Origin of the sequence: Bacillus sp. Marseille-Q3570 (genome assembly GCF_946151055.1) — a bacterium.
Taxonomy (GTDB): Bacteria; Bacillota; Bacilli; order Bacillales; family Fictibacillaceae; genus Pseudalkalibacillus.
This window is the reverse complement of record NZ_CAMGYZ010000001.1, coordinates 345,463-403,133: the sequence shown is the minus strand read 5'-3', so window position 1 is coordinate 403,133 and position 57,671 is coordinate 345,463. Positions and strand designations below refer to the sequence as shown.

Here is a 57,671-nt window from a genome sequence, read left to right as displayed (position 1 = left end):
TGAAAGCTACAACGCGGCTGGCAACAGCGAACGTGAAAGCGTAAAAATTTCAAGGATGAAACAATGGGCAATCAGCAGCGAAGCGTCTTAGGAAACTGAGATGAACGTTCAGAGACTATTGAAAGCACCTAATTTCTCATTATTTTGAAAATATGGTGTAAGTAAATCGAAAGTTCGTGAAACGAGACTTTCGAAGCGCGGGACAAGGATTGTTAATACTTACCCTTGATGATATAGTCCGAACTTATGTGAGAGCATAAGAGTCAGGCAGAAATGACCTGGCCCCTCATGAATAGAGGAGTAACAATTAGCGTGGAGCACAAATGATCATGCTGAGCGACTGGCATCCAGACATTATCGAATTCATCATTTCGAAAATGCAGAACCCTAGAATCCTCAGGTTCCTTGTTGAAAATACAGAAGATGAAACAATCAAGCAGTTAGCGTTGGACAAACTTAAATTTACACCGTTAACTGAAACCGAACGAGATATGTATCAAAGCATCGTGAATTATAAGGCCATCCCTGGACACGGAGGTTTTACCGAAAAAGCCATTAAGGAAGCTGAAGAAAAGCTTCAAACCGGTGGCACGTACAGTGTGCATAACTCCGAATTTTTAACCGGGGCGAACATTTCGGTATGCGTAACAAAAGAATTCATGGAAGCTGTCGAAAATGATGCAGAGTACGAACTTCGATTCCCGGATGTGGAGAATTACACATTTGAAGAAATGCTCGAGTACAACAACACATGGCACGAATACGGAGATGTTCGAGAATGGGAAGCTGAAGGGTATGGCATTCGAGTTTATAAACGGATCAAAGCGAGAGAGCTCTGGAACCTTATCAATATTTGCGCAACTTACTCGGCTGAACCAGGAATCTTCTTTATCGACAATGCCAATGACATGACCAATGCAAAAGCGTACGGACAGAAAGTAGTAGCAACGAATCCGTGTGGTAGAGTAGCTTGATTTGCCTCACGTAAAAAATTGCGGAACGAAGCGGGAAGCCTGAGATGGTAATCCGAACCGAAGGCTGAATGTAAAAACTCAGTCAGGGGCAGAGCATAGATCGTGAACCTGCGGAAGCAGATTATAATCGATCCACGAGGCCGCAACAATTATGAAGATTCATTATTGAAAAGATATGCCGAACTGCACCGAAAATGAAGGTGTAGAACTACCGGATAAAAAGCCGGTAGGATAACAACATTGGAACAACCACTCGCACCATATTCCGTCTGTAACTTGGCTGCTGTAAACTTGGCTAATGTTGCAGACAAAGATCATAAACGTGTTGATTTTGATAAGTTGAAGCAAACGGTTAAAACCGGTGTCCGAATGCAGGATAATGTAATCGACGCTACCCCTTATTTCTTAGAAAAGAATCGTGAACAAGCTCTTGGAGAGCGACGTGTCGGACTAGGTGTCATGGGTCTTCACGATCTCCTCATCTATTGTGAAACGGTGTACGGATCAGAAGAAGGAAACAAACTGATTGATGAAATTTTCGAGACGATGGCGACAACCGCTTATCGCGAGTCGATCGAACTGGCAAAAGAAAAAGGAAGCTTTCCATTTTTAGTCGGAAAGACAGAAGAAGAAACGAAAGAATTACGGCAATCCTTCATCAATACAGGGTATATGAAGAAGATGCCAGAAGATATCCGCGAGGGTATTTTGGAACATGGCATTCGTAATTCACACTTGTTGACTGTTGCTCCTACTGGAAGCACTGGTACGATGGTCGGAGTCAGCACAGGATTAGAGCCTTATTTCTCATTCTCTTATTTCAGAAGTGGTCGACTAGGGAAGTTCATTGAGGTGAAGGCAGATATCGTGAACGAATACTTGTCACGAAATCCTGAAGCGGATCCTGAAAAGCTGCCGGATTGGTTCATTTCCGCGATGGATCTAAAGCCGGAAGCACATGCTGACACCCAATGTGTCATCCAAAACTGGATTGACAGTTCAATCAGTAAAACCGTCAATGCACCAAAAGGTTATGCAGTAGACCAAGTACAAGCAGTTTACGAGCGTCTGTATAATGGCGGGGCGAAAGGCGGTACTGTCTATGTTGATGGAAGCCGTGACTCGCAGGTCTTGACGTTGAAAGCTGAAGAAAATACGTTTGATGATGATTCTGTTGCGACAAAGACAGAAGAGAAGAAGAAAGTCGTACTTGTTGATACGATTTCTGATCTTCGCTCAACAGATGTCACGATTGGAAATGAAGTAGGAAACACATGTCCAGTCTGCCGTAAAGGGAAAGTAAAAGAAATCGGTGGATGTAACACATGTACCAACTGTAACGCACAATTGAAATGCGGAATCTAAATTCTAGTGAAGAACCGAGTGACGCAATACACTCGGTTCTTTTTTCAATCTTGAGGATTTTAAATGCTCAACACTTTGCTCCAGTCCCACCTTTCATAAAAGTCCTCTCCTAGGTCAATATCCGTAATCCATACCTTTGCATTCCTTCCGTTTCCATCAGCTATCCACACGTCGCTTTTTTCGCGGTTGGTACGTACCCATGCAAGTTGGTTTGACTTTGGTACATATTTTGGATTGAAATCACCATAACCGTCTTCAGGGCGAGTGATCTTTTTTTGTTCTTTGCTTTCCAGATCAATCTGATACAAAGTCGGCATTGGTCGTTCTGTGGGATTGTTTGACCATTCACTTTCCTTTGAACGGGCAACTGTAATCACAACATCATTGTGCCAGGTGAAATCCCTATCCACAAATCCATCTGGTGTCAGTGTGCCCAAACTCGCTGCAGGAAGCTCTTTTACTTTTAAGAACTTATTCATGATCGACATGCGATTGATTCCGCCGATATATGCTAACAGTTTACGATTTGGAGCCCATTGGAACCAGCTTGGCTCATTGAGCATTTGGTCGAGTTTGATCAAGTGTTTTCCATCAGCAGAGAGCACATACAAAAGATTGGAATCTGCTGATAATGAAGCTGTCGGATATTTTATGAAAGAAATCCATTTTCCATCTGGGGACCATTTGAAGATACTCGTCCCAATCCCAAAGTCTTCGCTTCCAAGTGAATAAGCAGGTAACGTGAATAGATGTGATTTTTTAATCTGACCGTCTTTTATTACGATTTCATGCAATTCAATATCCGTCCAGCCATCAGGGGTGAGTTCTGAATTGGTGGAAGTCAAGAAACTTTTCCCGTTCGGATGCCATGAGTAATTTCCGACATCAGATGATATCAATTTATGGCGCTCACTGAATACATTTTTCACATACAAGCGTTCATCTTCCTGAAAAGCGAGACTGTTCTGGTTAGAAGCCCACTGTATGTTAGAAGGGTTGCCTGTGAAAACTATTTCCTTTTTCTCAGAATGTAGATTGTACAACCAAACCTTTTTCTTATCTTGGTTCTCTTCGAAATAAGCTAGCCACTTTCCATCAGATGACCATCGAGGATTTGCTACTTTTCTCCCTTTTGTCACCTGTCTTTCATCATTGCCTTTCTTTATCCAAAGGTTCCCATCTCTAACAAATGCTGCTTTTAAAGAGGGGCTCATTTCTCCGAAGGCTACCAAAGGATTTATGAAACATACTAGTATACATAAGACAATTGCTAATAACCTTTTCAAGATGATTACCTCCTTCCTTGATGCTTTAATATAGTTTGTGGTGACGAATGGATACAAATGCTTGCATCATTTTTCCTGCTGATGGATTGCCATTTAATACATAAGTGGAAATCAAAGGTCTCGACCATAATAAGGGAGAGGTGATTTACTTGAAACCCTTCGTTCCGCAATTAGTGTATATCGAACCGAAAGCTCTCGAGTACGAACAAGGCCGGATTCTTAAGGATAAATTCGAGAAGATGGGGCTCGAGATCCGTGAGACCACTTCCCATAACCAGGTGCGAAATCTCCCTGGTGAAAACGAGCTGCAAAAATATCGGAATGCCAAGTCAACACTTGTCATCGGGATTCGGAAAACCCTGAAGTTCGATACGTCAAAACCATCAGCTGAATATGCGATTCCTCTTGCGACAGGTTGTATGGGTCATTGCCATTATTGCTACTTACAGACGACATTAGGGAGCAAGCCATATATCCGCACATACGTCAACCTGGATGAAATCTTTGAACAGGCACAAAAATATATCGATGAGCGTAAACCTGAAATAACCAGGTTTGAAGCGTCGTGTACATCAGACATCGTCGGTATCGATCACTTGACACATTCATTGAAAAAGACGATTCAATTCATTGGCGAGACGGAACTTGGACGACTAAGATTCACGACGAAATACCATCATGTCGATCATCTTCTAGATGCAGCCCATAACGGAAATACAAGGTTTCGTTTCAGTGTGAACAGCCAATGGGTTATCAAAAATTTTGAAATGGCAACCTCTTCATTAAAAGATCGGTTAGGAGCCGCAAAAAAAGTCGTTGAAGCGGGTTATCCTTTAGGTTTTGTCGTAGCTCCACTTTATCTTCACGAGGATTGGCAAGAAGGGTATAAGGAAATGTTTGATGAAATCAACAACACAATTCCCAGGAAGCATTTTTCAAACATCACGTTTGAATTGATCCAGCATCGTTTTACAAAACCAGCAAAGAAAGTCATCCAAAAGCGATATCCAAAAAGCAAACTGGAAATGGATGAAGAAAAACGAAAATACAAATGGGGGAGATATGGGATCGGTAAGTATGTATATCAAAAAGATGAGGCTCAAGAATTAAGAGAGACAATCGAAAATTACATCCATCAATACTTTCCAGAAGCCCGGATCGAGTACTTCACTTAAGACACCGAGAATGCTTGTCACTTGTAAATTATTATTGTATCCTTTTAGTATGCTTTGATTTTGTATAATACACAAAATCAGCGGTATTGGAGGGGAAGAACATGCCAACTCCAAGTATGGAGGATTATATTGAACGAATATACCAGTTGATTGATGAAAAAGGATACGCAAGAGTTTCAGATATTGCAGAAGCTTTGGAAGTTCACCCATCATCGGTTACGAAAATGGTACAGAAGCTGGATAAAGGCAAATATGTCGTTTATGAAAAATATCGTGGATTCGTACTTACACCGAATGGAAAGAAACTTGGGAAACGTCTTGTATATCGACATGAACTATTGGAAGATTTCCTGAAGGTCATCGGAGTGGATCAAGAAAACATTTATGAAGATGTTGAGGGAATTGAACATCACTTAAGCTGGAATGCGATCGACCGCATCGGCGACTTGGTCCAGTATTTTGATGAAGATACGTCTCGTATTGACGGATTACGGGAAGTACAACGAAAAAATGAAGAAGAACAGGAACAATCATAGCCTAGGTGTTGTGGTTGTTTTTTATATTGGCTGTTTTGCTCTTGCACTTAAAGAAAGTATAAAATACTTTCTTCAGTATAAGGGCAACTAAGGCTCGACCTACAAAAGGCTTGGTCTCGTCAAGTTTTCTTTAAAAGTCGTTGATTTCAGCTCCAGGATGCTCGCTTTCCGGGAGGCGTGCGGCGAGCCCACTCGTCCCGTTGCGACATTGAATGGTTTCACCTGTCCAGCTGATTCCGTAGGACAAGGTAAGCTTCAGCAGTGTTACATGGCACGAAGAAAATGCGATTTTCAATTTCGAGGGGTCTCGCACCTTCCCTCCCCAATTAACTTGCACAAGGTGAATTTTAAAAAAAGACTTAATAGCAATAATCTTTTAGAAAAGAGCCATTATATTTAGAGGTATTTTTCCTTCTAAAGGTAAATAAGACTGAGCCTGCGTTAAGGTTTGGCTATGCAAAGGTTTCCTTGGTCTAGATCATTGAATCAAGTTCCATAAAGATATAAAGGTTTCTGTATGAATGCCTTTTCTCATTCAGTCATATATAAAATGAGGAGGGGTGAAACGATGGATGTGGATGGCGTTTTCTCTGGTGGCGGTGTTAGAGCAATTGCATTTATTGGTGGTTTAAAAGCTGCAGAACAGAAGGGGATCACTTTCAAAAGGGCTGCAGGCACAAGTGCGGGTGCCATTTTTGCTGCTTTGGTTGCAGTTGGGTATAAATCAGATGAAATCAAAGATCTATTGCATAAAGTTGATTTAAGAGAATTTCTTGACCCCAGGAGGCTATCCGTCGCTTTTCCTTTCATGAAATGGCTCACATTGTATTGGAAATTAGGTCTTTATAAAGGGAAACGATTGGAGCAATGGGTTGAAGAAGTACTTGCTGCAAAAGGGATAAATACGTTTGGGGATTTACCAGAAGGCTCCCTGAAAATCATCGCATCGGATATCACAAATGGACGATTGATCGTCTTACCAGATGATCTTGAAAGGTACGGGATCTTACCGGAACGCTTCAAAATCGCTAAAGCAGTACGAATGAGTGCGAGTATCCCTTATTTTTTTGATCCGATGAAAATATATGATGCGACAGGAAAGAAGAATTTTATCGTCGATGGCGGTGTATTAAGTAATTTTCCGATTTGGTTGTTCCAGGATGGAAAAACAAAAATTAAACGGCCAACCCTCGGTTTCCAATTAAAGCCTTCCCAGTTCGAACAAAAACCGAATGATGTCAAAAATGCGATTTCCCTTTTCCATGGTCTGTTTGATACGATGATGGATGCGCATGATGCGCGTCATATATCAGAGGCCCACAGTGCCGACATCGTTTTCATCCCAGTAAAACAAATTTCAATGATCAATTTTGATCTTTCAGCAGAAGTGATAGATGAACTCACTGATTTTGGAATTGAAAGTACGGAGAAATTCTTAAGAAGCTGGCGACATTATCGTCCGCAAGCGCAAATTTCCACAAAAAAATCGAGCATCCTATAATGCTCGATTTTTCTTTTTCCCTTTTTTTCCTTCAATGACTTTGAAGTTATGATCGTTCGCACGTTTTTTCTTTTTAGAAACGGAGGATTTCGTCTGTGGATTTGGCTTTATCTTTGGCGGTTTTTTCATTACATTGCCTGGTTGGTTTTGATATTTCTTTGCGGAATAGCGAGCCGCTTGCTTGTACTTATTAACATCCTTACCGCCACCGCCTCCAAACCGCTTTGCGAGGAATCGTTTATATAAGAAGTAAAAGATTCCACCGACTGCAGCGATAATGAGTACCATCCGTACAAGGTACATTGGATTCGTAATGACGGTGTTAACAAAGCCAAATGCTGCAAGACCCAGTATCAACATGACTAATACGTTGAACTTTCGAAACAACAAGACTCACCTCCTTAAAAAATTAAACCACTTTGATCGTTTCTTCAGCTGTTGCCTTCTCGTATTCGCCGTCCCTTTTAAGCATTTCATTGAATGAGGCAATAGCGACTTCAGTCTGTTTATCAGTAGGTTCTTTGGTTGTCAGTAACTGTAACCATAAGCCAGGATAGCCGAGGTAACGTAATATTGGAACATTTCTTAACTTATTTGTACCCTGCAGCACTTCATAAGATACACCTAATACTACTGGTATCAGTGCTACTCTGGAAATCAATCTGAGCCATAATGGATCTGAAGGGACAAGTAAGTAAATGAAGACGCCGATGATTACAGTGAACAGTATGAAACTACTTCCACATCGATAGTGGAGCCTTGATTGGGCTTGAACATTTTCAACTGTCAAAGGTAATTTGTTTTCATAAGCGTTAATGACTTTATGCTCGGCGCCATGATACTGAAAAACCCGTTTGATCAAAGGTGTCATCGATATGAAATACAAGTATGAAAGCAATAAGGTTAATTTAAGGATGCCTTCAATAATATTCTGTCCAGCATGTCCTGAAAATATAGGAATCGGTCGAAATGCTTCAGCAGCAATCGCCGGCAGCAATGTGAACAGGAATTTACCTAAAAGGAACGATAGGACACCAATCACGGCAGTTCCGAGAATCAAAGTTAGTTTCGATGGTTTATTTTCTTGTAATACTTTTTCGTCATCTTCTGGTGCTACATCATATCTATCTGTAGAAAAATTCAAGTGCTTTACACCATTTGCACTTGCTTCAATGATTGCCACAAACCCTCGGATCAATGGTATTTTTTTTAGAGAGTTTAGAACGGGGCGATGTTTTTTTGGCACTTCGAAGTACTCGAGTGAATCGTCTTTTCTCCGAATTGCTGTTACATACGTGTGTTTTCCAGCGAACATGACACCTTCCATTACAGCCTGGCCGCCATATGCTGGAGCTTTTTGTTTAGACATTCATCCACCAACCTATCTATGCATTACCATTCTAACTCTATTCTACATGATAGTCTGGCAATCCGCTATACGTGTGGACTTCTTGTTATCCAATTTTCAAATTTCTGCAAGCTAATAACTTCCTGTAAAAAGGAACATATTAACAGAGAACCGCTGGAACTTGCCAACAAAAAATGGTTAAAAAGTATGAGCATTTTGATCATTCATTTATATTTTCCCTCTTCCCATTGATTTAACACTTTTAAACAGGTTTTTTTCAATTGTAAATTAACGAAAGTCGCATGAACAAACTCTGGAGGTGCGAAAATGGAGTCTGAACGAAACAAAAGAGAAGAAAAGGATCACAATGAACCCCTGGAACAGAATCAAAAAGAAAGGCAGGTATCATTTACAGGAAGGGTTTTGACCATCGGGTTCGTCGGCGGTTTATTTTGGAGTCTGATCGGTTATCTTTTATACGCCTTGAATTTCACGAAAATCAAACCTGCTCTCGTCCTTTCACCATGGGTAGTTGCTGAGTGGAAAGATAAAGCTTTAGGAAATTGGATCGGGATTCTTGTGATTGGATTTTTATCGATGTTGGTAGCGTTGGTTTATAAAATCCTTCTGGCAAAGTTCAAGCATATGATAACCGGTGTGATATATGGAATAGTGCTCTGGGGAATCGTCTTCTATTTATTGAGACCGATGTTTCCGACTCTAGAGCCTATTCAAGAATTAGGAAAAAATACATTAACCACCACTTTAAGCCTTTATGTGCTTTACGGATTGTTCATCGGCTTTTCAATTTCGTTCGAGTATGATGAGCTTACCAAAGCGCGTCAAGAAGGGCATTGAACTATCCAAAAACCACTAGCTATGATAGAATGTTCCGTGGAACATTCTATTTTTTCTTTTTAAAGAAAGCGTAATCAAAACAGCTGAATTTCTATCCACATTAAAGACTCCTATTCCGGTAAAGGAGAGAAGTTACATAATGAGAATAATGGTGTTGAACGGTCCAAACCTTAATCGTTTAGGCAAACGGGAACCAGAAATTTATGGACACAAGACCTTAGAGCAAATCATGAGTGATCTCCAATCGACAGCGAAGACAAACGGATGTGAAATTGACTATCGGCAATCCAATCATGAAGGGGATCTGATTGACTGGATTCATCAATCAGTTGACGAGTACAATGGGCTGATACTCAATCCAGGAGCATTTACACATTACAGTTATGCCATCAGGGATGCAATCGCGAGTGTCGACATACCAGCAGTGGAAGTTCACTTATCCAATATATATGCACGTGAATCTTTCAGACATACCTCTGTCATTGCAGAAGTTGCAATCGGACAGGTCTCTGGTTTCGGCAGTGGAGGGTATGAACTTGCATTAAAAGGACTTTTACAATATTTAGAGGGGGAAGAAAATTGAATCGAATTGAACGTTTAAGAGGATTATTCAGTGAATATGGAATTGACGGAATGTTGATTACAAGTGCAAGTAACCGCCGTTATATCAGCCAGTTTACGGGGTCTTCGGGTGTTGTGCTGATCTCTGATACGGAAGCGAAGTTGATTACAGATTTCAGGTACATCGATCAAGCGAACGAGCAAGCCAGAGGATATGAAATCGTCAAACATACTGCGATGATTCCTGATGAAGTTGCTGTTCAGGCGAAGAAAATGGGCATTACGAAGCTGGGATTCGAACAAGATCATCTTACATATGCAGTACACCAGGCTTATAATGACAAAGTGGAAGGCGAACTTGTACCTGTCTCAGGAATGGTAGAAAAATTACGTCTTGTAAAAGATGAAGACGAATTGAAAATAATAAAAGAAGCAGCTGAGCTTGCTGATAAGACTTTTGAACATATATTGACGTTTATAAAACCTGGCATGAAAGAAATTGACGTTTCGAATGAACTTGAATTTTTCATGAGAAAAAATGGAGCAACCTCATCTTCATTTGATATCATTGTAGCATCAGGTGTACGTTCATCTTTACCGCATGGTGTCGCCACTGAAAAAGTGATTGAAAAGGGTGATATGGTCACTCTGGACTTCGGAGCACTTTACAAAGGATACTGTTCTGACATCACTCGTACAATTGCTGTTGGAAAACCAAGTGATAAAATGAAAGAAATCCATCAGATCGTCCTTGACGCCCAATTGAGAGGATTAGAAGGCTTGAAACCGGGTATGACGGGTAGAGAAGCGGATGCACTGACGAGAGATTACATCAAGGAAAAAGGATATGGCGAAAATTTCGGCCATTCGACTGGACACGGAATCGGGTTGGATGTGCACGAAGGACCAGGACTTTCCTTTAAGGTTGATACAGTTCTTAAGCCAGGGATGGTCGTAACAGTAGAGCCAGGGATCTATGTATCTGGACATGGCGGAGTACGGATTGAAGACGATGTTGTCATTACCGAAACTGGCTGTGAAAAATTATCAACATCATCAAAAGAATTATTCATCATTGGTGAGTAAAAAACAGGAGGAAACGAAATGATTTCAGTTAATGATTTTAAAACCGGATTGACAATAGAAGTGGACGGAGGAATTTGGACTGTCCTTGACTTCCAACACGTAAAGCCTGGTAAAGGTGCTGCATTCGTACGTTCTAAGCTTCGTAACTTGCGTACTGGAGCCATTCAGGAGAAAACATTCCGAGGCGGTGAAAAGGTAGCAAAAGCCCATATCGACAATCGTCGCATGCAATACCTGTATTCTTCTGGGGATGTCCACACGTTCATGGACAATGAAACATATGAGCAGCTTGAACTTCAAACTTCTCAAATCGAAGAAGAGCTTAAGTATCTTCTTGAAAATATGACGGTCCAAGTGCAAATGTATCAAGGTGAAACAATTGGTGTAGAACTTCCGAACACAGTCGAGTTGGAAGTGACAGAAACAGAACCTGGAATCAAAGGGGATACAGCATCTGGTGGAACGAAGCCAGCTACCCTGCAAACAGGTCTTACTGTACAAGTGCCATTCTTCATTAATGAAGGTGACGTACTGATCATCGATACCCGTTCTGGAGATTATGTATCGAGAGCATAATCACAATATTCAATGAAAGATTGCGAAAAGAGACTGACCCACAAACCTGATCCGGTGGAGGGTCGGTCTTTTTTTATGATTGCGAAAATTTACGCCAACCTGTGGTAAAAGTGAGCCAGGCGAGACCCCGTATTAGTGATTAATGGATCTTTGACTATAATAATGACCTTCAACTAAATACCACCACGTTTTGTGAACATCGAATCCAACACCTCATGTTCAAGATAGTAAGGAAATTTGCGAATCGACGGCAAAAAGCAAGTGAAATTCACAGAAAATCAAATGGAAATATGATTTGGAGATGTCTTTCAGCTCTTTTTCTCAAAATAGTATCATCTTCTATAACGATTATCTCTCCCCAAAGGAATTATCTACAAAAACAAAGGTGTAACTTACAAAAATTTAAAATTATCTACAAAAACCCATCCCGGATCTACAAAAATTTAGAATTATCTACAAAAATAAAGAATAACCTGCAAATCGAACTCAATAGCCCTCCAATGACCTCAAGTCGCTTTCGAATCTCAATTTGGTTTAAAATCAGTCTATTCCTACACTTTCCAACATAGGTTGTACAAAAAAAGTGGAGGAAGCCATGAAGGAACTTTTAAATCATTTAAACTCTACTGTACTTAATATGGCTGGATTGCGGCTTTTGTCTGCAACCTTTGAACTTACGGCAGTTTTCTTGATGCTCCATTTCAATTCAATACAAAAGGCGGTCGTCATCAATGCTTCTCTCGCCTTTGTCGGGCCCGTCATTTTCATTTTTACGATGGCTTTAGGATTGATGGGGATTGCTGCGGATCTCTCGTTTAGTAAATTAGCGCTGATCGGGATCGGGGTAGGATTGATTTTGGTAGGGGTTTTGAAATGATCTCTTTGCTCCCACAATGTCATAAAACAGCTAGTTCAGCCATACATTGAGAACAAGCCCTAAAAGAAATGGGGATTTACCATGGAAGAAATTCTCGAGATGTTACCAGATTCATTACGAGATCTCCTCCGCACATATTTAGTTGACTCAAAAATGGCAGTGGAGGAAGTAAGAGTACGTCTGAACCGCCCGCTTGAAATCATTTGTGGAGGCCATCCTTCGTATCTCGAAAACAGTGGTGGTGGTCCCTATATCGTCACATTTCAGGACGGAATCCAGCTTATGAACAAGTTAAGTCAATTTTCCTTGTATGCCTTTGAGGAAGAATTGAAAAGGGGTTACATCACGATCAAAGGTGGTCACCGTGTCGGTCTTGCCGGAAAGGTCATTACTGAAAAAGGACAAGTCAAAGCGATCAAAGAAGTCAGTTCATTCAATATCCGTATTGCACGTCAAAAGATAGGGATTGCAGAACCAGTCGCACCTTTACTTTTTAATAAAAGGTGGCTGAATACACTGATCATCGGTCCCCCCCAATCTGGTAAGACAACTTTATTAAGGGATCTTGCCAGAGTAGCGAGCTATGGCCTGTCCAGCCAGAACATCCCCTCATCCAAGGTCGGAATAGTGGATGAACGTTCCGAAATTGCCGGGTGCATAAAAGGTGTGCCTCAACATAACCTCGGTCATAGGATTGATGTATTGGATTCGTGTCCAAAAGCAGAAGGGATCATGATGATGATCAGAAGTCTGAGTCCTGAGGTTATCATCGTTGACGAGATCGGCAGAGTGGAAGATTCAGAAGCGATTTTGGAAGCGATGAATGCGGGGGTGCAGATGATCATGACAGCCCATGGTTACAGCATCGAAAATGTGTTGAAGCGTCCTACGATCAAAAGGCTGTTAGATATTCAATTGTTTGATCGTTTTGTGGAAATGTCCCGCCATAGCGGTTCCAATCGAATAAAGAGGATTCGAGACAGCGAGTTCAAAGTGCTAGACTATCAAAAGGAGCAGGCACTCCCATGAATGTCATTGGGGCTGTCTGTATCATACTTGCAACTACCTGGGCTGGATTCGAATGGGCAAAACGTCTCCAAGAACGTCCAAAACAGTTGAGGCAATTGAAAGTCGCTCTCCAATCCCTTGAAGCTGAGATCGTTTATGGACTTACTCCCCTTTATGAAGCAAGTATAAATCTTTCAAAACAGATGAAAGCTCCACTTTCTCTGTTCTTCGATGAACTGGCGGAGCGATTGTACACAGGTCGGTGCACTGTTCAAGAAGCGTGGGAGGAAAGTCTTGAAATCATAAAAAAACATACTGCTTTTCAAACAGGTGAAATCGAAGTTTTGAAACAATTCGGATCAACGTTGGGCAGGCATGACCGTGATCACCAGCAAAAACAGATCCGCTTAACAATTGTTCATCTTGAGCGAGAAGAGAAAGAAGCAGAGGAGCTGCAGCGTCGGTATGAAAACATGGTCAAGAGCCTCGGGGTGTTGATTGGATTATTGATTGTCATATTGTTGATTTAGTTGGAGAGGAGAAAGCAGAATGCCTTACGATGTTAACACCATTTTTCAAATAGCTGGAATCGGTATTGTAATCGCCATGTTACATACCGTGTTGAAACAGATGGGAAAGGAGGACATTGCCCACTGGATCACATTGATCGGGTTTGTTCTCGTCCTTTTCATCGTCATCACCTTGCTCGATGATCTGTTCCAACAAATAAGAGGTGTGTTCCTGTTCCAGGGATGAGGAGGGGGTTCCAATCGAAATCATCCAGATTGTCGGGTTCTGCTTGATAGCTACATTTCTAACGATTGTCATAAAGGAACAGAAACCTGCCTTCTCTTTTCTACTTATTCTATTTGCCGGTGCAGCGGTCTTCTTGTTTTTGATCGGAAAAATACAAGCGGTCATCATTATGCTAGAACGGCTTGCTACGAACGCGAATCTGAATATGGTATATGTCGAAACAATCTTGAAAATCATCGGGATCGCCTACATTGCAGAATTCGGTGCACAAATCACTCGAGATGCTGGACAAGGAGCGATGGCGGCAAAAATTGAACTTGCTGGGAAGGTTTTGATTCTTGTAATGGCCATTCCAATCCTCACAGTTTTGATAGAAACAATTATTGATTTCCTGCCTAGTTAGGGGTGAATGACATGCCAAACAACAAACGGTTGAAACTATTAATGGTCATCATGATGGCGGTCATTTTTTTTATAGATTTTGGACAACCCTCCATCCAAGTCAGTGCCCAAACAACTGGCAAAGAACAGATTGAGAAAAGTCTGAAGGTTGAAGATGAACATCTTGATGACATTCGTGAATACTGGAACAAAATCCGCAGTGAATATGGCGGTTTCCTGCCAGAGAGCCAGAAAGGGAGCATCCTTGAATTTATCCAAAGTGATCAAGATTTTTCATTGAAAGATTGGGCTCTAGGACTCCTTAAATATTTATTTCATGAAATTCTGACCAATGGAAAACTACTTGGGATGCTGATCATGCTGACGGTATTCAGCATGCTGCTGCAGACGATGCAAAATGCATTTGAAAATCAAGCGGTTAGTAAAGTGGCTTATGGAATCGTTTATATGGTTTTGATTGTTATTGCATTGAACAGCTTTCACGTAGCAGCAGATTATACCATCGATGCGATCCGGAACATGAATTCGTTCATCATTGCACTTATTCCATTATTACTAGCTTTAATGGCTACGACCGGCAGTATTGCATCAGTTGCATTCTTTCATCCATTCATCATTTTCCTTGTAAATACAAGTGGGATGCTCATCCAGCATTTTGTTCTTCCGCTTCTGCTGCTTTCTGCGTTGCTTAGTATCGTCAGTACATTGACAGATCATTACAAAGTCACTCAGCTTGCCAATCTATTACGCGGTGTAGCGATCGGTGTCATGCTCGTATTTTTCACCGTATTTCTTGGCGTCATCAGTGTGCAGGGAGCGACTGCTGCTGTTGCGGATGGTGTCGCGATCCGGACAGCGAAATTCATCACAGGCAACTTCATCCCAATCATCGGCCGTATGTTTACAGATGCGACGGATACAGTTTTAAGTGCTTCATTATTACTGAAAAACACAGTCGGTATTGCTGGTGTCGTCATTTTAATCTTACTATGTGCATTTCCAGCTCTTAAGATATTGTCACTTGTATTGATCTATCAAATTGCCGCTGCTGTTCTGCAACCGCTTGGAGGCGGTCCGATCATCCAATGTTTAACGATCATCAGTAAAAATGTCATGTTCATTTTCGCGGCGCTTTCCATCGTATGTTTCATGTTCTTCCTGGCAGTAACGATGATGATTGCTGCTGGAAATCTCACATTGATGATGAGATGAGTGGGGAGGAGAGTCACGTGTCATTTATATATGAGTGGGTGACGAATATCATTCTGATCATCCTATTAGCGACAATCCTGGAATTATTGTTGCCATCAAATGCATTTCAAAAATACGTGAAAGTCGTAATCGGACTGCTCTTGATCATTGCGATCCTGAATCCTATGATCAAAATGTTCTCCATCGATCTCAATAAGGAGTTGGCTTCATTCGTCAATAAAGAGGCCTTTATGAAAGATGGTGAGATGAAAAATTTGATAGAAAACAAGAAAAGTGAAATACAAGCCTCACAAGATGCATATATTTTAGAACAAATGGCTGTCCTACTACATCAAAAGGTAGAAGATAAGCTCGCAGAACAATATCAGAAACGATTAAAGGATGTGGTGTTACAAGAAAAAACCCAAAATGGTACAGAAGAAAGTCAGTGGATCATCCATGCCACATTAGAAAATCAGTCGACAGATGAAGATGCAATCGAGGCGATCCAAGAGGTGACGATCGATACATCAACACAGATCGAACCCGCTGAAGAATCGGCTGACATGAAAGAAATCAAAGCATTCCTTTCAAAAGAGTGGGAGGTGTCTCCGGATCAGATCGTACTAGTAGAGGAAGGAGGATCGTAATGAAACATGTCTGATGAAAAGAAACAGAATGACTGGCTGAAATCGCTTCTGAAACCAGACAAACAAGGTAAAAAAATGAATCGCAAATCCCAATACATCCTGCTCATACTGGGTTTCGGGATAGCGATGATGCTGATCCAAAACTTGATCAGTACTCCAGATTCCACTCCAACTATGAATTCCGCTACAGAAGACGAGGAATCCAAGGCGACATTCTCTATAAAAAAATCAGACGATCCTTCATCAATAAGAGAGATGGAAGAGCATTACGGAAACCAACTGAAGGAAATCCTCGATGAAATGATGGGGGTCCAGGATACAAGCGTAATGGTCTTTCTAGACTCAACCTCTAAGACAATTTATGAAAAGGATATTACCAAAAAAGATTCCACTACTGATGAAACTGACCAGCATGGGGGTAAACGTAAAACCACAGACCTTCAAACGGATGAAAAAGTCATCATCATCCAGGGGGAAAAAGGGGAGCAACCGATTATCGTCACTACAGAAAAGCCGGAGGTGAGGGGCGTATTGATTTTAGCAGATGGAGCTCAGAACATCAAGGTTAAAACTTGGATTATCGAAGCGGTTTCCAGGGTGCTTGATGTACCCAGTCATAAAGTGAGTGTAGGACCGAAAAAGCAGAAGGGGGAATAATGAATGTTATTGAAAAAACAAACGGTTTGGTTATTAACGATGCTGAGCTTGATTATCGTGTTATCGGTGTATTACATCACCACACCGGAACAATCACCAACTGACTTTGCTGCACAGGATGAGGATAAAAAGGGAAGTGCAGAAGAAACCAATGGCAAGTCTGTTGTCACTGAGGTGGACAGTGATGAAATGTTCACAGAGCTTCGAATGAAAATCCAGGATAAGCGTTCAGAGCTACAAGCAAAATACAATGAAGTTCTAGCTTCCACAAGTGTATCCGCAGAGGTCCAGTCACAAGCTTTAAGTCAGTTGGAGGAATTACAGGAACTAGGTATGAAGGAAGATACCCTCGAAACATTGATCAAAAGTATGGGGTATGAAGATGTATTGGTGAATACAATGGATTCTGAAGTTCAGATCATCGTCCGCGCTGATGAAGAACTAAGTAAAAGTGAAGCGAACGCAATCATGAGAAAAGCCCAAGAACAACTTGGCGACAAGCATGTAGCTGTCCAATTCCAAGTAGCTAAAAAATGATGATAGCTTGATAGAAGAGGCAGTCCAAAAGGGCTGTCTTTTTATTAAGCTGTTTTCGTTGTTGCTCTTGCACTTAAAGAAAGTATAAAATACGTTAACTATTTTTATAAGGTTTTGATTTTAAGGGAATTCACCCCATTTCTGCGGGAAAACTGTGAGCCTTTTCACTCACTTGCAAAGTTCGTTGCAGGACCTCACCTCGCTAATCAAGAATATCTATATCTCCACTCATAATCCAAAAAAATCACCTATAAATTTTAATCGGTACCCTCCCCAAAAGGATTATGATATGATATAAACGAATTAGCACCAGCTCACATAGTAAGGTGATAAAGTTTTAGATGTGCTGAATTATGCTATAATGAATACAGAATAGTAGACACACTGAAGGAGTGGAAAGAATGCTCAAAATACAAGAAATTCGTGAATTGATCAAATTGATCGATCAATCATCAATCAATGAATTTGAATATGAAGAAGAAGGTGCGAAAATCACTTTGAAAAAAGGTGGGACAGAGCAGCCTGTCGTCCAACAAGCACCTCAAGCAGCACCTGCAGCACCAGCTCAAGAAGCAGCACCACAGCCAAATCCACAAGCGGTCGAAGAAAAGGCTGATACAAAAAATGAAACAGAAGCACCAGTCAAAGAAGTGGACGATGGATCCTTACATAAAATTGAATCTCCAATGGTCGGTACATTTTATGCGTCTCCATCTCCAGATGAAGATTCTTATGTGAAAGAAGGAGACAAGGTATCAAATGACTCGATCGTGTGTATTATCGAAGCGATGAAGCTGTTCAACGAAATCGAAGCTGAAGTGAATGGTGAAATCGTAGAAATACTCGTCGAGAATGGACAGCTCGTTGAGTATGGACAACCACTATTCCTTGTGAAAAAACAGTAAGGTGATTGAAATGATAAAAAAAGTACTCATTGCGAACCGAGGAGAAATTGCTGTCCGGATCATACGAGCTTGTAAAGAGATGAATATAGAAACTATCGCCGTATATTCAGAAGGCGATAAAGAATCTTTGCATGTGCGCCTAGCAGATGAAGCGTACTGCATCGGCCCTATCCTTGCAAAGGAAAGTTATTTGAATTTCACGAACATCATGAGCGTCGCTACCCTGACAGGAGCTGATGCAATTCATCCGGGCTATGGATTTTTAGCCGAAAATGCTGACTTTGCTGAAATCTGTGCTGAATGCAACATTACCTTCATTGGACCGAGCCCAGAAGCCATCAATCGTATGGGGACGAAAGATGTAGCAAGAACTACTATGAAAGAGGCTGGTGTACCAATTGTTCCAGGTTCTGAAGGAATCATCGAGTCCAAAGAAGAAGCGATTGAGTTAGCAGAGGAAATGGGATACCCTGTAATCATCAAAGCGACTGCGGGGGGCGGAGGAAAAGGAATCCGTGTCGCTCGCACTGAACAGGAGCTTGTAAAAGGAATCAATATGACTCAGCAAGAAGCTGCCTCAGCTTTCGGGAATCCTGGTGTATACATTGAAAAATACATTGAAGATTTCCGCCATGTAGAGATACAGGTACTGGGTGATAATCATGGGAATGTCATTCACTTAGGTGAACGTGATTGCTCGATCCAGCGTCGTTTACAAAAGCTTGTTGAAGAAACCCCTTCTCCGGCCCTGGATCCCGAAAAACGGGAAGAGATGGGAGAAGCCGCTGTGCGCGCAGCAAAAGCTGTAAATTATTCCGGAGCTGGAACCGTAGAGTTCATATTTGAACACAACACAGGTGACTTCTATTTCATGGAGATGAATACTCGGATCCAGGTTGAGCATCCTGTGACTGAAATGGTTACCGGTATCGACTTGATCAAGGAACAGATCAGGGTGGCTGGCGGTGAACGTTTATCTTACAGCCAAGAAGATATCAAGTTTGAAGGCTGGTCGATCGAATGCCGGATCAATGCTGAAAATCCGGATAAGAATTTCATGCCATCTGCCGGTAGGATCGAAATGTATCTCCCGCCGGGCGGGCTAGGCGTACGTGTCGATTCGGCTGCTTATCCAGGTTATTTCATCCCACCGTATTATGATTCGATGATTGCAAAGCTCATCACTTATGGAAAAACACGTGAAGAAGCAATTCGACGTATGAAGCGTGCATTAAGTGAATTTGTCATCGAAGGGGTCGATACGACGATTCCTTTCCATATGCGATTACTTGAACATGAAAAATTCAATAGCGGAGAATTCAATACTAAATTTTTAGAGAACTACGATTTGACATCAAAATCAACTTCAAATGGAGGTGAGTAGTAATGAACGAATATCAAACATTTGAAATGGAAGAAAAAGATGCAAACCTTGGGAAGGTTGAAATCTCACCAGAAGTGATTGAAGTGATCTCTAGTATAGCTGCTACTGAAGTGGAAGGAGTTTCTGCAATGCGTGGAAATTTCGCGACAGGAGTGGTTGAACGTTTCGGTAAGAAATCACTTGGTAAAGGTGTAAAAGTGGAACTTTCCGAAGAAGGGATCAACATCGATGTTTTCGTAACAATGAATTTTGGTGTATCGATTCCAGATACAGCTGAAAAGATCCAAGAGAATATCCGACTTACCTTACACACGATGACGGCTTTAGAGCCAAATCGTATTGATGTACACGTAGTAGGAGTCCAGTTTGAAGGAAAAGTGGACCCTGGAGTTGAAGAAGATCAGGAATTTTAAATGACGAACTGACTCAGAACATGTGTCAGACTTCTCTGAATGACGATTAAAACAAGAGAAGTTTGTCCGTTTTGGGTCAGTTTTTTATTGCGATTATTATAGTTTGAAAATGTGTATGCTGTAAAGGTAACGATCTCTATGCTATCATCAGATAGAGAAGATATGAAAGGAAGTATCATGAAATGAAAAGAAGGATTGCAAGAGAAAAGGCTTTACAGTCTTTGTTTCAAATAGATGTGAGTCAATTAGACCGTTCGGAAGCGATTGGGCATGTTCTGGAGGAAGGCGAAGAACGTGATGAATTTCTGATCCAGTTGGTCGAGGGGACGACGGATCACAAGGAAGAAATTGATGCTCGTATTAAAGAACACCTTGAAAACTGGAGTTTCGACCGGATTGGAAATGTAGACCGCTCTGTTTTAAGACTTGCTGTATACGAAATGTTGTATATAGAAGACATTCCGATCAAAGTTACTTTCAACGAAGCGATCGATCTGGCAAAAACATTCGGAGGAGATGAATCCGGTCGCTTTGTAAATGCTGTACTTTCTAAAATAAGTAAAACGATCCAATAGTGGAGGGGATAGAGATGGTTGCAGAGCTTATCAAGGGAAATGAAATTGCAGAAGCCAAAAGGAACGCAATGAAAGAAGAGGTAAATAAACTGAGAAATGAAGGGATCATTCCTGGATTAGTTGTCATCATCGTAGGGAATAACCCTGCTTCTTTATCTTATGTAAGAGGAAAAACGAAAGCGTGCAAACAGGTTGGAATTGACGGAAAGCTCATTGAGCTATCTGAAGACACCTCTGAAGCGAAACTGCTTGAAATCATTACACAATATAACCATGATGATGCATGTCATGGAATTCTCGTCCAGTTACCTTTACCTGAACATATCTCAGAAACAGCAATCATAGAAGCAATTTCACCAGAAAAGGATGTAGACGGTTTCCACCCAATCAATATCGGGAGGATGATGACTGGACAACGTGCGTTTTTACCATGTACACCCTTTGGAATCATTGAAATGATAAAAGCTAAAGACATATCAATTGAAGGTAAGCATGTGGTTGTAATTGGTAGAAGTAATATCGTTGGAAAACCTGTAGGTCAACTGTTCTTAAATGAAAATGCCACCGTTACATATTGTCACTCCAGGACAGCAAACATGAAAGAAATTACGAAACAAGCAGACATACTCGTTGTTGCTGTAGGTAAGATGCATTTTGTCGGGAAAGACTTCATCAAGCCTGGGGCTGTAGTGATTGATGTTGGAATCAACCGTAAGGACGATGGGAAATTGACAGGTGATGTCGATTTTGAAGAAGCAGAACAAGTCGCTTCTTATATCACTCCAGTTCCGAAGGGGGTAGGTCCGATGACCATCACAATGCTCTTACAAAACACAATCCTATCTGCGAAGTGGAGTCATCAAATAGAAGGTGTTCATTGATGCAACGAGATCCCTATATTAGTATTACCGAACTTACCCGCTATATAAAACGAAAATTTGATATGGACGGGAAATTACAAGACATATGGCTTCGCGGTGAGCTTTCGAATGTGAAACACCATAGTCGGGGCCATATGTATTTTACAGTAAAGGATCAAAACAGTAGGATTAACTCAGTCATGTTTGCCGGGAACAACCGTTTTTTGAAATTTCGTCCGGAAGAAGGAATGAAGGTTCTGATTCGTGGTGAAGTTTCCGTTTATGAACCACATGGGCAATATCAGCTTTATGTAAAAGAGATGCAGCCTGATGGAATCGGGAACTTGTTTCTTGCATTTGAAGAATTAAAGAAAAAGCTCGATCAAGAGGGTCTTTTTGCTCCTGAACGGAAAAGGCAAATTCCCGCAACCCCTAGGCGTATAGGAGTAATTACATCGCCGACAGGTGCTGCGATAAGAGATGTATTGACCACAATCAAACGGCGTTTTCCGATTGCGAAAGTGACTGTGATTCCTGTCCTCGTGCAAGGTCCCAATGCTGCTCCTAGTATTTCCAGAGCAATTGACTTTGCAAATGAACAGGCACAGTGGGATGTTTTGATCGTCGGTCGTGGCGGTGGTTCGATTGAAGAGTTGTGGGCTTTCAATGAAGAAATGGTCGCACGCAGCATCTTCAATTCAATCATCCCGATCATCTCTGCAGTCGGACATGAAACAGATTACACGATTGCAGATTTTGTGGCGGATATCCGTGCGGCGACTCCAACAGCAGCTGCTGAGCTTGCTGTACCTCATATTGATGAATTACAGGAGAGAGTCACCCAACGTCAGCTCAGACTTACTAGAGCTATTACGGAGCATGTGAAACGTTTACGTAATGAATTGGACAGACATCAAAAATCCTACGCTTTCAAATACCCAATGCAGCTAGTAAAACAAAAAGAACAGGATTTGGATCGGATAATGGATCGATTGCAAAAATCACGTTCAAGAACGTTTGAGCGAAAAGCGGAGGAAGTCAGTCAACTTAGAAGCCGATTGGATCGCAACCATCCTGATAAACTTTTCAGGCAATCAAAAGAGAAACATCAAGTTCTGGTCAGAATGTTGAAAAAGGAAATGAGCAACCAGATTGAGCAGAAAAATGCTGTTTTTCAAAACAAAGTCGGAAAATTGAATGCTCTTAGCCCGTTAAGTATCATGGAGCGTGGTTATAGCCTGGCGTATGACCAGAAAAGCGACAATCTCATCAAAAGTGTAAAACAAGTACAACCAGGTGATCAGGTTTCTGTAAGGTTGAAAGACGGAAAGCTGGATTGCCAAGTTTGGGGACTTGAGGAGAGTGAGAAATGATGGAAGAAAAAGAACAAAATATTGAACAAAGCTTTGAAGAAGCAATGCAGGAGCTTGAAGAAATCGTCGGAAAGTTAGAAGAAGGGGATGTCCCTCTTGAAAAGTCGATCCGCTTGTTTCAAGAAGGAATGAAGCTCTCTAAGCTTTGCCATGATAAATTACAGCATGTAGAAAAGCAAATGGATGAGTTATTGAAAGAAAATGGTGAAACAGAACCATTCACGATACAGGAGGAAGACTGAGGTTGGACAAGGACACATTTTTACAACTCCTTCAAAATAAGAAAAATATGATAGATGAAGCATTGCCAGCTAAAGTGGATCGTATCCAAGGACATGGTGGGCTGAAAGAAGCTATGCTTTATTCGATTTTAGCAGGGGGGAAAAGGCTTCGTCCCACGTTATTGCTTATGACGATTGAAGCATTCGAACAGGATAGTCAGGTTGGAATTGATGCCGCATGTGCTGTTGAAATGATCCATACGTATTCACTGATCCATGATGATTTACCAGCGATGGACGATGACGATTTTAGAAGAGGCAATCTCACTAATCATAAAATATATGGAGAAGCTATGGCGATTCTAGCTGGTGATGCATTGCTTACCTACGCTTTTGAAGTTATTTCCGGTTCACAACATTTGGATAATGACTTGAAAATCGATTTGATCACAAATCTTTCAAAGGCTGCTGGTCCTGAAGGGATGGTTAACGGACAGGCTGCCGACTTAGAAGGTGAAGGAAAGTCCCTCTCTCTTGGTGAATTGGAACAGATTCACCATAAGAAGACAGGTGCACTTCTTGGGTATTCGATATATGCAGGTGCACGTATTGCAGGGGGAACGAAGCAACAATTGGATCATCTTATTCAATTTGCTCACCATCTAGGCCTCGCATTTCAAATCCAGGATGACATTTTAGATGTTGAAGGCGATGAATCAAAGATCGGCAAGCCTATCGGCAGCGACGTTCAAAATAACAAAAGTACATACCCGCATTTATTGACAATTTCTGGTGCTAAAGACCAGTTGTTAAAGGAAGTGGACAGCGCAAAGCAGAACCTACACAGAGCGGGTATCAACCATGAATGGTTAGAGCATTTTACGGACTATATGATCAGCAGAGACCACTAGAATCGTTGAGGCATAAACATTTCTGTGGTATATTATAATTACATGAGGAGTGGTGCAGTATTCTAGTCAGTCTCCCATTTCTGAGGGCGGGCCTAAAAATCCGCCAAAGGGCACATCGATGAAGTTCCTTGTATAGGCTCGAAGCGCCCAGCTTTGGGTCTACACTGGGAGTTAAGGCAGAAGGGCGATCCACAATGGCATGTGGGCGTTGACCCTTCTGCCGCGGAGGACCTCAACTTTGCGATTTGCGTGCTAATACCTTATTGCGAACTGGGGTTATAAACCTGTTTCCACTGGTTTTTTCGGTCGCTAGAAACTACTGGTGAGCAGCGTAGCCTGCCTTGAGTGGAGTCTGAGGGGATTATGGATGAGGAAGAATCTCCGGTTGGCCGCTGGAAAGGATTCCATACCATATGAAATCGACTCTGCGAAAGAGGCTAGGGAATGGTAAAGACTGCCGAGGAAAACTCCTAGACTGTTCCATGTGACATTCAAAGAGGATTATAGTGCGGACTAAGTGGTAATCTAGTCTGGCGATTGGTGACAACGTCAAGGGAGGATTAAAGGGAAACCTCCAGTGTGGCAACGCACTGGTACCTCCCTGGGAAAACCTACTGGACCTAAGCCGCAGTGTTTACTCTTTGAATGACCACTCCACAATACATATATGAAAATTCCAAAGACAAAAGAGGATAAATTGTTGATTCATCGTCTTTAAAAATAACTAATGAATTAGATGTAATATACATAACTGATAGATTTTCAAAGGAGTACACATGAATAAAGTATTCAATAAATCCCTAAAATGGAGTACTGGAATCGCCGTTATCACGCTAGTGTTAGCGGCTATTTTTTCAGTCGTTTCAACCTTTTCCTTAGAAGGTGTCAATTGGGCAATTGGAATGATCATCGTATTTCTTATTGTGCTAATGGGCGTAATATTTGATATTATAGGAGTGGCTGCTACAGCATCAGATGAAGTTCCATTCCATGCGATGGCATCTGAGAAAGTAAAGGGTGCCCGGCAAGCGATTTCAATTTGCAGGAATGCTGATCGTGTAGCAAGTTTTTGTAATGATGTAATTGGAGATATTTCTGGTATAATAAGCGGTACCGCATCAGCAGTAGTCATCGTACAATTGACTCAAGCCTTCGGCGGGGATGATGCGACTGGATTTCAATATATTGTATCAATCGTTTTTACAAGTGTGGTTGCAGCACTTACTGTAGGTGGAAAAGCATTCGGCAAATCATTTGCCATCCATTTCTCCACTTCCATTATTTTTCAGGTAGGACGAGTAATCTATTTCTTTGAGGAAAGATTAAAGTTAAAGCAATTGGTCTCTCAGCCCGCCGGAAATAAACTTAAACGCAATACAAAAGGAAAGTGAGGATGTTCCATGAATTTGGAATCAATCAAAGATCCTAAATTTTTAAAGAAACTGGATGGGGAACAGCTAGAAGAGTTGGCATCGACCATCCGCACTTTTTTAATTGAAAAGATTTCTAAAACTGGCGGGCACCTAGGTCCGAATCTAGGAGTAGTTGAATTAACTTTAATCCTTCATAAATTGTTTGAAAGCCCAAAAGATAAATTCATCTGGGATGTAGGACATCAAGCGTATGTCCATAAGATATTGACCGGACGAGCTGGACAATTCGATACGCTTAAGAAATATAAAGGGTTGTGCGGTTTTCCGAAACGTTCAGAAAGTGACCATGATGTCTGGGAAACAGGACATAGTTCCACTTCACTTTCTGCTGCAATGGGAATGGCTACTGCCCGTGACCTGAAAGGGACTGATGAAGATATCATCGCTGTTATCGGTGACGGTGCCCTTACTGGTGGTATGGCTTTAGAGGCTTTAAACCATATCGGTCACGAACAAAAAGATCTGATTGTCATTTTAAATGATAACGAAATGTCCATTGCTCCAAACGTAGGTGCACTGCATAACGTTTTAGGAAGATTGAGGACTGCTGGAAAATATAAACGGGTTAAAGAAGAGTTTGAATCATTGATCAAAAAGGTTCCAGCAGGAGGGCGACTTGCTTCGACTGCAGAACGATTGAAAGATTGTCTCAAATACATGCTCGTATCAGGTATTTTCTTTGAAGAACTCGGATTTACGTACTTGGGGCCAGTTGATGGTCATAATCTTGATGATCTGACTGAAAATATCAAATATGCGAAAAAGACGAAAGGACCTGTACTTGTCCATGTCTTAACTCAAAAAGGTAAAGGATATAAACCTGCAGAAACGGATGCGATTGGCACATGGCATGGTCCGGGGCCATATAAGATTGAATCTGGAGACTTCATCAAACCTACTGTAGCAGGACCTGGGTACAGCAAGGTCGTATCTGAAACACTCAGAACCATTGCTCGAAAAGATGAAAGACTCGTGGTATTGACACCTGCAATGACAGTAGGCTCTAAACTGGAAGCGTTCGGAGAGGAATTTCCTGATCGTCTTTATGATGTTGGTATTGCTGAACAACACGCCACAACCATGGCGGGTGGACTGGCGACGCAAGGGATGAAACCGGTTCTTTCCATTTATTCGACTTTCTTGCAGCGTGCATATGATCAACTTGTACACGATGTTTGCAGACAAAATCTGAACGTCGTTTTTACAGTCGACCGTTCGGGCTTAGTAGGGTCAGATGGCGAAACGCATCAAGGGGTTTTTGATATCTCGTTCTTACGCCATTTACCAAATATGGTCGTTCTTAATCCAAAAGATGAAAATGAATTACAACATATGGTGTATACGGCTACAGAATATGATGAAGGACCAATTGCAGTACGTTTTCCGAGAGGGACAGGACTTGGTGTACCTATGGATGAAGAATTGAAAAAGATTGAAATCGGAACGTGGGAAGTCATGAAGGAAGGTAAAGATATTGCGATCCTAGCAGTGGGTACTATGATACCTGTTGCTATGAAGGCAGCTGAAAAGCTTAAAACACAAGGTATCTCTGCAATCGTCATCAATGCTAGATCCATCAAACCGCTGGATAATGGAATGATTACCGAACTTGTGACAAAGCGTATTCCTATACTGACGATGGAAGAAGGCATTCTTCAAGGCGGTTTCGGAAGCGCAGTTCTAGAATTCATTCATGACCTTGGTATACATGATGCAGTAATCGACCGGATGGGGATTCCGGATCGATTCATCGAACATGGCAGTGTCTCCGAATTACTAGAAGAAATCGAATTGACACCAGAAGGCGTCATAGAGCGTGTAACGCAAATGATTCCTAAGAAACAGCAAAGGGCTTATTGAGTATGAAAAAGAAAGAGCGGCTTGATGTCATTCTCGTCGATCGGGGATTGATTGAGACGAGAGAAAAAGCCAAAAGAGCAATCATGGCTGGACTTGTGTATTCCGAACAAGAACGAATGGACAAGCCGGGCCAAAAGGTAGATACATCCATCCCGATCGAACTGAAAGGGAATCCAATTCCTTATGTAAGCCGTGGCGGATTGAAATTGGAAAAAGCATTGCAATCCTTTCATTTTGATATGAAGGATAAAATCATGATCGATATCGGATCTTCAACAGGAGGATTTACAGACTGTGCTCTACAGAATGGTGCAGAGTTTGTCTATGCAGTTGATGTCGGATACAATCAATTAGCGTGGAAGCTTAGGAATGATAAACGCGTCAGGGTGATGGAGCGGACTAATTTCAGGTACTCAAAACCTGAGGATTTCGATAATGGTCTTCCACATGTCGCTACGATTGATGTTTCATTCATATCCTTAAAACTTATCCTTCCTGTATTGAAAGAAATTCTCGTCTATCGTGGGCAGGTGGTCGCGCTTGTCAAACCTCAGTTCGAAGCGGGGCGTGAAGAAGTGGGCAAAAAAGGGATCGTACGGGATCGAAAAATACATCAAGCCGTAATTGATCGGATGATCAAGTTCAGTCAAGAAATCGGATACCATGTCCTCGATTGCACATTTTCTCCAATACGTGGCGGGGAAGGGAACATCGAATTCTTACTGCACCTGGAGAAACCTGCACATGATGAGCCACCTGTCATTAAATGGGCAGGTAATACGGAAAGAGTCGTTGAAGAAGCACATGATTCAAAAGCAGTTTAAAGTAAAAGAGCTGACAAACATTAATGAAATTTGATGTGGGTTCAGCTCTTTTTTTATTTATTGGTATATTAAAGGACTTTGTTGATTTTATGGGAAATTTGCGACACTCTTGCGGGAACGACAAGTCAGGCGAAACCCCGTAAACTTTAAAAGGGTCTTCGACTAAAAGCCACCATGTCCTGTGCAAGTGAGGAGGCTTGTAGAAATAGGTAAATGCTTGGAGAGATGTCTAGCTCAGCGACCAGTCACCTGGTTTTCGTTTGGCCGCGGAAAGGGAGTGAATTTCGTAGAAATCAATATGTTAACTAGTTGAAAGCCTCAAAATAAAGCCTGCTTGCGAATGTTTATTTTAGGGGTTTTTATTCTACATATGGAAAAACTATTTACCAGAGTATATGTGAAAGTTTTTATTTGCACTTTTCGTTTGAAGAAGAACCCAAAGGGTATACAAAGCCAAAAGTTGTTAAGGAGCAAAAAGCCTGATGGATTTACAGTATTTAGTTCAAGACATAGTTGATGAAGATTTTTATGAAAGCCTGCCTTCTACTCAAATAACAAAAATAACCGATACTTCCCTGAACGTTGAAAAAGGGTTTTTATTTGTTGCGATCAAAGGTGAACAAACAGATGGTCATTCGTTTATTCACGATGCCATTAAAAAAGGGGCAGCAGCCATTATCGGGGAAGAAGTTATTACTGATTTACCCGTCCCTTATATAAAAGTGGAGAATAGCAGGAAAGCGCTTGGGGCAATTTCTAAAAAGTTTTACCAGGATCCTTCAAAAGATAAGATCGTGATCGGAATCACTGGGACTAACGGAAAAACAACTACAAGTTATCTTTTGAAACATCTGTTAGAGTCAAATGGAATTTCTTGCAGTTTATTCGGAACAATAAAGAATATCATAAATGGGATAGAAAGCGATACATGTAATACAACACCAAATATATTGAAACTCAATGAACTACTTCACCAGAGTAATGATCAAGTTGTGATTCTCGAAGTTTCTTCCCATGGTTTGTCTCAACATCGCTTAGAAGGAATCGAATTCGATTATAGTCTTTTTACGAATTTATCTCACGATCATTTAAATTATCATGGTACGATGGAGCGTTATTTCAAAACGAAATCCAAGCTATTCTATAAGATGAAAGAAGATGGCCTCGCAATTATCAATACTGATGATTCTTGGGGGAGCAAGCTTGTGGATGAATTACGTAAAAACGATATAGGAGCGTATACAATAGGACAGTCAACAAACGCGGACCTTCATATCGAAGGAATCAACAGTTCGACTTTGAAAGTATGTGAAAACGGTGCAAGTTTCGAGATTGCTTTCAATATGCCTGGTCTCCACAACCTATATAATGCAAGCATGGCTTATGCAACAGCTCTACAATTCAATATCAAAAAGGAAAATATCTTATCTGCACTGCCAACATTTGAAGGAGTTCCGGGAAGGTTCAATATCTATAAACACCAAAACGATGCTACCGTTGTGATCGATTATGCACATACAGCAAATGCGATCATGCATTGTTTAAAGGCGGCTAAAGACTATGGAGCAGAAAATATCATCCATGTTTTTGGTTTTCGTGGAGGTGCGGATACAGATAAAAGGGCAGATATGCTTCAAATCTCTTCTGAAAACAGCGATCAATTCATATTGACTCTGGATGATTTGAATGATGTGTCTGAAGATGAAATGATCAATACACTTGAAAAATTGAGAGAAACAGTTGGGAGTAAGAAAGGAATCATCATTCCAGACAGGACAGAAGCCATCAAATATGCGCTTGAAGTCACTGGAGCACGTGATTGGGTAGTGATAACAGGAAAAGGACATGAAACTTATCAACAAACATATTCCTTACCAACTGAATCGGATTTGGAGACAATTGAGTTTTTAATCAACCAATCAGTGGATTTAAAATGACAACAGGGGAGGACCTAAAAATGTGTGTTTGATTCAACATCAATGGATATTGGATGTTGTAGAGCAAAAATACTCATTTTGGTCGCCCTTTTTTATTTAGGCTCTTTCTAAAAGATTGTTGCTTTTGAGTCATTTTAAAAAACTCACTTTGTGCAAGTTGATTGGAGAGCAAGATGCGAGACTCCTCGAAAATGAAAATCGCATTTCCTTCGTGCGATGTAACGCTGCTGAAGCTTTCCTTGTCCTGTAGGATCAGCGTGCCTACTACCTGAATGATCTCCTCGCAAGGCATGCGACGAGGAAGCTCGCTTCGACAGGACTTTCTTGTAGACGCAGGAGCACAGATGCTTCCTTGAAAAGGAGACTCCTGAGGTCGCAAGTCGACGAGTGGGCTCACCGTACGCCCCGCGGAAAGCGAGCAACCTGGAGCGGAAATCCACGACTTTTAAAGAAAACTTGGCGAGACCAAGCCTTTTGTAGGTCGAGCCTTAGTTGCCCTTATACTGAAGAAAGTTTAAGTGCAAGATCAACAAAGTTTGCTAATACAGCCTTTATTTAAGGTTTTGTTAAAGAATGATGTTGATTTCCAAATTCACTACCTTTCCACGGGCGATCCAACACTTGGTTCAACCTGTGCTAAGGCTTGTTGTTTCTATGCAGATACGGAAAGCATATCATTTGAACTTTATGGGTACAACACAATATACAGCAATATTCATGTTTATTCACAAAAGATGTACAATTTTCACTTCTTCATATATGATAGGCATATACATGTGTGTATAAATTTGTGGAGTGATTCAGATGAATAAAGGACAAAGACATATAAAAATCAGAGAAATCATTACGAATTTCGATATCGATACACAAGATGAACTTGTAGAGAGATTGAAGAATGCAGGCTTTAATGTGACACAAGCTACTGTGTCACGCGACATTAAAGAATTGCATCTTGTGAAGGTTCCGATGCAGGATGGCAGGTATAAATACAGTCTGCCTGCTGATCAGCGGTTCAACCCGTTACAGAAATTGAAAAGGACCTTGACGGATAGTTTCATCAATATCGATCATACAGATCATCTCATCGTCATGAAAACATTACCCGGTAATGCCAATGCGGTAGGTGCACTTATCGATAACCTTGACTGGGAAGAAATAATGGGTACGATCTGCGGTGACGATACGATATTGATCATTTGTCGATCTCCTCAGGACAGCCCTGAAATTACACGTCAATTTTTAGATATGCTGTAATGTTAGGAGGAGGGGAAACATGCTTACCGAAATTTCAATTAGAAATTTTGCGATCATAGAAGAAGTTACAGTGCCGTTTGAAGACGGCTTGACTGTATTGACGGGGGAAACAGGTGCTGGTAAATCCATAATCATTGATGCAATTGGTCTATTGATTGGCGGGCGCGGTTCATCTGAGTACGTCCGCCATGGAACGGATCGTGCAGAGATTGAAGGGCTATTTTATATTCGGGAAGACCATCCTGTAATTGATAAAGCACTTGAGCTTGGGATTGAGGTAGCTGACGGGATGATTGTGCTTAAACGAGATATGACGAGTTCCGGTAAGAGTATTTGCCGTGTGAACGGTAAACTGGTCACATTAGCGATTCTTCGTGAAATTGGACAATCTCTCATTGATATTCACGGTCAACATGAACATCAGTTTTTAATGCAAAGTGATAAACATTTAGCTCTGTTGGACCAGTATCATTCGGCTGAATTGAAGCGCACTCTGACTGAGTATCACCTATTGTACAAGCGATACATAGATGTGCAGAAGCAATTGAAGCAGTTGACCGAAAATGAGCAGGAAATGGCTCATCGGATCGATTTGATCCAATATCAGCTTGAAGAGATCGATCAAGCAAAACTGCAGCCGAATGAGGATGGAGAATTACAAGAGGAACAACAAAGATTGAGCAACTTCGAACGGCTGTACCAATCTGTCAACGATGCTTATCAGGCATTATACGGTGAACAAAAGGGCATTGATATATTAGGTCTGGCAATGAGTCATCTTGAAGATGTTTCAGAGTATGATTCTGAATTAAAGCCGATTCAGGAATCTGTGACGAATGCTTATTATACGCTGGAAGACTCAGCACATCAACTCAGGAACTATGTCGATACGATGGAATTCGATCCTGGCCGTCTGGATGTCATTGAGGAACGTCTGCATGAAATCAATACCTTGAAACGTAAATATGGGAATTCAGTCGAGGAAATTTTGGAATATAGTTCACGTATTGAAGAAGAACTTGATACCTTCACCAATAAAGATGATCGTATTAAAGTTTTGAAAGAAGAGATGAACGAAATCGGAAAAGATTTATACTTAGAAGCAAAGCAATTATCCATACTAAGAAAAAAGACTGCAGAGAAATTGGAGAAGAAAATACATCAACAACTGAAAGATCTTTATATGGAAAAAACAACGTTCAAGGTATCCTTTAAGCCGACAACTAGCGCATCAAATATCACTACGGAAATCGATGGGAAGACTGTACATTTTACGAAAAGCGGAATGGATGAAGTCGAATTCCTTATCTCCACTAACCCTGGAGAACCGTTGAAACCACTTGCTAAAATTGCCTCAGGTGGAGAGTTGTCAAGGATTATCCTGGCATTAAAAGCGATATTCTCAAATCAACAGGAAATTGCGTCAATCATTTTTGATGAAGTAGATACTGGAGTGAGCGGAAGAGTTGCACAAGCGATTGCAGAAAAAATCCAGAAACTGTCGGCAGGTTCACAGGTTCTATGTATAACTCACCTGCCGCAGGTTGCTGCAATGGCAGACCGCCACCTTTATATTGAAAAAAACATCAAAAAGGATCGGACATTGACCATCGTAAAACCACTGTCGTTTGATGAAAAAGTAAAAGAAATCGCAAGGATGATTTCGGGAGTGGAAGTAACGGATTTGACCAAGCGTCATGCAAAGGAAATGATTCAATATGCAGACGACGCAAAAATCAGTTCATGAAAAGCTATCCATTTAAGGGTAGCTTTTTCTTATACGAATAGTTATAGAAACACTCTCTAAAGGTCAAATTATAAATGCAACCAAAAAAGTTGTAGGGTAAGGAATGAGGAGAGTGACTGAATGAAAAGAATTAAAATCAGACAAATAGTCGGCATTCTTCTCCTTGGATTCCTAATAAGCTTGGGTTTTATAAAGCCGATTCAGGACTATCTCAGTGTCCCAACTGATATAACCGTATTCCAGGGAGAGAGCTTAACGATAGATCAGAATCATTCAAATGCTACGGTTCAGACGTCAGATAAGAATGAATCGATTTTGTCGCTTGGAAGTGTTGAAAACAACCCTCACTCCTTTTCCATCGAGGCGAACGAAGATGGCGACGCTGAAGTTACCATGCAGGTTTCGAATATACCTGTCAAAAAGGTGAATGTGAGGGTGCTTCCTGAATTCAAAATCATTCCTGGCGGTCAGAATATAGGTGTTCGATTAAATACCGTAGGCGTACTGGTGGTAGGCCATCATTTAATCGACACTTCTAATGGAGATGTTTCACCTGGTGAAAAAGCTGGAATACAGGTCGGAGATATGATAACAGCAATCAACGGGAAATCCATTCAAAAATTAAGTGATGTAGGACCTTTCGTGAAAAGAAGCGGAGAGTCAGGACAATCGCTTGACCTCACCATCAAAAGAAATGAAGAAACACTTCATAAGAAATTAACGCCAGTGAAAGATGCCTCTGATGCGAGCTATAGAATTGGATTATACATTCGTGATTCAGCAGCTGGCGTAGGAACAATGACGTTTTATCATCCGGATAGCGGTAAATATGGTGCTCTTGGACATGTCATTTCAGATATGGATACAAAAAAACCGATTGTCGTCAATGATGGACAAATCATTGAATCAACAGTCACTTCCATCGAGAAAGGCAAAAACGGGAGACCGGGGGAAAAGCTTGCCCGCTTCAATAACGGAGAAAAAATACTCGGTTCAATATATAAAAATACGCAATATGGTATTTTTGGTAAACTGAAGAATCCGATTCGTAATGGAATAATGGATAAAGCAATGCCAATCAAATTATCCCATGAGGTAAAGGAAGGCCACGCTGAAATCCTGACTGTCGTGAAGGGAGAGGAAGTGAAGAAGTACGAGGTTGAAATCGTAAGTTCAGTTCCCCAGAAGTTCCCGGCAACAAAAGGGTTAGTCGTTAAAATAACAGATCCGGAATTATTAAATGCTACTGGTGGAATTGTGCAAGGAATGAGTGGGAGTCCAATCATACAGGATGGAAAAATAATTGGTGCGGTAACTCATGTATTTGTTAATGATCCGACTTCAGGGTACGGAGTGCATATCGAATGGATGTTACAAGAAGCCGGAATCAATATTTACCAAGAGAATAGGAATGGCGATAAAGTGGCGAGTTGATGACTCGCCTTTTTTACTTTTTTAGAGATAACCCAAACCTTTCAAATGACTAATTACAAAAAACAGTACAAATGCTGCGCTCAAATTGACCAAGTCAAAAAAATCACGTCAAAAGTCAAAAGCCTAAGTCAAAAACTTCATGGGTAAGACTAAAAAATCAAAAATATGTCTGATAATTTGCAAAAACGTCTAAAAACGTCATGAGGAAGTCTAAAAACATAAAAATGAGTTCGACGGACGATTCTTACATCGTCCAGATGGGAGTGAAATTTCCAAAAAGCTTCCTGAAACATGGAAATTCGCCAAATAAGCCGAGCGGATTTCTCAACATCCATCAAAGTGACGAAGGCTCTTCATTCTGGTGTTTTAAACTTGTTCTCGGAAAAATCAACGGCATCTGATATAATAAAATAAAGAAAATTCGACAAAGAACACTAAAAATCGTGGTGTCAAATGGGACTTAAGGTCGAAATTTAAAGGAAAATAGAGCATGATTAAGTATGGAATATTTTTCGATAAAAATTTAAAATTATTAAAGGAAATGTGGTTTGTGTGTGGAAATCATACATAAGACTTTAGAAGAGAAAAAGGAAAAAAATGATTTAGTTATGAGGAGGAACAGCGTAGTGCAAAAAATTAAAGTGTGTTTAGCGGATGATAATAGGGAACTTGTAGGTCTTCTTGATGAATACATTTCTGCCCAGGAAGATATGGAAGTGGTTGGAGTAGCGTATAACGGAAAAGAATGTCTGGAATTACTTGAAGATGAGACGCCTGACGTATTAGTGCTTGACATCATCATGCCCCATTTAGATGGATTAGCGGTCCTTGAAAATATGCATGATCTGAATTTAAGCACTAAACCGAATGTGATCATGCTGACTGCATTCGGACAGGAAGATGTAACTACAAAAGCGGTAGAACTTGGTGCATCCTATTTTATTTTGAAGCCGTTTGATATGGAAAATCTAACGAATCAAATCCGTCAAATCAGCGGATCCAAAAAGTCATTTGTCAAAAACACTTCCAATACAACTTCCAGATCATATACGAAAGAATATAAGCCGAAAAATCTTGATGCTAGCATTACGAGCATCATCCATGAAATCGGAGTGCCTGCCCATATTAAAGGGTATATGTACCTTCGTGAAGCTATTACAATGGTGTATAATGACATTGAATTACTTGGGTCGATCACAAAAGTCTTGTATCCGGATATCGCAAAAAAATTCAATACGACAGCTTCGCGTGTTGAACGTGCCATCCGGCATGCGATTGAAGTTGCTTGGAGCCGTGGGAATATCGACTCGATTTCGAATCTTTTCGGTTATACGGTGAGTATGTCCAAAGCGAAACCGACAAACAGTGAATTCATTGCAATGGTGGCTGATAAATTACGTATCGAGCATAAAGCTGGTTGAAAGAACGCTTAAATCGTAAAAAATTGAGCCAGCTAGTCTATCGTTTCTAGTAAACAGCACTAATACAATAAAGGGGATAGTCCAAAAAAGTGTCAGATACCTCCAATACAACATTTTTGTATCTATACCACGATTTTTTCAAAATGTTGTTAAGTTTGGAGAGGCTCAGATCCTTTTGGACATCCCCCTTTTTATATTTGCATTTAAAGAAAATATAAATACTTTCTTCAATATAAGTGCAACTAAAGCTCAGCCTACGCCAAAGGCTGAGTTTTCTTTAGAATGAAGATGGATCAACGACAATTCTGATAGGCTGTATTTAAGTTCCGTATTCGTTTTACCAGCTCGGAGTTTTTGTTGATGTTATCATTTATGATGGTGGATACCATTGAGACATAGTAACTGTTCATCGCCTGTTGTCTGGAAAATACGTCCTCATTTTGTTCAGCATATGTCTTAAAGTTTTCTTCAAAAAAAGCTACACTAAACTGCTCCATATTTAATTTCCTCCTTTATTCCGGAATTTTTGCTGGACTTTATTCCGTTTCCGGTCTCTATAAAAGATGAAACCACCCACAAAGCCGAATCCTATTATAAACATCAGAATCCCAGCGATCAGCTCAATAATGAAATTCGGAAAAACCGGATGTACGATTCCAAATAGGGAATCCCGTATTAATTTTATCCCTATCACACCTGCGATTCCAGGGACCACTAATATTAAAAGTGCGATTATTCTTGTCATACTGAATCATCCTTTTCTGTCGCTACTCATTTTACCGATTTTATCGTTTCCTGTCTATAAGTGTTTGCGTATGTATAAAACAAAGGGTAAAATAAAAGTGTGAAAAAAATTGCATGGTAAAAATAGGTGTAGCTAATGAAAAGTGTAATCATTATTGGAGCTGGAAAAGTCGGTATTGCTCTTATGAAAATCATCAACAAATCCCATGCCTTGAAATTGAAGGCAGTTATTGATCCTGACAATGAAGCGCCAGGGATTAAAATAGCGCAAGAATTGGAAATAGCAACAGGGACAAGGTGGGAACAATACATAGACCAGCCAGTAGATGTGGTGATTGAGACGACCGGAGATGAAAAAACGTTCACCTCCCTTAGGAAAGTAAAGGATCGACAATGGGTCATCATTCCTCCCTCAGTCGCAGTACTGGTTTCAAATTTAATTGAGGAACAAGAAAAACTGATCAATCAACTATCAAGTCAATCCAGACAACAGGATTTAGTGTTAAGCTCCTCCCACGATGGTGTAATAGCTATTGACCGTACCCGCAAAATCACCATCTTCAATAAAAGTGCCGAAGTGATGACAGGTCTTGAAAATACGCAGGTCATCGGTAAAGAAATCACGGATGCCATCCCTAACAGTGAATTACCACGAATCTTAAATCATGGAAAAACAGAAGTGAATAGAGAACAAGTTTTATACAATGGAAGGAAAATCATTACTACCAGAACTCCGATGATTGATGATGAAGGAAACATAATCGGAGCGTTCGCCGTTTTTAAGGATATCACTGAAGTTGTGGAAATGGCTGAAGAAGTAACGAGTCTGAAAAGTGTACAAACAATGCTTGAGGCGATCATCCATTCCTCACAAGAAGCGATATCGGTGGTGGATGAAGAAGGAAAAGGTCTTATGGTCAACCCGGCTTATACAAGATTGACAGGGTTGAAATCGGAAGATATCTATGGGAAACCAGCTACCACGGACATATCCGAAGGAGAAAGCATGCATATGCGGGTTTTGCGTACCCGTAAGCCTGTCCGGGGCGTACGGCTGAAAGTAGGGCCTAATCGAAGGGACGTAGTAGTAAACGTTGCTCCTGTCATCGTGGATGGTAAATTGAAAGGAAGTGTCGGGGTGATCCATGACATTTCTGAAATACAGTCGTTGACAGCGGAATTACAACGAGCCCGACAAATCATCCGCACATTGGAAGCCAAATATACGTTTTCAGATATCATCGGCGATTCCAGTGAAATGAAATTCGCAATCGAGCAAGCCAAATTGGGAGCATCCACACCTGCAACTGTTCTATTAAGAGGGGAATCAGGGACAGGGAAAGAATTGTTCGCCCATGCCATTCATAACAGCAGCAGTTTGAAGTATAACAAGTTCGTCCGTGTGAATTGTGCCGCCATTTCTGAATCACTGCTTGAAAGTGAATTGTTTGGCTATGAAGAGGGGGCATTTTCCGGTGCCAAAAAAGGCGGGAAAAGAGGATTGTTCGAAGAGGCGAATGGTGGAAGCATTTTTCTTGACGAGATTGGTGAATTATCAAGCGATACACAGGCAAAGCTCTTGAGGGTGCTTCAAGAAAACGAAATCATACGGGTTGGGGGGACTAAAGCAATCCCGATCAAGGTACGTGTAATTGCTGCAACCAATGTAAACCTTGAAAAAAGAATAATCGAAGGCTCTTTTCGGGAAGATTTATATTATCGGATCAATCGACTTCCGATTTTCATTCCTCCATTAAGAGAAAGGAAAGAAGATATCCGTAAACTATGCGATCATCTGATTCGTAAACTGAATCAGGATTACGGACGGAATATCGAAGGTGTCACCAAAGAAGGTATTTCCTATCTCAGCCAGTACCATTGGCCAGGTAATGTACGTGAATTGGAAAATATCCTGGGGAGGGCGATCATCCATCTTTCGTTCCATGAATCGTGGATAGATGTCACATCAATCCCTTCTTTAGATACTGAGGGCCAGTATAGGGCGGAAGTTTCCGTATCGCAAGAGACTGATGTTCCCTTACAGAAGCAAGTCGATCAATTTGAAAAAGACCTGATTCGTAAAACTTTGAATGAATGCAATGGGAATAAGACAAAAACAGCTAAAAAACTTGATGTCTCCTTAAGAAATCTCTATTACAAAATTGACAAATACAAAATTGAATAAATTAGCATGCAATATTTTTCGTGATATGAAGAAATTTGCACAGTTCGATTTGTGAAAACGCCACCATATCAAGGTGATAAAAGTTGGCATGAATCTTGCATTAATAAGACGATGGAAAAGATTAAGTAATAGAAAGGGTTGAAGTCAGGTTATGCATTTAGAAAAACTCATCCAAGAAGCAACCCGCTTGCCCAATAAAGTTGTAGCAGTTGCTGCTGCCGAAGATGAAGAGGTCATCGAAGCAGTGAAAATGGCTTTAGAAAAGGAAATCGCTTCTTTTCAATTGTTCGGTGAAGAAGGAAAGATCCTCTCTTTACTTCAAAATCAAGGGCTAGAGGCTTGTGATCGTTTGAAAGTCATTCCATGCAGCGATCCTGATGAGGCTGCGGCAATGGCGGTCCAAGCTGTGAGCGGCGGACAAGCAGATGTGTTGATGAAGGGGATGGTTCCTACAGCACGTATATTGAAAGCCGTATTGAATAAGGAATATGGTCTAAGAACCGGAAAAGTTCTATCTCATGTTGCAGCTTTTGAAGTGAGTGGTTATGATCGTCTCGTATTTGTAACTGATGCTGCCATGAATATTACACCGGATCTTCAGCAAAAGGCAGATATCATCCAAAATGCTGTAGACGTTGCTGTGAAAATCGGTATAGAAACACCAAGGGTTGCTCCGATAGCAGCAGTTGAAGTCGTAAATCCATCGATGGAAGCTACATTAGATGCTGCAGCCCTTACTCAGATGAATAACAGGGGTCAAATCAAGAATTGCGTTGTGGATGGACCACTAGCTCTTGATAATGCGGTTTCCATAGAGGCTGCAGAACATAAAGGAATCAGAGGCGAAGTAGCTGGAAGAGCTGATATCCTCCTCGTTCCAAATATTGAGACGGGAAATGCTTTATACAAATCCCTGATCTATTTTGCCCGCGCTAAAGTCGGTGCTGTCATCGCTGGAGCTAAAGCACCGATTGTACTTACTTCAAGAGCGGATTCGGCTGAGAGCAAATTGTATTCAATCGCATTAGCTGTACGCGCTGTTTGAAAATTACCAAAAGAGATCAAGTAGCCCCACAGCAGAAACGAGAAAAATTCTTCAAAAAAAATAGATAAGAATTCTTAAGGAGGAATATGAACATGGAAATTTTCAAGTATATGGAGACTTACGATTACGAGCAATTGGTGATTTGCCAGGATAAACAATCAGGATTGAAAGCGATCATCTGTATTCATGATACGACTTTAGGTCCTGCACTTGGCGGTACGAGAATGTGGACATATGAAACAGAAGACGCTGCGATTGAAGATGCGCTTCGACTTGCAAAAGGGATGACATATAAAAATGCTGCAGCAGGTTTGAACCTTGGAGGAGGAAAGACGGTTATCATCGGAGATCCAAGAACAGCTAAAAATGAAGAAATGTTCCGAGCGTTTGGACGTTACATCCAAGGTTTGAATGGTCGTTACATAACTGCAGAGGATGTGGGAACAACTGTCGCTGATATGGACCTGATTCGTCAAGAAACTGAATTCGTAACAGGTGTATCACCAGCATTCGGTTCTTCAGGGAATCCATCACCTGTAACGGCTTATGGTGTTTATCGTGGTATGAAGGCAGCTGCTAAAGAGGCATTCGGAACTGACTCGCTCGAAGGAAAAGTAGTTGCTGTCCAAGGTGTTGGGAACGTAGCTTACAATCTATGTAAACACCTGCACGAAGAAGGTGCACAGCTGATTGTCACCGATATCCATAAAGAGGCTGTTCAGCGTGCGGTAGACGATTTCGGAGCAAAAGCTGTTGACCCAGAAGAAATCTATTCTGTTGAATGTGACATCTATGCACCATGTGCACTTGGTGCAACGATAAACGATGAAACGATTCCACAATTGAAAGCAAAAGTTATTGCTGGAGCGGCAAACAACCAACTTAAAGATACGAAACATGGAGATACTATTCATGAAATGGGGATAGCTTACGCACCTGACTATGTCATCAACGCAGGCGGAGTCATCAATGTCGCAGATGAATTATACGGCTATAACCGTGAACGAGCTATGAAAAAAGTCGAAACGATCTATGACAACATTGCAAGTGTATTTGAAATTTCAAAGCGCGACAATATCCCTACTTATATGGCAGCTGATCGCCTTGCTGAAGAACGTATTGAGCGAAATAAGAATTCAAGAAGTCAATTCCTATTGAACAGCAGACACATTTTATCTCAACGCACAGGCCAATAATATTTAGCTTTGTGAAACGTTGATTGGTTAAGCGAAATTCACGATACTCCTGCGCTTTGCCTTTGGGATGAAGTGGATTACGCAAGATCAACATAACAAAACCTGATTTTTAAAAATCGTTTTTTGAGTCATCAATGGAGGGTTCCGTTTTGCAACAAAGAGAATATCGATTACTTGTAATTAATCCTGGATCAACATCTACTAAGATTGGAATATTTGATGATGAACATTCCGTGTTTGAGAAGACCATTCGTCATGAAAGCGAAAAAATCAATGAATTCGAACACATCATCGATCAATATGAATTCCGCAAAAATGTCATTCTGGAGACATTGGACCATGAAGGAATCAATGTTTCTAAGTTAAGTGCAGTGGTTGGACGTGGTGGTCTCCTTCGTCCAATTGAAGGTGGAACCTATAATGTGAATGATTTAATGCTAGAGGATCTCCGTAAAGGTTATTCCGGAGAACATGCTTCTAATTTAGGCGGGATCATCGCTTTTGAGATTGCGCGGGGGTTGAATATTCCTTCATTTATTGTCGATCCGGTAGTTGTTGACGAATTAGCGCCACTTGCAAGAGTTTCAGGAGTACCGGAAATAGAAAGAAAAAGCATATTCCATGCACTGAACCAAAAAGCAGTCGCACGAAGAGTGGCAAAGCAGTTAGGCCGTTCTTACGAAGAACTTCGTTTGATTGTTACGCATATGGGTGGAGGAATTACAGTCGGTGTACATCATGAAGGAAAAGTCATTGACGTAAATAATGGATTACATGGAGAAGGACCATTCTCTCCTGAAAGAGCTGGGACCGTCCCGGTAGGGGATCTCGTGTCTATGTGTTTTTCTGGAGAATATTATGCAGAAGAAATCATGAAAAAACTGGTTGGTAATGCAGGATTTGTCGGTTATCTCGGTACGAATGATGCTGTGGAAGTCGAAAAGCGGATTGATGCTGGTGATGAAAAGGCAAAGCTGGTTTATGAAGCGATGGCTTATCAAGTCGCCAAGGAAATTGGGGCAGCAAGTGCCGTGCTGCATGGCAAAGTCGATGCAATCGTACTGACAGGCGGACTTGCTTATGGTAAGGATTTTGTAAATGAAATCACTGAACGGATCGAATGGATCAGTGATGTGATCGTACATCCTGGGGAAAATGAACTTCAAGCATTGGCTGAAGGCGGGTTACGTGTACTACGTGAAGAAGAAGATGCGAAAGAATATCCAAATCAACCTATAGAACAAAGCATTTAACTGAAAGGGGAATGAATCATGGCTGAGAATTATGATCTCGTCATCCTCGGTGGAGGTACTGGCGGTTATGTAGCAGCAATTCGAGCTTCCCAGCTTGGATTATCTGTCGCCATCGTTGAGAAAGGAAAATTAGGAGGGACATGCCTTCATAGAGGTTGTATCCCGAGTAAAGCATTATTAAGGAGTGCAGAAGTTTTTGCAACGGCTAAGAAAGGTGAAGAATTCGGTGTCATCGCAAAAGATGTAGCCTTGAATTTCGAGCGTGTCCAACAGCGTAAACAAGGTATCGTCGATCAGCTTCATAAAGGTGTACAGCATCTTATGAAAAAAGGGAAGATCGATGTGTATGAAGGACATGGCCGGATATTAGGTCCCTCTATCTTCTCACCGATGCCTGGCGCGGTTTCGGTCGAGTATAACAATGGGGACGAGAATGTCATTCTGGTACCAAAAAACCTGCTCGTCTCAACCGGATCACGTCCAAGAACATTACCTGGCCTTGATATTGATGGTGAACTCGTCCTGACATCGGATGAAGCATTGGAACTTGAAGAGCTTCCATCATCAATCATCATTGTCGGAGGAGGCGTCATCGGAATTGAATGGGCTTCAATGTTCATTGACTTCGGGCTTGATGTAACCGTATTAGAATACGCTGATCGAATTGTTCCTACCGAGGACAAAGAAATTTCGAAAGAAGCGACACGCATTTTGAAAAAGAAAGGCGTAAAGATCGTCACTGGTGCAAAGGTTTTGCCTGAGACCCTTGAAAAAGGAGAAGAGGTGACGATCAAAGCTGAACATAAAGGCGAAGAGAAATCTTTCTCTGCAGATAAATTATTGGTTTCTGTAGGTCGCCAGCCGAATGTTGAAGACATCGGCCTTCAGAACACAGAAATCCAAGTAGAAAAGGGTGCAATCCAGACGAACGAATATTATCAAACCAAGGATTCGCACATTTATGCAATCGGAGATGTGATCGGTGGACTTCAATTGGCTCACGTCGCCTCTCATGAAGGTATCGTAGCGGTTGAACATATGGCTGATCAGAATCCGCATCCGATCGACTACACGATGATTTCCAAGTGTATCTACTCAAACCCTGAAATGGCAAGCGTAGGGTTGACCGAAGATGAAGCAAAGGAACAGGGCTATGATATTAAAATCGGCAAGTTTTCGTTTAAAGGAATCGGTAAAGCACTCGTTTATGGACAATCTGATGGTTTTGTAAAACTGATTGCTGATAAAGAGACAAATGATCTGCTTGGAGTCCATATGATTGGACCACACGTAACAGATATGATTTCTGAAGCAGGCCTTGCAAAGGTTCTGGATGCAACACCATGGGAAATCGCACATTCTGTCCATCCGCATCCGACATTGTCAGAGGTAATCGGAGAAGCGGCCTTAGCAGTAGATGGCAAAGCGATTCATAACTAGGATATTTTAAGGAGGGCAATATGATGGCCGAAAATCGTCATGAAAGATTAGGTTTATCTGATGAGCAAGTAATCAAGATGTATGAAACGATGTTGATGGCAAGAAAAATCGATGAAAGAATGTGGCTGTTGAACCGAGCAGGTAAGATTCCTTTCGTCATTTCGTGTCAGGGACAAGAAGCGGCTCAAGTAGGCGCAGCCATGGCACTCGACAAAGAAAAGGATTACGCACTTCCTTACTATCGGGATATGGGTGTGGTCCTTTGGTTCGGCATGACTGCATGTGATCTCATGTTATCCGGTTTTGCAAAAGCTGAAGACCCCAACTCAGGCGGACGCCAAATGCCTGGACACTTTGGACAAAAGAAAAACCACATCGTTACAGGTTCTTCACCAGTAACAACTCAAGTCGGACATGCAGTAGGAATTGCATTGGCAGGGAAAATGGAAGGGAAGGACCTTGTGACGCTCACTACTTTCGGTGAAGGATCATCCAACCAGGGTGATTTCCACGAGTCTGCAAACTTTGCGGGAGTACATAAGCTTCCAGTTATTTTCATGTGTGAGAACAATAAGTATGCCATTTCTGTTCCGATCTCTAAGCAGCTTGCTTGTGAAAAAGTATCCGATCGAGCAATCGGTTATGGTATGCCAGGCGTCACTGTAGATGGAAACGACCCACTGGCTGTTTATGAAGCGGTTAAGGAAGCTGCTGAACGCGGCCGTCGCGGTGAAGGTCCTTCCTTGATCGAAACCGTGTCTTACCGTTTGACACCTCACTCAAGTGATGATGATGACCGTGCATATCGTGAGCGTGAAGAAGTTGAAGAAGCAAAACAAAAAGATTCACTGATCACCTTCAAAAAGTACCTTGAAGAACTCGGAATCTTGACAGAAGAAAAAGCAAAAGAAATCACTGAACGCATTAATAAAGAAGTGGATGAAGCTACGGACTATGCTGAGGAAGCACCGTATGCAGAGGCTGAAAGTGCGCTCAAATACGTGTATGCGGAATAGGGGGACGAAAAAATGCCGGTAATTTCATATATAGAAGCTGTTACACAAGCATTGCGTGAAGAAATGGAACGTGATGAAAAAGTATTTGTACTTGGAGAAGACGTTGGGGTTCGTGGCGGTGTTTTCCGTGCAACTGCTGGTCTTTATGAGCAATTTGGAGAAGATCGTGTAATCGATACACCTTTGGCTGAATCTGCAATCGCAGGAGTAGGAATCGGCGCAGCAATGTATGGTATGCGTCCTGTTGCTGAGATGCAATTTGCTGATTTTATCATGCCTGCAGTCAACCAGATTGTTTCTGAGGCTGCTAAAATCCGTTATCGTTCAAACAACGATTGGCATTGTCCAATCACAATCCGTGCACCGTATGGCGGTGGAGTCCATGGAGCACTTTACCACTCCCAGTCTGTTGAAGCGCTTTTCGCGAATGTTCCAGGTCTAAAGATTGTCATGCCTTCGACTCCTTATGATGTAAAAGGACTATTGAAAGCAGCTATCCGTGACGAGGATCCAGTCCTTTTCTTCGAACATAAAAGGGCGTATCGACTGATCAAAGGTGAAGTACCTGAGGATGACTATACACTTCCAATCGGTAAAGCTGATGTGAAACGTGAAGGTGAAGATATCACAGTCATTACATACGGACTGTCCGTACACTTCGCTCTTCAAGCGGCTGAAAAGCTTGAAAAAGACGGAATTTCAGCGCATGTCCTTGATCTACGCACGGTTTATCCACTTGATAAAGAGGCAATCATAGAAGCAGCATCTAAAACAGGGAAAGTCTTGTTGGTGACTGAAGACAATAAAGAAGGAAGCATCATGAGTGAAGTTTCAGCGATCATCGGCGAACATTGTCTGTTCGATCTCGATGCTCCGATCCAGCGTCTTGCTGGGCCTGATGTGCCGGCAATGCCTTATGCACCGACAATGGAAAAATATTTCATGATCAACCCAGATAAAGTCGAAAAAGCGATGCGCGACTTAGCGGAATTTTAATCTCCAAGGAGGGAAACGAAATGGCAACAGAAAAAATATCCATGCCCCAGCTTGGTGAGAGTGTTACAGAAGGAACGATCAGTAAATGGCTCGTTCAAGTTGGAGACGAAGTAAAGAAATACGATCCGATTGCAGAAGTCATGACGGATAAAGTCAACGCTGAAATCCCATCATCTTATACAGGTACGATCAAAGAGCTGGTAGCTGATGAAGGAGATACCATCGAGGTAGGTGAGCTTGTCTGTTACATTGAGACAGAAGGCGGAGCTGGAGCTAAGGAGAAAGAAAACGTACCGACCGAAGTCGACCCTGTTGAAGATTCTTCAGCAGAAGAGCAACCTGCTGAAACTCCTCCTAAAAAGGAAAAACCGAAGCAGCCTAAAGAAGGTAAAGCGCGTTATTCTCCAGCTGTTCTACGATTAGCACAAGAAAATGATATCGACCTTGAGCAAGTCGAAGGAACTGGACGAGAAGGACGCATCACCCGTAAGGATCTTCAAAAGCTGATTGATTCCGGTGAAATCCCGAAAGCTGGAGACAAACCGAAAGAAGCAGCAGCTCCAGCACCTGAAAAAGCGCCGGAACCGAGACAAGAGCCTGCAGCTGTTACAACCAAAGCAGCATCCAAACCGATGAACATCCCTGTTGAAGAAGGCGATGTTGAAATTCCAGTAAGTGGTGTGCGCCGTGCGATTGCTGATAACATGGTACGGAGCAAACATGAAGCACCACATGCATGGATGATGATGGAAGTAGACGTAACGAACCTCGTTGAATATCGTAATAGTGTGAAAGGCGACTTCAAGCAAAAAGAAGGATACAACATCACTTTCCTTCCATTCTTTATCAAAGCAGTCGTCGAAGCACTCAAGGAATTCCCGATGATCAACTCGATGTGGGCAGGGGACAAAATCGTTCAGAAGAAAGCGATCAATATTTCCATCGCTGTCGCAACCGAAGATTCGCTTTTCGTCCCTGTCATCAAGAATGCAGATGAGAAGAGCCTGAAAGGTATTGCGAAGGACGTTAATGAACTTGCTTCTAAAGTCCGTAGCGGCAAGCTTTCCGGAGATGATATGAAAGGTGGAACTTTCACTGTCAACAACACAGGTTCATTCGGTTCGATCCAATCAACACCGATCATCAACTATCCTCAAGCCGCGATCCTCTCAGTAGAATCGATTGTGAAGCGTCCGGTTGTAATGGATAACGGTATGATCGCAGTCCGTGATATGGTCAACCTTTGTATGTCACTCGACCATCGTGTTCTGGATGGGTTGGTTTGCGGAAGATTCCTATCACGTGTCAAGGAAATAGTCGAAAACACAAGTAAAGAGAATACATCAATCTATTAAAATAAAGGGAAAACGTGCTGATTGCAGCACGTTTTCTTTTTCACATTTAAAGAAAGTATAAAATACTTTCTTCAATATAAGCGCAACTAATTCATGTAAGAATGAGAACGATACAGATTTTTTATACTATAAATAGAATAAAGATGTTGAAAATCGTAATGGTTACGATATAATAAATAGTGCTCTGAAAATAAATCGGAATCATTACGAAAGGAGCGGCAACAGTGCGGATACTTTCATTTTTACTCATGTTCGTTTTCATCATTTCAGGATGCGGTCAAAAGGAATCAAACATTGACGGCGAAAAAGGTACTGATTTTATCATTTATACATCCATATATCCTTTACAATATTTTGCGGAAAGAATTGGGGGGGATTCCGTAAAGGTCGAGTCAATCATCCCTCCAGGCTCAGATGGTCACACATATGAACCGACGACGAAAGAACTGCTCCATATTTCTAAAGCTGATTTGCTCATCTATAATGGTGCTGGTTTCGAGGGGTTCGTCGGAAAAGCGAAAAAATCTTTGGAAAGCCAGAATGTTGCCTTTTTGAATGCATCTGCTCATATTACCGAGAATGAATCAGACCATGAAAACAGTCATGAAGATGAGCACCACGAGCACAGTGATCATGAACATGGAGAAATCGATCCTCATCTATGGCTTGATCCTGTCTATGCAATCGAGATGGCTCATATGATAAAAGATGAGATGATCAAGCAACGACCTGACAACAAAGAAGAATACGAAGCAAACTTCAAGGCATTGAAAAGTGACCTGGAAGAACTTGATCATGAATTTGAGGAACTTGCCGAAAACGCACAGCGCAAAGAGTTCATCGTGGCACACAGTGCTTACGGAAATTGGGAAAAGAGATACGGTTTCAAGCAAATCTCTGTATCTGGTACATCACCTTCACATGAGCCATCACAAAAAGAAGCACAAGCAATAATCGATTTTGCTAAAGAAAACGATGTTCCTTATATCATATATGAAAAGAACATTACCTCAAGTGTTGCGAAGATGATTCAGAAAGAAGTGGACGCGGAGGCATTATACTTGAGCAATCTGGAGTCACTTACTGAAGAACAGATGGAGCAAAATGACGATTACATCAGCGTCATGGAAGAAAATTTATCTACGTTGAAAAAAGCTTTAAATAGCAAATAAAAATTTATGGAAAAAAGTTTTAAATTTTGGGAACGGGGTAAATAAATAGTACAACACCTCTATACCCCCTAACCCCCTTTCTAAAGTGAGCCTCGTGCTTGCTTTTTTTTTGCTGTTTTCGCAAACTTTGTTGCTCTTGCACTTAAAGAAAGTATAAAATACTTTCTACAGTAAATCTGTAAATTTGCGATACACCCTAACTTTCGAATAAAATAGTAAGTAACAGGTTACGAAAGGGTGTGGATGGTATTGAATATGAATTTCAACATGTTCATGAATGATGTGGTTGTGACTGCACGTAATGAAGCAAAAGAAGCAGGATTTGCTGAATTGACGAGCCCAGAAGAGGTAGAAGCGGCATTTGGTAAAGAAGGTACAACCCTGGTACTGGTGAACTCCGTCTGTGGTTGTGCAGGAGGAATCGCAAGACCTGCTGCTGGTTACGCCTTGCATAAAAGTGATGTTAGACCCGATCATGCAGTGACGGTATTCGCTGGCCAAGATAAGCCTGCGACTGAAAAAGCGAGATCTTACTTTACAGGATATCCTCCGTCATCTCCTTCATTTGCATTGCTGAAGGATGGAAAATTGATGGCTATGGTTGAGCGTCATGAAATTGAAGGATCTGAACCGATCGAAGTAGTCCACAAATTACAAGATGCATTCAAAGAACATTGTTAAGATACGTGTCACCGGCATTTGTCCGGTGGCATTTCGTATTGGTTAAAGACAATGGCTTGGCCAAGTCTTGACAGTGATGGCGATATGCCGTAAACTAAAGTCCTGTCCAAAAATGCGTCCATAGTGAAATGGATATCACACGAGATTTCGGCTCTCGTATTCTGGGTTCGAATCCTGGTGGGCGCGCCATACTACTAAACATTGCAAACCTGCGTAAGCGGGTTTTTTGTTTTTTTAGTAGGTGGGTGCCGGAGCTGTCGAAAATTGTCGTAATAAGCATATCTATGACGATTGGCCGATAGATGCTCGATTTTGGCCGTAGGAAGCACGGAAAACAATTACCACTTTATCTTGAGCAATTGTCAGCATTGGTTGGCAGGACACTCGAAAAACACCCTAATTTATTTACGAAAGCTTCCTCAAGAAAAATATTTTATTTTTCATCACATTAGGCTACCTTCTGGCAATAGTTATTTTCAAATGGATATTATACTTCTCTCCCGCCGTTTATTCCTTTTCTTAGAAGTAAAAAACATCTCTGGTACTCTTTTTTTTGAAGATAAATTCAATCAAATGACCCGTATTAATGAAGATGGGAAAGAAGAAAGATTCCCAGAATCCTCTGATTCAAGTATACAATCAAAAAGAACAGCTTCTTTCATGGCTTCGGAAAAATAACTTTTCAATCCCTCCAATTGAATCTCAAATCGTTATCAGTAATCCCCACACCATACTAAAAACCTCTTCTGAATATGTACGTGCTCCATTTATTATACATAGCGAAGAATTATTGAATCGAATCAAATATTTAGAGGACACTTTGACAGAAAAAGACAGAAATATTATCACGGATAGTTTATTATCAAAACACACTGAGTTTAGAGCAAATGTGCAAAACAATATGATATTTGTCCAGAAGAGTTACATCCAGGTGTAAAATGTCCGTATATCTTATGATGGAGAGGGTTTGGGGGAAATGGGTCTGTTTAAAATGTAACACCTCTTCGAAAAAAGCTTACTTATCTGGACTTCGAGATTACGCCCTACTGATCAACCCAGAATTTTTCGAATCGACAAATAAAAACCTTCCTTAACTTATCTTCTAATAGGGTTACAAAGAAATTGCTAACAAATGTTGATCTTTCTATCAGTGGTGAAAAAAGCAAACGGAAATACCACCTCGATCTGGATTCTTTCCTTCTTTAAATCTCCTGTCTGCTTCGATTTTCTCTACATAGGGTGTCTTTATTTCACGAAAACTAGGGGTATGGTTTACAATAGGATATGACTCTCTAACCAATAAAGCAGGTCTCCATACATCAACAACATCTACAGAACGAAAGGGGGTTATGCCGTGTCATTTCCGATTGGTTATCGTACGTTGAAAACTGCGATTGCTGCACCGCTAGCTATTTTAATCGCCCAGGCTTTCCAGCTTGAATTTTACATATCAGCGGGTATACTTGCGGTTCTCTGCATCAAAGTAACGAAAAAGAAATCGATTGTCAGTTCATGGGAACGATTTGCAGCATGTTTGATCGGCATTGGTTTTGCATTCCTCTTTTTTGAAGGAATCTCCTATCATCCGCTCGTGCTCGGACTGCTTCTGCTGGCTTTTATACCAACCCTTGTTGCGCTCAAATTGAAGGAAGGCGTGATAACAAGCGTGGTCATCATCCTCCATTTCCTCATGATCAAGGATTTTTCTGTATCGATCGTCCTTAATGAACTTGCGATCATCATAATCGGTATCGGAATGGCGCTTGTGATGAACTTGTATATGCCGAGTATGGAATCTCAATTGAAAAAGTACCAAGAGAACGTGGAAAATAACTTTGAAAAAATCCTCAAAGAATTCTCGAGGTTTTTGAGAGAAGGGGAAAGCGATTGGGATGGAAAAGAGATCGTGACTGTTGACAGGCTGATTAAAGAGGCGAAAAGTCTTGCATTCCGTGATGTCGAAAACCATCTGACAAGACATGAAAACCAATACTATAACTATTTTAAAATGAGGGAAAAGCAGTACGAGATTCTCGGTCGGGTGATGCCGGTCATTACATCACTGGATCATACCTACGTCCAAAGCTTCCGGATAGCAGATTTCCTTGATGATTTAGCTGACGCAATCCACCCTGGGAACACGGCACAAAGGTTCCTTGATGAGCTTGAGAGAATGAGGACGACCTTTCGCAACATGGATCTTCCTAAGGATCGGGATGAGTTTGAAACCAGGTCCTCACTACATTATTTTTTACTTGAAATGGAACAATATTTGATTTTAAAAAGATATTTCAAAGCTAGAGATCAGTGATTAATCCAGTCCCCCTCTTGGCAAACTAATGAAGAAAGTTTGATGAGGGAGGATCATGGTATGGGACAACTATCACTATTTCTAGCTTCTTTTATTTTCATGATTTCACCGATTTGGCCGCTGGGAGAAAACCCTTTGCCCGGGGACCCTTATGTTATCGTCAATAAAGCCAATAATACTTTTGCTTATATCAGCAAGGGAGAAATTGATAAGACGGGGCGTGTCGCTACAGGAAAATCCAAGGCGTTGACACCTGAAGGAGAATTCAACATCATCGTCAAGGCTGTCGATCCTTATTACCGCAAAAAGGACATTCCAGGCGGGGACCCTGATAATCCTCTAGGATCTAGGTGGATTGGGTTTGATGCAAAGGATACTGATGGAAGAACATATGGTCTTCATGGAACGAATACACCAAAAGCGATCGGCCATTTTATCACAGCTGGCTGCGTCCGTTTTTTTGAGGATGACATCCAATGGTTGTACGATCATGTCCCACTCGGTACCAAAGTCCTGATCGTCGATACGAAAAAACCATTTGAACAAATCGCAAAAGAACAGCTTATTTTGGAATAGAAATCATCCAACGTTAAACTTATTTCAGGTGGGTCTGGCATGAAAGCCGGAATCCTTGGTCGACTAACTTATCAAGCTTCTCCTTTTCCTGATCATTCGGTTCGGTCAGTATGGAGTTACCTTTTAACAACTGAACTTTACATCTGCCGCATGTCCCTTTTTTACATTTAAAATCAAGCTCATTGCCTTGTTGTAGTGCGGAGTCAAGTAGCGTCATATCTTTATCCGGTCGAACCGAATATGCTGTTCCATTTTGGATAAGATATATAATAGATTCCGGATGGTTTTCTTGAGGTTCCGACACATATTTTAAGGGAGCAACATTATGACTTGCTACGGCAGAGGTGGATTGTGACTTTAATGAACCAACGGTCAAAGGCTTTTTCATATTAAAGGGATCCTCCTTTTGGCTTTTTGTAGAATTCAGGCATGACACTCCTGTGAAAAGGGAGTAAATTTCACAGGGAGAAAAATTTATATATGCTATTGACTTGAGAATGATTTTCACTTAAAATGAGAATAAATATCGTTGAGAATGATTATCATGATTACTGATAGGAGGCTTTTCAAATGGGATACGATGTAAATGGCTTCACTGACATGCATACACTTTTGACGAACGAGCGAAAAATTGGTGGAGCAATTGAAGCAAGTCGTATACGTTTGAGTACTGGTGAAGAATTTACATATCCAGTCATTACGAACATTGATTTTTCTGGTTCCACATTCTATTCGATTGGATTCATTACCGATGACGGTGAAAAATATATCGTCAATGTAAAAGATATCAGTATGATGGCATCTTGCCGCCACTGTCCGATTCAAGAATTGAAAAACGATCACTATAAAGAGCTTAAAACTAGTCAACGGCTCGACTATCTGAAACGTTTATGCGAAATCAATGAAGGTGCTTGTACACCAATATTTGAAGAAGAGGTCGCTGCAATCATCAATGATATCGGTGAAGACGCAATCGAACATGAAACGGAACTGACACATTTGAAAAAGCAGCCACATAAAAATACATTCAAAATCGCTTAGTAAAGAAAATCGGCAAAGCCAAGCCTTTGGCGATGGCTAAGCCACAGTAGTACTTATACTTTAACAGTGTAAAAAAGTAGAATCCTATTCAGGATTCTACTTTTTTGTTGGTGCATCAAGTGTACAGATTGCTGACGGACGTTTGATCCGAAGAACTGAGCTTTCATACACACGGAATAAATAGTTCATATGTTCAGTATCCATGAAGGCTGAATCGAAATCTTCAGCAATTGCAAGGTCCAGGTTTTCACGGCCAGTAGCGACCAGGACACCAGAATCTTCTTTTATGACAGGTGATTGGTAAATCCCATCGGTTACAAGCTCCCGGATGTGTTCGATCTCGAGTACATGCGTCCCTTCATGCACACGGTGGATCAATGCATAGAGGGAAGGGGAGAGAACTAGAGCATATGGCCCGCTATGCCCCATTTTAAGAAGTTTGTTTCGGGCTTCCACGATATCCGTGAATGCATTTCCTGATTTCATCCAATCCTCACGAATATGAGTCAATCTTCCTTTTACATTCATCAATCCTTCTATATCAAACTTTTTCGCCCCATTGAAAATCATATCATCTTCTAGAAGGGCAGACTGGGCAGCAGCATTGGCGGCAGCAGAGAAATCGACTGGGATATCCAGTGTTTTCGCTTGTTCAATATCACGCCAGTAGAGGATAAAATCTTTATACAGTAAAGGAATGGTGAGGTTCACACGTTTCGTCGGCTCAGATAGCTGAAGGTTTTCACCATGATAGCCCATCGATCCAAGTTCTTTCTCTTCATATACATCGTTGGTGACTGTTTGCACACCTTGACCTAGTGGACCATAAATATCGATGAAACGCCTCCCGATCAGTTGTCTTTTGATACTGTCCATGATTGTGGAATCCAATTGCTGCCAATCACGATCACTTAATGGAGAATCTGCAAATACATCAACTTTGTTCATAATTATTTACCTCCCTTTAAGACTTCCGACTGTAAGTCCTTTTTTATAGCGTCTACCATTTTCAGGATCAGTTTCGGGTACTGGTTTTGGTGTAGGGTTTGAAATTTGATTCGATGTTTGGGATGTGTACATATCCACTTTCAAGTGGCCAGCTTTGCCTTCCTTTTCATCTGTTGGAATCGAGGCTGCGGTACTTACGACCCCTTCAAACTGATCATTCAAGTTATCCAACATTGCTTTGATGGTTTGGTAATCTTCGTTTGTCATATCCCGAAGGCTTTGCAGACTCGATTCGTGTTCTGTACCTTTGAACTGGAATAATGCGAGATCCAAATGCTCTAAGAAATTATGAAGCCCGAATTTTTCAAGGCTGATATCCTGCAGGACTCTTACGAATTCATGATTTGAAGGATGGGAAGTCTCAGGATTATTGATGAAATGATCAAGTTTTGGGTTCAACATTGTCAATCGATCCTGACGATGTTCTTCTTCTTCATAAATGTGATGGAAATAGAGCCTCTCATGCTCGTCTTTTGCATTTTCGATTGTTGGTTCAAGGATACCCATGAAAACGTTCAAAGCATCCTCGGTTCTGGAAAAAATGTTTTTCAATTCCTGGAATTGTTCTGACATCACATCACACGCTCCTTTCTGTCTGACTTCTCCGCTTTCAATCATCATTGCCGATTTGAACGACTTTTATCCTTTTTAAGCTTGGTAAGACTTGCTTAGCCTTCCAAGCGATCAAGGTTAAAACATGAATGCAACGTTTGCAAGAAGTGAAATGCACATGGCGATGATCATCAGATAGATCATGATTTTCATCCATTTGTTACGCATTGCTATTACCTCCTAAGATTCTTACATCTTATTGTACAGAGAAAAGGTTAGCGGGACAAGCACAAAGCGTGTCGAGTTTTTTCGAGAAAATGCAGGAGTTAACCGCTTTCATAGAGAAGTGAAGTAGGTGGTTAACATGTATGCAAAAGGAGGCTTCTAGAATGGAACATGAAAAAGGGTTTGAGCAAGCTTACAAAGAGTGGAAAGAAACGACAAAAACGTTGATGAATCGATTTCCAGAACGTAAAGAAGCGTTCAAGACTTCATCCAGTATCGATATTGAAAGACTTTACCTCCCTGAACAATTACATTCAACATATATGGAGAAACTCGGCCTTCCGGGTCAATATCCTTTTACAAGAGGGATCCAGCCAACGATGTACCGAGCAAGACACTGGACGATGCGTCAGTATGCGGGGTTCGGGTCTGCTGAAGAAACGAACAATCGGTTCCGTTACCTTCTGGATCAGGGACAGACTGGATTATCAGTTGCATTCGATCTTCCTACTCAGATCGGGTACGATTCGGATCATTCCATGTCAAGGGGAGAGGTGGGAAAAGTCGGGGTTGCTATCGACTCTCTAGAAGACATGGAAGCATTATTGAAGGATATTCCGTTGGATAAAGTAAGTACGTCAATGACAATCAACGCCCCGGCAGCTGTCCTATTGGCGATGTATATCGTGGTGGCTGAAAAACAAGGGATATCTCCGGACAAGATATCTGGAACAATACAAAATGATATTTTAAAAGAATACATTGCGAGAGGGACGTATATCTTTCCACCGAAGCCTTCAATGCGCTTGATTACAGATATTTTCGCATACTGTGCTGAAAATGTACCTCGATGGAACACTATCAGTATCTCGGGTTATCACATTCGTGAGGCTGGTGCAACAGCAGCGCAGGAATTAGCTTTCACGATTGCGAATGGAAAAGCATATGTTGAAGCGGCTCTGGAAGCTGGCCTGGATATCGATCAGTTTGCACCTCGTCTGGCCTTCTTCTTCAATGCGCATAATGAGTTTTTCGAAGAAATTGCTAAATTCAGAGCGGCACGGAGAATGTGGGCAAAAATCATGAAAGAAACGTATCTTGCAAAGAATCCGAAGAGCTGGCAGCTTCGGTTTCATACTCAAACTGGCGGTTCCACGTTAACTGCTCAGCAGCCAGATAACAATGTCGTCCGTGTAACAGTCCAAGCACTTTCTGCAATATTGGGTGGGACGCAAAGCCTGCATACGAATTCCCGTGACGAGGCACTCGCCCTTCCGACAGAAGAATCTGCTAGAATTGCGTTACGGACACAACAGATCCTTGCCAATGAAAGTGGTGTAGCGGATACCGTCGATCCACTTGCCGGTTCTTATTATGTAGAATCTTTGACAGATGAACTTGAAAACGAAGCGAATCTTTACCTGGAAAAAATCAATGAACTCGGTGGAGCTGTTTCCGCTGTCGAACAGGGTTACATGCAACGTGAAATTCATCATACCGCTTATGAAACGCAAAAAGCGATTGAAAAAGGGGAGCAGATCGTCGTAGGCATGAATGCTTATCAACTGGATGACGAGCCGAAACCTGAATTGCATCGATTGGATCCGGAATTGAGTGCGAACCAGGTAAGGAAACTTGGTGAAGTACGGGATAGTAGAGATCAACAACGAGCGAGCGCTCAGTTAGAAGAATTGCGTAAAGCAGCTCAAGATTCGGAAAATCTCATGCCTCTTATCGTTGAATGTGTTCGTTCCTATTGTACAATTGGAGAAATATGTGGCGTGCTGCGTGAAGAGTTCGGCGAATTTACGGGTATATGATTTTATGTTTGACCAGTCCTTTTATAAAGCTTAAAGAAATATACAACTGTGACTAAACCTGCCTAGCTGACTCTTAGCAGGTATACGGAGGTAGTGGAGATGAAAAAGAAAATACGAGTTTTGATTGCAAAACCAGGTCTTGATGGTCACGATCGCGGAGCATTGATCATATCTCAAGCGTTGCGTGATTATGGGATGGAGGTCATTTATACAGGTTTAAGACAGACTCCTGAACAAATCGTCGCCTCAGCGATACAAGAGGATGTTGATGCAATCGGTTTGTCATGTCTGTCCGGTGCACACAATGAGCTTTTTCCTGAAATTGTAAAGGGTTTGAAAGCCCAAGGAGCGGATGACATCATTGTCATTGGTGGAGGGGTGATACCGTGGGAAGACATTCCGTTCTTAGAAGAGCAAGGCATACAGAAAATCTTTACACCTGGCACCCCGTCCATCGAAACCGCAAAATATATTGAAAAAGTAGTATATCAGCGTGATGGGATTTCAGTGGAAACCCCCGTGGATATCGTCCGAAAAATCGATCACATTGGAATTGCAGTAAAATCTCTTGATGAATCATTGCCTTTCTATTTAGATATACTACAGCTTAAATTAGAAGGCATTGAAGAAGTGGCTACAGAAGCTGTGAAGGTAGCGTTTGTAAATGCTGGAAACGTCAAGCTCGAGCTGTTGGAACCGACTTCAGGCTCTAGCCCGATCCAATCGTTTTTAGAAAAGCGGGGATCAGGTATACATCACGTTGCATTAGGTGTTGAGAACATAAAAGACCGAATCCAGGAAATTAAACAGAAGGGGATCCAAATGATTCATGATACGCCTAAACCGGGATCAGGAGGCGCCTCAATTGCTTTTATGCATCCGAAATCAACAAATGGTGTACTTTATGAATTATGTGAGAAACCATCGAAGGAGCGTTTGTAGGAATGGACATCTATGATAAAATCAATGAACTTTATGATCGACGCCGTCAAGTTGAAATGGGTGGCGGTGATGAACGGATCGAAAAGCAGCATGAAAAAGGGAAGCTCACGGCAAGGGAACGAATCGATCTGCTTCTAGATAAAGACAGCTTTGTAGAAATCAATTCATTCATTGAACATCGAAGCTCTGATTTCGGTATGGATAAAAATCACGCACC

59 protein-coding genes, 1 tRNA gene and 2 pseudogenes (1 of these 62 running past the window's edge) are annotated in these 57,671 nt (G+C 41.4%); 52 read left to right on the top strand and 10 right to left on the bottom strand.

All coding sequences use genetic code 11. The features are described 5' to 3' along the window. Positions 1–311: 311 nt before the first annotated feature. A pseudogene (locus N8M93_RS02070) lies at positions 312–962 on the top strand (ribonucleotide-diphosphate reductase subunit alpha); the annotation flags it as partial. Between the two features lie 255 nt (positions 963–1,217). Further along, positions 1,218–2,339, top strand: a pseudogene (locus N8M93_RS02065) (ribonucleotide-diphosphate reductase subunit alpha); the annotation flags it as partial. A gap of 59 nt (positions 2,340–2,398) precedes the next feature. On the opposite strand, the gene N8M93_RS02060 reads toward N8M93_RS02065, so the two are convergent. Further along, positions 2,399–3,625, bottom strand: a complete 1,227-nt coding sequence (locus N8M93_RS02060) for a translocation protein TolB (RefSeq protein ID WP_261129417.1) — start codon at positions 3,623–3,625, stop codon at positions 2,399–2,401. A 149-nt stretch (positions 3,626–3,774) separates the two neighbouring features. Between N8M93_RS02060 and splB the strand changes: the two genes are divergently transcribed. Beyond that, on the top strand, positions 3,775–4,800 hold the full coding sequence (gene splB / locus N8M93_RS02055; protein ID WP_261129416.1) for a spore photoproduct lyase: 1,026 nt from the start codon (positions 3,775–3,777) through the stop codon (positions 4,798–4,800). 101 nt (positions 4,801–4,901) lie between these two features. Then, positions 4,902–5,336, top strand: a complete 435-nt coding sequence (gene mntR / locus N8M93_RS02050) for a transcriptional regulator MntR (RefSeq protein ID WP_221565512.1) — start codon at positions 4,902–4,904, stop codon at positions 5,334–5,336. A 130-nt stretch (positions 5,337–5,466) separates the two neighbouring features. Here mntR and N8M93_RS02045 read toward each other — a convergent pair whose 3' ends face one another. Further along, positions 5,467–5,649 carry a hypothetical protein gene (locus N8M93_RS02045; RefSeq protein WP_261129415.1) on the bottom strand — a complete coding sequence of 61 codons (183 nt, stop codon included), beginning with the start codon at positions 5,647–5,649 and terminating at the stop codon, positions 5,467–5,469. 255 nt (positions 5,650–5,904) lie between these two features. Between N8M93_RS02045 and N8M93_RS02040 the strand changes: the two genes are divergently transcribed. Continuing rightward, a complete protein-coding gene (locus tag N8M93_RS02040; RefSeq protein WP_261129413.1) occupies positions 5,905–6,837 on the top strand; it encodes a patatin-like phospholipase family protein in 933 nt (310 codons plus the stop codon). On the opposite strand, the gene N8M93_RS02035 is transcribed toward N8M93_RS02040, so the two are convergent. Beyond that, positions 6,832–7,227, bottom strand: coding sequence for an SA1362 family protein (locus tag N8M93_RS02035; protein WP_261129411.1), 396 nt, complete (start codon positions 7,225–7,227; stop codon positions 6,832–6,834). The genes N8M93_RS02040 and N8M93_RS02035 overlap by 6 nt on opposite strands. A 19-nt stretch (positions 7,228–7,246) precedes the next feature. Beyond that, positions 7,247–8,206 (bottom strand): DUF1385 domain-containing protein, encoded by a 960-nt coding sequence (locus tag N8M93_RS02030; protein ID WP_261129408.1) that lies wholly within the window; start codon positions 8,204–8,206, stop codon positions 7,247–7,249. Positions 8,207–8,512: 306 nt separating this feature from the next. On the opposite strand from N8M93_RS02030, the gene N8M93_RS02025 reads away from it, so the two are divergent. From N8M93_RS02025 to spo0A, 29 genes are all read left to right on the top strand, one after another. Continuing rightward, positions 8,513–9,043 carry a YqhR family membrane protein gene (locus N8M93_RS02025; RefSeq protein ID WP_261129407.1) on the top strand — a complete coding sequence of 177 codons (531 nt, stop codon included), beginning with the start codon at positions 8,513–8,515 and terminating at the stop codon, positions 9,041–9,043. Between the two features lie 136 nt (positions 9,044–9,179). Further along, positions 9,180–9,626 carry a type II 3-dehydroquinate dehydratase gene (gene aroQ / locus N8M93_RS02020; protein WP_261129670.1) on the top strand — a complete coding sequence of 149 codons (447 nt, stop codon included), beginning with the start codon at positions 9,180–9,182 and terminating at the stop codon, positions 9,624–9,626. Further along, on the top strand, positions 9,623–10,690 hold the full coding sequence (locus tag N8M93_RS02015) for a Xaa-Pro peptidase family protein (RefSeq protein WP_261129406.1): 1,068 nt from the start codon (positions 9,623–9,625) through the stop codon (positions 10,688–10,690). Before aroQ ends, N8M93_RS02015 begins: the two co-directional genes overlap by 4 nt. An 18-nt stretch (positions 10,691–10,708) precedes the next feature. After that, positions 10,709–11,266: an elongation factor P gene (gene efp / locus N8M93_RS02010; protein ID WP_261129405.1), complete on the top strand. Its 558-nt coding sequence runs from the start codon at positions 10,709–10,711 to the stop codon at positions 11,264–11,266. A 595-nt stretch (positions 11,267–11,861) separates the two neighbouring features. Then, entirely contained in the window at positions 11,862–12,143 is a 282-nt protein-coding gene (locus N8M93_RS02005) for a YqhV family protein (RefSeq protein WP_261129404.1), read from the top strand. Positions 12,144–12,224: 81 nt separating this feature from the next. After that, entirely contained in the window at positions 12,225–13,172 is a 948-nt protein-coding gene (spoIIIAA, locus tag N8M93_RS02000; protein WP_261129403.1) for a stage III sporulation protein AA, read from the top strand. Beyond that, the gene (spoIIIAB, locus tag N8M93_RS01995) at positions 13,169–13,681 is read left to right on the top strand and encodes a stage III sporulation protein SpoIIIAB (protein ID WP_261129402.1); all 513 of its coding nucleotides are present in this window, start codon (positions 13,169–13,171) and stop codon (positions 13,679–13,681) included. The genes spoIIIAA and spoIIIAB overlap by 4 nt, the downstream gene beginning before the upstream one ends. 19 nt (positions 13,682–13,700) lie before the next feature. Then, positions 13,701–13,907, top strand: coding sequence for a stage III sporulation protein AC (spoIIIAC, locus tag N8M93_RS01990; protein ID WP_221565492.1), 207 nt, complete (start codon positions 13,701–13,703; stop codon positions 13,905–13,907). A 13-nt stretch (positions 13,908–13,920) separates the two neighbouring features. Further along, a complete protein-coding gene (gene spoIIIAD / locus N8M93_RS01985) occupies positions 13,921–14,310 on the top strand; it encodes a stage III sporulation protein AD (protein ID WP_221567629.1) in 390 nt (129 codons plus the stop codon). An 11-nt stretch (positions 14,311–14,321) separates the two neighbouring features. Continuing rightward, a complete protein-coding gene (spoIIIAE, locus tag N8M93_RS01980; protein ID WP_261129400.1) occupies positions 14,322–15,521 on the top strand; it encodes a stage III sporulation protein AE in 1,200 nt (399 codons plus the stop codon). Positions 15,522–15,538: 17 nt separating this feature from the next. Then, positions 15,539–16,150, top strand: a complete 612-nt coding sequence (gene spoIIIAF, locus N8M93_RS01975) for a stage III sporulation protein AF (protein ID WP_261129398.1) — start codon at positions 15,539–15,541, stop codon at positions 16,148–16,150. Between the two features lie 6 nt (positions 16,151–16,156). After that, the gene (gene spoIIIAG, locus N8M93_RS01970; RefSeq protein ID WP_261129397.1) at positions 16,157–16,807 is read left to right on the top strand and encodes a stage III sporulation protein AG; all 651 of its coding nucleotides are present in this window, start codon (positions 16,157–16,159) and stop codon (positions 16,805–16,807) included. 3 nt (positions 16,808–16,810) lie between these two features. Continuing rightward, positions 16,811–17,344 carry a SpoIIIAH-like family protein gene (locus tag N8M93_RS01965; RefSeq protein ID WP_261129395.1) on the top strand — a complete coding sequence of 178 codons (534 nt, stop codon included), beginning with the start codon at positions 16,811–16,813 and terminating at the stop codon, positions 17,342–17,344. A 401-nt stretch (positions 17,345–17,745) separates the two neighbouring features. After that, positions 17,746–18,249 (top strand): acetyl-CoA carboxylase biotin carboxyl carrier protein, encoded by a 504-nt coding sequence (accB, locus tag N8M93_RS01960; RefSeq protein WP_261129392.1) that lies wholly within the window; start codon positions 17,746–17,748, stop codon positions 18,247–18,249. Positions 18,250–18,259: 10 nt separating this feature from the next. Further along, positions 18,260–19,633, top strand: coding sequence for an acetyl-CoA carboxylase biotin carboxylase subunit (gene accC / locus N8M93_RS01955; RefSeq protein WP_261129391.1), 1,374 nt, complete (start codon positions 18,260–18,262; stop codon positions 19,631–19,633). A gap of 2 nt (positions 19,634–19,635) precedes the next feature. Continuing rightward, positions 19,636–20,046 carry an Asp23/Gls24 family envelope stress response protein gene (locus tag N8M93_RS01950; protein WP_261129390.1) on the top strand — a complete coding sequence of 137 codons (411 nt, stop codon included), beginning with the start codon at positions 19,636–19,638 and terminating at the stop codon, positions 20,044–20,046. A 182-nt stretch (positions 20,047–20,228) separates the two neighbouring features. Beyond that, on the top strand, positions 20,229–20,621 hold the full coding sequence (gene nusB, locus N8M93_RS01945; RefSeq protein ID WP_261129389.1) for a transcription antitermination factor NusB: 393 nt from the start codon (positions 20,229–20,231) through the stop codon (positions 20,619–20,621). A gap of 14 nt (positions 20,622–20,635) precedes the next feature. Next, positions 20,636–21,502, top strand: a complete 867-nt coding sequence (gene folD / locus N8M93_RS01940) for a bifunctional methylenetetrahydrofolate dehydrogenase/methenyltetrahydrofolate cyclohydrolase FolD (RefSeq protein WP_261129388.1) — start codon at positions 20,636–20,638, stop codon at positions 21,500–21,502. Next, positions 21,502–22,854 (top strand): exodeoxyribonuclease VII large subunit, encoded by a 1,353-nt coding sequence (gene xseA / locus N8M93_RS01935; RefSeq protein ID WP_261129387.1) that lies wholly within the window; start codon positions 21,502–21,504, stop codon positions 22,852–22,854. The genes folD and xseA overlap by 1 nt, the downstream gene beginning before the upstream one ends. Next, the gene (locus N8M93_RS01930) at positions 22,854–23,096 is read left to right on the top strand and encodes an exodeoxyribonuclease VII small subunit (RefSeq protein ID WP_261129669.1); all 243 of its coding nucleotides are present in this window, start codon (positions 22,854–22,856) and stop codon (positions 23,094–23,096) included. Before xseA ends, N8M93_RS01930 begins: the two co-directional genes overlap by 1 nt. 2 nt (positions 23,097–23,098) lie before the next feature. Beyond that, positions 23,099–23,986 (top strand): polyprenyl synthetase family protein, encoded by an 888-nt coding sequence (locus tag N8M93_RS01925; protein ID WP_396125345.1) that lies wholly within the window; start codon positions 23,099–23,101, stop codon positions 23,984–23,986. A 776-nt stretch (positions 23,987–24,762) separates the two neighbouring features. Next, positions 24,763–25,377: a hypothetical protein gene (locus tag N8M93_RS01920; protein ID WP_261129386.1), complete on the top strand. Its 615-nt coding sequence runs from the start codon at positions 24,763–24,765 to the stop codon at positions 25,375–25,377. Between the two features lie 9 nt (positions 25,378–25,386). Continuing rightward, positions 25,387–27,279: a 1-deoxy-D-xylulose-5-phosphate synthase gene (gene dxs / locus N8M93_RS01915; protein ID WP_261129385.1), complete on the top strand. Its 1,893-nt coding sequence runs from the start codon at positions 25,387–25,389 to the stop codon at positions 27,277–27,279. 2 nt (positions 27,280–27,281) lie between these two features. Then, positions 27,282–28,103 (top strand): TlyA family RNA methyltransferase, encoded by an 822-nt coding sequence (locus tag N8M93_RS01910; RefSeq protein ID WP_261129384.1) that lies wholly within the window; start codon positions 27,282–27,284, stop codon positions 28,101–28,103. Positions 28,104–28,585: 482 nt separating this feature from the next. Then, positions 28,586–30,040, top strand: a complete 1,455-nt coding sequence (locus N8M93_RS01905) for a UDP-N-acetylmuramoyl-L-alanyl-D-glutamate--2,6-diaminopimelate ligase (protein WP_261129382.1) — start codon at positions 28,586–28,588, stop codon at positions 30,038–30,040. Positions 30,041–30,844: 804 nt separating this feature from the next. Then, the gene (gene ahrC / locus N8M93_RS01900; RefSeq protein ID WP_261129380.1) at positions 30,845–31,294 is read left to right on the top strand and encodes a transcriptional regulator AhrC/ArgR; all 450 of its coding nucleotides are present in this window, start codon (positions 30,845–30,847) and stop codon (positions 31,292–31,294) included. A gap of 19 nt (positions 31,295–31,313) precedes the next feature. Beyond that, positions 31,314–33,041, top strand: coding sequence for a DNA repair protein RecN (gene recN, locus N8M93_RS01895; protein WP_261129379.1), 1,728 nt, complete (start codon positions 31,314–31,316; stop codon positions 33,039–33,041). 120 nt (positions 33,042–33,161) lie between these two features. After that, positions 33,162–34,475: a SpoIVB peptidase gene (gene spoIVB / locus N8M93_RS01890; RefSeq protein ID WP_261129378.1), complete on the top strand. Its 1,314-nt coding sequence runs from the start codon at positions 33,162–33,164 to the stop codon at positions 34,473–34,475. A gap of 626 nt (positions 34,476–35,101) precedes the next feature. Beyond that, positions 35,102–35,896 carry a sporulation transcription factor Spo0A gene (gene spo0A, locus N8M93_RS01885; RefSeq protein ID WP_261129376.1) on the top strand — a complete coding sequence of 265 codons (795 nt, stop codon included), beginning with the start codon at positions 35,102–35,104 and terminating at the stop codon, positions 35,894–35,896. Positions 35,897–36,189: 293 nt separating this feature from the next. Here the strand turns inward: spo0A and yvfG are convergent, their stop codons facing one another. Beyond that, complete coding sequence (yvfG, locus tag N8M93_RS01880; protein WP_261129375.1) at positions 36,190–36,393, bottom strand: protein YvfG; 204 nt, start codon at positions 36,391–36,393, stop codon at positions 36,190–36,192. A 2-nt stretch (positions 36,394–36,395) separates the two neighbouring features. Next, complete coding sequence (locus tag N8M93_RS01875) at positions 36,396–36,641, bottom strand: DUF2627 domain-containing protein (RefSeq protein ID WP_261129373.1); 246 nt, start codon at positions 36,639–36,641, stop codon at positions 36,396–36,398. Positions 36,642–36,776: 135 nt separating this feature from the next. Between N8M93_RS01875 and N8M93_RS01870 the strand changes: the two genes are divergently transcribed. The 14 genes from N8M93_RS01870 (at position 36,777) to N8M93_RS01805 (ending at position 51,866) form a co-directional block, all read left to right on the top strand. Beyond that, positions 36,777–38,825, top strand: a complete 2,049-nt coding sequence (locus N8M93_RS01870; RefSeq protein WP_261129372.1) for a sigma 54-interacting transcriptional regulator — start codon at positions 36,777–36,779, stop codon at positions 38,823–38,825. Between the two features lie 151 nt (positions 38,826–38,976). Further along, positions 38,977–39,870: a phosphate butyryltransferase gene (gene yqiS / locus N8M93_RS01865; RefSeq protein WP_261129370.1), complete on the top strand. Its 894-nt coding sequence runs from the start codon at positions 38,977–38,979 to the stop codon at positions 39,868–39,870. Positions 39,871–39,962: 92 nt separating this feature from the next. Further along, entirely contained in the window at positions 39,963–41,066 is a 1,104-nt protein-coding gene (gene bcd / locus N8M93_RS01860; protein ID WP_261129369.1) for a branched-chain amino acid dehydrogenase, read from the top strand. Between the two features lie 134 nt (positions 41,067–41,200). Then, positions 41,201–42,319 carry a butyrate kinase gene (buk, locus tag N8M93_RS01855; RefSeq protein WP_396125344.1) on the top strand — a complete coding sequence of 373 codons (1,119 nt, stop codon included), beginning with the start codon at positions 41,201–41,203 and terminating at the stop codon, positions 42,317–42,319. An 18-nt stretch (positions 42,320–42,337) separates the two neighbouring features. Continuing rightward, positions 42,338–43,759, top strand: a complete 1,422-nt coding sequence (gene lpdA / locus N8M93_RS01850) for a dihydrolipoyl dehydrogenase (RefSeq protein WP_261129365.1) — start codon at positions 42,338–42,340, stop codon at positions 43,757–43,759. Between the two features lie 23 nt (positions 43,760–43,782). Further along, on the top strand, positions 43,783–44,775 hold the full coding sequence (locus N8M93_RS01845) for a thiamine pyrophosphate-dependent dehydrogenase E1 component subunit alpha (protein ID WP_261129363.1): 993 nt from the start codon (positions 43,783–43,785) through the stop codon (positions 44,773–44,775). Positions 44,776–44,787: 12 nt separating this feature from the next. Beyond that, on the top strand, positions 44,788–45,771 hold the full coding sequence (locus N8M93_RS01840; RefSeq protein WP_261129362.1) for an alpha-ketoacid dehydrogenase subunit beta: 984 nt from the start codon (positions 44,788–44,790) through the stop codon (positions 45,769–45,771). Between the two features lie 20 nt (positions 45,772–45,791). Next, complete coding sequence (locus N8M93_RS01835) at positions 45,792–47,126, top strand: dihydrolipoamide acetyltransferase family protein (RefSeq protein WP_261129360.1); 1,335 nt, start codon at positions 45,792–45,794, stop codon at positions 47,124–47,126. Positions 47,127–47,350: 224 nt separating this feature from the next. Continuing rightward, positions 47,351–48,298: a metal ABC transporter solute-binding protein, Zn/Mn family gene (locus tag N8M93_RS01830; RefSeq protein WP_261129358.1), complete on the top strand. Its 948-nt coding sequence runs from the start codon at positions 47,351–47,353 to the stop codon at positions 48,296–48,298. A gap of 249 nt (positions 48,299–48,547) precedes the next feature. Next, a complete protein-coding gene (locus N8M93_RS01825) occupies positions 48,548–48,979 on the top strand; it encodes a BrxA/BrxB family bacilliredoxin (RefSeq protein WP_261129356.1) in 432 nt (143 codons plus the stop codon). A gap of 114 nt (positions 48,980–49,093) precedes the next feature. Further along, a tRNA-Arg gene (locus tag N8M93_RS01820) sits at positions 49,094–49,168 on the top strand. A gap of 123 nt (positions 49,169–49,291) precedes the next feature. Next, positions 49,292–49,657, top strand: a complete 366-nt coding sequence (locus N8M93_RS01815; RefSeq protein WP_261129354.1) for an NERD domain-containing protein — start codon at positions 49,292–49,294, stop codon at positions 49,655–49,657. 676 nt (positions 49,658–50,333) lie between these two features. After that, positions 50,334–51,290 (top strand): aromatic acid exporter family protein, encoded by a 957-nt coding sequence (locus N8M93_RS01810; protein WP_261129353.1) that lies wholly within the window; start codon positions 50,334–50,336, stop codon positions 51,288–51,290. 60 nt (positions 51,291–51,350) lie between these two features. Next, positions 51,351–51,866 (top strand): L,D-transpeptidase, encoded by a 516-nt coding sequence (locus tag N8M93_RS01805; protein WP_261129351.1) that lies wholly within the window; start codon positions 51,351–51,353, stop codon positions 51,864–51,866. 19 nt (positions 51,867–51,885) lie between these two features. Here N8M93_RS01805 and N8M93_RS01800 read toward each other — a convergent pair whose 3' ends face one another. Next, a complete protein-coding gene (locus N8M93_RS01800) occupies positions 51,886–52,254 on the bottom strand; it encodes a (2Fe-2S)-binding protein (RefSeq protein WP_261129350.1) in 369 nt (122 codons plus the stop codon). Between the two features lie 182 nt (positions 52,255–52,436). Here N8M93_RS01800 and N8M93_RS01795 point away from each other — a divergent pair, with 182 nt between their 5' ends. Beyond that, positions 52,437–52,907 (top strand): hypothetical protein, encoded by a 471-nt coding sequence (locus N8M93_RS01795; RefSeq protein WP_261129349.1) that lies wholly within the window; start codon positions 52,437–52,439, stop codon positions 52,905–52,907. A 96-nt stretch (positions 52,908–53,003) separates the two neighbouring features. On the opposite strand, the gene N8M93_RS01790 is transcribed toward N8M93_RS01795, so the two are convergent. The 3 genes from N8M93_RS01790 to prli42 all read right to left on the bottom strand — a co-directional run bounded on the left by N8M93_RS01790 (position 53,004) and on the right by prli42 (position 54,695). Continuing rightward, positions 53,004–53,855 carry a family 1 encapsulin nanocompartment shell protein gene (locus tag N8M93_RS01790; RefSeq protein WP_261129348.1) on the bottom strand — a complete coding sequence of 284 codons (852 nt, stop codon included), beginning with the start codon at positions 53,853–53,855 and terminating at the stop codon, positions 53,004–53,006. A 6-nt stretch (positions 53,856–53,861) separates the two neighbouring features. Then, a complete protein-coding gene (locus tag N8M93_RS01785) occupies positions 53,862–54,488 on the bottom strand; it encodes an IMEF encapsulin system ferritin-like cargo protein (RefSeq protein WP_261129667.1) in 627 nt (208 codons plus the stop codon). 117 nt (positions 54,489–54,605) lie between these two features. Beyond that, on the bottom strand, positions 54,606–54,695 hold the full coding sequence (prli42, locus tag N8M93_RS01780; protein WP_221565450.1) for a stressosome-associated protein Prli42: 90 nt from the start codon (positions 54,693–54,695) through the stop codon (positions 54,606–54,608). 224 nt (positions 54,696–54,919) lie between these two features. Between prli42 and N8M93_RS01775 the strand changes: the two genes are divergently transcribed. From N8M93_RS01775 to N8M93_RS01765, 3 genes are all read left to right on the top strand, one after another. Continuing rightward, complete coding sequence (locus N8M93_RS01775) at positions 54,920–56,512, top strand: methylmalonyl-CoA mutase (RefSeq protein WP_396125354.1); 1,593 nt, start codon at positions 54,920–54,922, stop codon at positions 56,510–56,512. Between the two features lie 99 nt (positions 56,513–56,611). Further along, positions 56,612–57,454: a methylmalonyl-CoA epimerase gene (mce, locus tag N8M93_RS01770; protein WP_261129346.1), complete on the top strand. Its 843-nt coding sequence runs from the start codon at positions 56,612–56,614 to the stop codon at positions 57,452–57,454. Between the two features lie 2 nt (positions 57,455–57,456). Then, positions 57,457–57,671 carry the start of an acyl-CoA carboxylase subunit beta gene (locus N8M93_RS01765; protein WP_261129344.1) on the top strand. It continues 1,333 nt past the right edge of the window, so 215 of the gene's 1,548 nt are visible here — the first part of the coding sequence; its start codon is at positions 57,457–57,459; the stop codon falls past the right edge of the window.

What these genes read in the sequence shown, in the direction of transcription:
- mntR (WP_221565512.1), top strand. Translation starts at nt 4,902, where the DNA reads ATGCCAACTCCAAGTATGGAGGATTATATTGAACGAATATACCAGTTG.
- N8M93_RS02040 (WP_261129413.1), top strand. Translation starts at nt 5,905, where the DNA reads ATGGATGTGGATGGCGTTTTCTCTGGTGGCGGTGTTAGAGCAATTGCA.
- N8M93_RS02030 (WP_261129408.1), bottom strand. Translation starts at nt 8,206, where the DNA reads ATGTCTAAACAAAAAGCTCCAGCATATGGCGGCCAGGCTGTAATGGAA.
- N8M93_RS02025 (WP_261129407.1), top strand. Translation starts at nt 8,513, where the DNA reads ATGGAGTCTGAACGAAACAAAAGAGAAGAAAAGGATCACAATGAACCC.
- efp (WP_261129405.1), top strand. Translation starts at nt 10,709, where the DNA reads ATGATTTCAGTTAATGATTTTAAAACCGGATTGACAATAGAAGTGGAC.
- N8M93_RS02005 (WP_261129404.1), top strand. Translation starts at nt 11,862, where the DNA reads ATGAAGGAACTTTTAAATCATTTAAACTCTACTGTACTTAATATGGCT.
- spoIIIAA (WP_261129403.1), top strand. Translation starts at nt 12,225, where the DNA reads ATGGAAGAAATTCTCGAGATGTTACCAGATTCATTACGAGATCTCCTC.
- spoIIIAB (WP_261129402.1), top strand. Translation starts at nt 13,169, where the DNA reads ATGAATGTCATTGGGGCTGTCTGTATCATACTTGCAACTACCTGGGCT.
- spoIIIAC (WP_221565492.1), top strand. Translation starts at nt 13,701, where the DNA reads ATGCCTTACGATGTTAACACCATTTTTCAAATAGCTGGAATCGGTATT.
- spoIIIAE (WP_261129400.1), top strand. Translation starts at nt 14,322, where the DNA reads ATGCCAAACAACAAACGGTTGAAACTATTAATGGTCATCATGATGGCG.
- spoIIIAG (WP_261129397.1), top strand. Translation starts at nt 16,157, where the DNA reads ATGTCTGATGAAAAGAAACAGAATGACTGGCTGAAATCGCTTCTGAAA.
- N8M93_RS01965 (WP_261129395.1), top strand. Translation starts at nt 16,811, where the DNA reads ATGTTATTGAAAAAACAAACGGTTTGGTTATTAACGATGCTGAGCTTG.
- accB (WP_261129392.1), top strand. Translation starts at nt 17,746, where the DNA reads ATGCTCAAAATACAAGAAATTCGTGAATTGATCAAATTGATCGATCAA.
- accC (WP_261129391.1), top strand. Translation starts at nt 18,260, where the DNA reads ATGATAAAAAAAGTACTCATTGCGAACCGAGGAGAAATTGCTGTCCGG.
- N8M93_RS01950 (WP_261129390.1), top strand. Translation starts at nt 19,636, where the DNA reads ATGAACGAATATCAAACATTTGAAATGGAAGAAAAAGATGCAAACCTT.
- nusB (WP_261129389.1), top strand. Translation starts at nt 20,229, where the DNA reads ATGAAAAGAAGGATTGCAAGAGAAAAGGCTTTACAGTCTTTGTTTCAA.
- folD (WP_261129388.1), top strand. Translation starts at nt 20,636, where the DNA reads ATGGTTGCAGAGCTTATCAAGGGAAATGAAATTGCAGAAGCCAAAAGG.
- xseA (WP_261129387.1), top strand. Translation starts at nt 21,502, where the DNA reads ATGCAACGAGATCCCTATATTAGTATTACCGAACTTACCCGCTATATA.
- N8M93_RS01930 (WP_261129669.1), top strand. Translation starts at nt 22,854, where the DNA reads ATGGAAGAAAAAGAACAAAATATTGAACAAAGCTTTGAAGAAGCAATG.
- N8M93_RS01920 (WP_261129386.1), top strand. Translation starts at nt 24,763, where the DNA reads ATGAATAAAGTATTCAATAAATCCCTAAAATGGAGTACTGGAATCGCC.
- dxs (WP_261129385.1), top strand. Translation starts at nt 25,387, where the DNA reads ATGAATTTGGAATCAATCAAAGATCCTAAATTTTTAAAGAAACTGGAT.
- N8M93_RS01910 (WP_261129384.1), top strand. Translation starts at nt 27,282, where the DNA reads ATGAAAAAGAAAGAGCGGCTTGATGTCATTCTCGTCGATCGGGGATTG.
- N8M93_RS01905 (WP_261129382.1), top strand. Translation starts at nt 28,586, where the DNA reads ATGGATTTACAGTATTTAGTTCAAGACATAGTTGATGAAGATTTTTAT.
- ahrC (WP_261129380.1), top strand. Translation starts at nt 30,845, where the DNA reads ATGAATAAAGGACAAAGACATATAAAAATCAGAGAAATCATTACGAAT.
- recN (WP_261129379.1), top strand. Translation starts at nt 31,314, where the DNA reads ATGCTTACCGAAATTTCAATTAGAAATTTTGCGATCATAGAAGAAGTT.
- spoIVB (WP_261129378.1), top strand. Translation starts at nt 33,162, where the DNA reads ATGAAAAGAATTAAAATCAGACAAATAGTCGGCATTCTTCTCCTTGGA.
- yvfG (WP_261129375.1), bottom strand. Translation starts at nt 36,393, where the DNA reads ATGGAGCAGTTTAGTGTAGCTTTTTTTGAAGAAAACTTTAAGACATAT.
- N8M93_RS01875 (WP_261129373.1), bottom strand. Translation starts at nt 36,641, where the DNA reads ATGACAAGAATAATCGCACTTTTAATATTAGTGGTCCCTGGAATCGCA.
- N8M93_RS01870 (WP_261129372.1), top strand. Translation starts at nt 36,777, where the DNA reads ATGAAAAGTGTAATCATTATTGGAGCTGGAAAAGTCGGTATTGCTCTT.
- yqiS (WP_261129370.1), top strand. Translation starts at nt 38,977, where the DNA reads ATGCATTTAGAAAAACTCATCCAAGAAGCAACCCGCTTGCCCAATAAA.
- bcd (WP_261129369.1), top strand. Translation starts at nt 39,963, where the DNA reads ATGGAAATTTTCAAGTATATGGAGACTTACGATTACGAGCAATTGGTG.
- buk (WP_396125344.1), top strand. Translation starts at nt 41,201, where the DNA reads ATGGAGGGTTCCGTTTTGCAACAAAGAGAATATCGATTACTTGTAATT.
- lpdA (WP_261129365.1), top strand. Translation starts at nt 42,338, where the DNA reads ATGGCTGAGAATTATGATCTCGTCATCCTCGGTGGAGGTACTGGCGGT.
- N8M93_RS01845 (WP_261129363.1), top strand. Translation starts at nt 43,783, where the DNA reads ATGGCCGAAAATCGTCATGAAAGATTAGGTTTATCTGATGAGCAAGTA.
- N8M93_RS01840 (WP_261129362.1), top strand. Translation starts at nt 44,788, where the DNA reads ATGCCGGTAATTTCATATATAGAAGCTGTTACACAAGCATTGCGTGAA.
- N8M93_RS01835 (WP_261129360.1), top strand. Translation starts at nt 45,792, where the DNA reads ATGGCAACAGAAAAAATATCCATGCCCCAGCTTGGTGAGAGTGTTACA.
- N8M93_RS01805 (WP_261129351.1), top strand. Translation starts at nt 51,351, where the DNA reads ATGGGACAACTATCACTATTTCTAGCTTCTTTTATTTTCATGATTTCA.
- N8M93_RS01800 (WP_261129350.1), bottom strand. Translation starts at nt 52,254, where the DNA reads ATGAAAAAGCCTTTGACCGTTGGTTCATTAAAGTCACAATCCACCTCT.
- N8M93_RS01795 (WP_261129349.1), top strand. Translation starts at nt 52,437, where the DNA reads ATGGGATACGATGTAAATGGCTTCACTGACATGCATACACTTTTGACG.
- N8M93_RS01790 (WP_261129348.1), bottom strand. Translation starts at nt 53,855, where the DNA reads ATGAACAAAGTTGATGTATTTGCAGATTCTCCATTAAGTGATCGTGAT.
- N8M93_RS01785 (WP_261129667.1), bottom strand. Translation starts at nt 54,488, where the DNA reads ATGTCAGAACAATTCCAGGAATTGAAAAACATTTTTTCCAGAACCGAG.
- prli42 (WP_221565450.1), bottom strand. Translation starts at nt 54,695, where the DNA reads ATGCGTAACAAATGGATGAAAATCATGATCTATCTGATGATCATCGCC.
- N8M93_RS01775 (WP_396125354.1), top strand. Translation starts at nt 54,920, where the DNA reads ATGAATCGATTTCCAGAACGTAAAGAAGCGTTCAAGACTTCATCCAGT.
- mce (WP_261129346.1), top strand. Translation starts at nt 56,612, where the DNA reads ATGAAAAAGAAAATACGAGTTTTGATTGCAAAACCAGGTCTTGATGGT.